Raw genomic sequence first — 56,774 nt, forward strand, 5'->3', positions numbered from 1 at the left:
ATCCGTGCGCGAGCATGGTTTCGTGAGTTCCGTGAAATTGTCCTGAAGTGTGTCGTTCACAACATCAAGCGAGCCGTGAAACCGTGAAATCGTGCTCCGTCCGGCGATTCACCACGGCCAAACATACTATCTTTATTTGCATTGGTATCGGATCTCAAGGCACGCTCCAATGACACTCCCACGTGAGTCATCCTATGGAAGCCTCGCCCGGAAACGACGAGAGCACCTCATAGCGTATCTTCGAGATACAGAAGAGAAAGTGGTTCAATTAGACGATCTCGTCGAGTATATTCATAAAATAGAGCCAGACTCTCCATCTCCTGATAGAGAATCCATCCGTATCGACCTCTATCATATCCACCTGCCGTTCTTGGATGAGGAGGAGACAATCGACTTTGATCACCGCTCGGAGACAGTTCAGTATCGAAGCCACGCACGACTCGAAGCCGAGTTAGACCAGTTGAGTGACACTGACACCGAAACAGAGGTAGACGCACCCCAGTTTCCGTAACAATGACGGTTTATTTGCTCAGTTCGCAGGGTGCAGTGAACGGTAGATTCGTCATGTAGCTGGCTGAAAGTAGTGTCCGGTTCTCCTCACAGAGTCGGATCTACTCAGTATAGCTCGCCGTTGTATCAAATTGTGATATAATTGTATTATATGATCAGCGAACTTTAAAGGCAATTAAGGCACAGATGGATATAGAGGCGAACTATAATGGGAATACTCGATTCCTTCGGTGGCTTGGTTAGTAGCATAATTGCATCGATCGTAATGCTAGTTTTGGCTATTCTTAGCTTCTTTATTACCATATTTATAGTCCAAGCGGGAGCGGGGTTAGCTGGATATTCTCCGAGTGGCGATTTTGTAGCACTTTCAGCCGCGATCTTGGCGGCAGCTGCAATCGCGGCTGGAGCATCCCCCTTGACAGGGCTCTCTACTGAGAGCGATAACCGGACGCGGTAGATTTGCAGGTTGCAATGAACGGAGAATTCGTCACGTAGCTGGCTGAAATTAGTGTCCGGTTCTCTCCCTATAGTCGGATCTGCTCAGTACAGCAAATTTACCTAACGCCCAATCAAGTTCGGTATCGTACGACTCTGTTCGAGAAAAACCAGCAATTTCACGTCGGTTTCAAGGTGTTTTCAGCGGATTTATCACGGTTAATCGGTTCCCTGTATTTGGGCCCGAACGGATTCGGTGCGTCCGCTGACAACTGGCCCTCCAATCCCTCTTTCCGTGAATCCCGTCGAGAGCGGAAATCTTCAGTATAGGAGATCGTCCTACCAGTTAGACTTTTGAATGTGGAATTGGAACTACACCGGGGAGGGAACTGCTGACTTCTCCACCACAGGCTAACGTCTGTGTGTCAGCCCTTCCCACCTGTGAGATTGCTTGACTGGAGTCCTGATTAAAGAGACTCGGATGGTTGATTTATTGGCACTGACTCTTGGTGCAGGCGAAGAACATACTTTTCGGTGGGATCCGTGCACCGAGGATATTTCGTTGACTAATCTGCAACCCATTTTCTCACACTAAAGATTCTTGAGTCTCCGACACGAATGTGCTATCGTTTACCATGGAGACGGCACAACACGAAAACGGTGAAAAGGTCATGGAGAATTGGGATACCGTTTTCAAAGCACTCTCGTCAGAGCCGCGTCGCCAACTCATAGTTTCTCTGTTGGACGCTGGACCCGATCACTCGGTTCCGTTGCCCGAGAGTGCAATAATGCCCAACGTCCTAGCAGACCCGGAGATGCTTCGTCAGGAATTACATCACGTACATCTGCCGATGTTAGCGGATATGGGATTCATTACTTGGGAGACAGAACCGTTGGTTGCCTCACGAGGTCCAAAGTTTGATCAAGTAGCGGTAGTTTTCGAGGCTCTCCACGCAGAAGCGACCAACATTCCCGATTCGCTAGTGATTGGGTGTCAACGACTTGAGGAGGAAAGTCAGAATAACATCGATCTCTAATAGTCCTTTCTAACAATTCACGCGGTAAGTTCGCAGGCTGCAGTGAACGGAGAATTCGTCACGTAGCTGGCTGAAATTAGTGTCCGGTTCCTCCCCTAGAGTCGGATCTAGTCAGTACAGGTGGTGCAGATATCGTTCAGTACAGGGTAGGAACTGGAGGGTGGCACACGTAGCCTTTGCAAGCCTTTGATTCACCTCTACCGCTGGGCAAGTATGCCCGTCCCAGGAGGGACAAATAATGCCTTCAAACGATGACAACAGTCTCTTCGATAGGGTAACTGATTCGCGCAGAGCATTCATGAAAAAGGGTGCAGTGGCATCCGGTGCGCTCGCCATTGGCGGGTCCGGGGTCGTCGCCGGGCAGGAAGGCGACGATACCGACACGGATGGCGACGACGGCGGGATCGGCGACCTCGACGACAACTGGAAGGGGTTGGTCTTCGCCAGTAACTTCCACCCCAACGCCCGGTTCACGTTCGTCTCAGACGTCGTCGAGTGGACCCCCAACTACGGGGACGTCCGGGACAGTTTCTTCTCGGACTACAACACCTACCAAATCCGGTGGGTGAACACCGACGAGGTCGTCCCGCTGTTCGTCGCCGAGGACGCCAGCATCGGCGAGTACGACGACGACCTCGGGTTCATCACCGACGCCGACGACGACGAGAACCAGCCGCAGGTGTTCGAGATGAACCGCGAGTGGACGCCGTTCGGCGACAACGACCGGCTCATCACCATCAATGCCGGCCCCGTCGGCGAAGACACCGAAGACGCGATCCTCGAAAACCAGGACTGGTGGAAGGAGAGCGAAGACGAAGGCACCGCGACCCAGACCGAGAACGCCAACTAAGGGCGATTACACCATTTTTCGGACTGACAACCAGTTAAAGGAGTTCATTCTCTCCGTAGTAGCGGATCTGTTCAATACGCATGCTCTGTTGAACAACCAATTCAGCAACAGCTATGCTGGAATAAACATGCTGATAATCATTCTTTGATACCTTACAACTTGGGCAGTTGCTACTACCTGCTCCTGAGATTTAAGTACTAATCCGAGGCGAACAATCCTCGTGACCGCCGAATACATCCGTCGGACAGCAATCACGCGGTTAGTAGTTAGTAGATCTGCACACAACCTTCTCGAAGAGACGCTCAGCGCGTGGAAGGACGGATGCCAGATTGCGGTCAACAAAGCATGGGGACAGTATCAGGAACAACGATCCATTCAGTCGATAGCGTATGATGCAATCCGTTCGGAAACCGAACTGGGGAGCCAACACGCAATATTAGCGACCCACCAAGCGGCTGAGGCGATTCAGGCGTGCCGTACTCGTGAAGAGAATGGCCGACCCATCTCCAAGCCCACGTTTTCAGCACCTACCGTCCGCTACGATTCTCGGTCGATGACTCTTTTCGATGACGGAACGGTTTCCTTATCGACTGTCGAGGATCGTGTCAGGTGTATACTGGCACTTCCAGACGACGAAGATGGTTATCAGTACAAGTATCTCTCCGATCCAGAGTGGCAACTCACTGAAAGTACGCTAACAATCCGGGAGGGCCAGTGGTTTCTCCATCTGGGATTTCGGAAAGTAGCACCAGATGCCGAATGTTCAACTGCCGAGAACGGAACGGTTCTCGGGGTTGATCTCGGGATCGAACATCTCGCTGTAACTAGTACAGGGAGATTCTTTTCTGGGTCGGAGCTCCAGCACGAACGTAAGCAATATGAAAAACTCCAGCGAGGATTGCAGAAGACTGGAACCCGAAGTGCATATCGGACCCATAGACAAGTGAGTAGACGACTTCGCAGGTTTGCAATTGATTGCCTTCACCGGGTTGCAAACGGTATTCTCGCTGAAGCGCGTCGTTTCGACTGCTCAACGATTGCCTTTGAAGAACTAACGGGGATCGTAGAACGACTCCCAGATCAATCTCTGTTCCACAACTGGGCGTTTAGACGCCTAATTTCTTACGTTGAGTACAAAGCTATTGCAGAAGGAATCGACGTGTTACTGGTTGATCCTCGGAATACCAGTCGGATGTGCTCACGGACAGACTGTGACCACGTCGATCCCGAAAACCGATCCAACCGCGATACATTCCTGTGTCAAGAGTGTGAATACGAGGTTCACGCTGACTACAATGCAGCCAAAAATATCGGTCTTCGAGCAGTCCGGTGTGGCCACACGTCGTCACATCGGACGGGCATCAGTCAATGTGCCCTCAAATCCGGAACCATCGCGCCCGGAGAAGGATTCGATCCCTATTCAACCGGGCGGGGATAGCTGGTTCACGGATAAGTCCGCGGTTCGGACAGTTGATCAAGGTTCGTGACGCATTTCCACTACTACTCGGAATCAATACACTGCCAATTCGTACAGTAGTTTCCTTCATCATCTCCTCAACAGATATGATACAGTGTCTGTTGCTGCACCATAGAACGCCGAGAAGATCGAGGCCATCCGCGAGCAGGCGCGCGACGAGGCCCAGCAGCGGGCCGACGAGTGGGGCTTCGACGACGTGCCCTGACGCGGTCCGCAGCACGGTACCGGCCGACGACCGCTCCGTCAGCGTATCCGGTGGTACCCAACGGGGCGGTGTTCGGCGCCGGTCCCGTCGGCCACGCTCCGGGGTTCACGACGCGGCCTGTGACCGTCTCACAGGGACCTTTGGACGGTTTTGCCACAAGCGCTTTTCACCACTCCGGTCACGTCCCGGACGGAGATACACACGATGAAACGCACCGTTGCGATACTGGCGATGCTGGTCGTCTCGGCGATCGCGCCCGTCACGGCACTGGCCGGGACGGCCGATCAACAGGCCTACGCGGGGAGCCACGTCGCCTTCGACACGGGGAGTACCGCCGTCGTCGACTACCGCGTCGACGGCAAACAGACGGTCGACTCGGTTCGCGTCCAGTCGCAGTCCGAGGCAGAGTCGTCGATCGGTCTCGGTGGCTCGGCAGATCTGGACGCCGCGGCCGGCATCGTCGGCGCGGCGCTCTCGGTCGACGCCGAAACCGACGCGGGCGCGTCGCTGACGACCGAGAGCGGTGCGAGCATCGAGGCTCACGACAACGGCCACGGCTCGCTGGTCGTCGCGGCCGACGACGCCGCACAGTACGTCGCGCTGAACGTCAGCGGCGACGCGGAACAGACCGGCGAGAAGCGCGTCGTCTACGAGACCGACGGCGGCGCGACGGCGACCGCGATGGTCGTCGGCGAGGGGAACGTCTCCGTGACCGAGCACGGCAACCTCACCGCCGCGGTCGAAGAGGACAGCCGGCTGGTCGTCCGGAGCTACACGGACGGCCGCAGCGACGCCGACGAGAGCGAGGAACGGCTGATCGTCAACGAGACCGCGGCCGCCAGCGTCTACGTGATGAGCCAGGGCGAGAAGCGAGTCACCGACACCGTCACGTACGGCCAGGACACCGCGGTCGCGGTCGAGGAACGCGCGGAGGGTCGCGTCGACGTGACGGTCAGTCGGACCGCCCACGAGGGGCGCGTGATCCTCGCGCACGTCTCCAACGAGACGTTCCATTCCACCGAGGACGTGCAGGTGGCCGTCGACGGCGAGGCCGCGGCGAGCGCCTCGTCGTACGCGGAGCTGCGCCAGGCCGCCGCGGGCGGCGACACGTCGAAGTACATGGTCCGCCAGTCCGGCGGGGCATCGGCGTCGGCCGGCGCGACGGTCCTCGTCGGCGTCAACCACTTCTCGACGCGGACGGTGACGATGACTGACTCCACGGACGACGGCGAGACGGCCACCTCGGACGGGAGCGATGCGACGGAAACGGACGCACCGGCCGGCGACGACGATGATTCGTCCGACAGCGACGCTGCCGAAGGCGACTCGGCGGACGGCGACGCCACCGACGACGAGTCCGGTGCCGGCGCGACGACGTCCGGCGACGGGGCCGGCTTCGGCGGTGCGGTCGCACTCCTCGCGCTGGCCGCAGTGGTGAGTCTTGCCGTCGCGCGACGGAACTGAGGGGGCAGTCGCTTGCGCTCTCCCGACGGGGACGGAGGACGGCGATGGACCTGGTGATGTGCACCGGGTGTGGCGTCTTCACGCCCGCCGCTCCCGGCGAGGTCCGTCGGCCGATCGCCGACGAGTGTCCCCGGTGCGCGGGCGTCACGTTCAGAGACACCGACGCCGGTCGGACCGTCCGAGCGGACTGACCGTCCACGTCGGGCCGCTCGATCGGACTGGCCGTCCACGAGACTTATTACGGCCTTGGGGGAACCAGGGCGGTAACTGGGTGTTCCACGATGGACGATCACCGGGCCCGTAGCCCCGTCGCCGCGACCGCGATACTGGCCGACGTATTCGCGAGTCTGCTCGCCACCGGCGCGGTCGGGTTCGCTGGGCCCGCGTCCGCGGATTCTGCCGCCGTCGAGGCTTCGAGTGAGACCGACGCGGTGACGCCGACCGCGACGCCGTCGTCCGCCGCGACGAATTCGACGCCCACGCCGACACCGGACGGTTCGCTCGCGGGCGTGATCACCACCGCGACCGACAACACGACAGAGACCATCGAGAACACGACGGACTCGGTGACGAACACGACCGACGAGACGGTCGAAAACACGACCGAGACCGTCGAGAACACGACGGAGTCCACCGAGAACACCACAGACTCGGCGGTCGAGACGACAGAGAACACCACGGAGTCGGTGGTCAACGAGACCGGGGAGACGGTCGAGAACACGACAGAGACGGTCGAAAACACGACGGAGGATCTCACGAATACGACCGAGAACGTGACGTCACCGATCGTCGACGAGTCCGACGACCTGGTCGACGCGAACCTGACGGCGACGGTCTCTGGGAGCTTGAACGCGACCGTCGGCGTGAACGCCTCCGTCGGCGTCGGGAGCGGGACGGCGACGGTCACGCCGACGACCGAAGCTTCGCCGACACCGGAGTCGACGGCGCGCACCCACGGCGACGAGCAAGCGGCGGGTTCCGGTACGCCGACTGTGTCGGGCGCGCTCGCCGCGAACGGCGGCGATGGGAGTGACGCCGGCGACTCGTCGCTCCCTTCGCGGGCTGGGGCGGCCGCGGGTGGCGCGCTCGTGGTCGCGGGCGTGACCGTCGCCGCGGCATCGAAACACGTCGCGGCGAACACGACCGCCGCACAGGGGGGCGAACTCGCCTGGCTCGGCCAGGCAGCGAGACTGAAAGCTCACGGGGCGATCGACGCCGTTCGGGGACGGCTCGCGCGCCTCCCGCGAATACTCTTCCCGCCGGGCTACAGCCGCCACGACGACTCCGACCCGCTCGAACACGAGACGCGCCGTGACCTCTTCGAGGCCGTCGAGCGCTCGCCGGGGGTCAACCTCTCGACGCTGGCCGACGACAGCGACGTCTCGCTGTCGACCGTGCGTCACCACCTCCGCATCCTCCAGGAGGAGCACCTGATCGTCGGCGAGCGCATCCGCGGGCAGCGCCGCTACTTCCCCAGCAACGAGTCCGAACCGGTGCTCGTCGCCGCGCTCGACGACAGCGCGACCGAGCCCATCCTTCGGACGCTCGCGCGGTCCGGGGCGGCGTCAGTGAGCGACCTCGCCGACGCGCTCGGACGAGACCCGAGCACTATTTCCCACCACGTCTCGCGGCTGGAAGACGACGGGCTGGTCGAGCGGGAACGCGACCGCCGGTCGGTCCAGAACAGCCTCGCCCCCGTCGCCGAACGGGTCCTCGCCCAGTCCGGGAGCGCGGGCGGCCAGCAGCGCCCGGTCGCGACGGAGTGACGACGGGCGACTGGCATTTCGCTCGGTCGGACGGCGCGATTCTCCGGTCACTCGCCGTCGTCGATCGCGACGTTCGGCGAGATGCGCGGCCCGGACGGTCCCTCGTCGACCGTCGCGTCGACGCGGAACACGTCGGCGAGGAGCTCTTCGGTCACCACGTCGGTCGGCGGGCCCCAGTCGTACATCTCGCCGTCGCGCATCGCGATGAGGTTGTCGGCGAACCGGGCGGCCTGGGCGATGTCGTGGAGGACGACGCCGACGGTGACGTCCCGCTCGCGGTTGAGCGTCTGCACGACGTCCATCACGCGGAGCTGGTGGTGCAGGTCGAGGAACGTCGTCGGTTCGTCGAGCAACAGCACGTCCGTGTCCTGGGCGAGCACCATCGCGATCCAGGCGAGTTGCTTCTGGCCGCCGCTGAGGTTGCGCAGTTCCTGGTCCCGGAGGTGGTCGACGCCGGCGAGGTCGATCGCCCGGTCGACCGCGGCGTTGTCCTCCTCGGTGACCGACTCGAAGAATCCGCGGTGGGGGTAGCGGCCGTGGTAGACGAGGTCCTCGACGGTCAGGCTGCCCGGCGACTCGTTCTCCTGGGAGAGCAACCCGAGCCGCCGGGCGAGTTGCTTCGAGTCGAGCGACTGGACCTGCTCGCCGTCGAGGAGCACGTGGCCCGATTCGGGGGCGAGCTGGTTCGCCATCGACTTGAGGAGCGTGCTCTTGCCGCTGCCGTTCGGGCCGACGAGAGCGGTCACCTCCCCGCGCGGGACGACGACCGTGTCGCACTCCACGACCGGCTCGCTCGTCGTCGGGTAGCCGATCGCGAGGTCCTCGCCGACGAGTTCGCTCGCTGCGTCTCCGGCCTCGGTCGCGTCGTCCGCGCCTGCGCTCGCGCGGTCCGTTCGGTCTCCGTCCATCGCGTTCCCGTCCGACGCTCCGGGGCGCTCGCCTGAAGACTCCTCGGATACGGACCGACCGTCGCCCATCAGTGATCCCCCGCCCGGTCCCGGACGTCCACTCGGTGCGGTCGCGCCGGGTCGCCGCCGCTCGCGACGCCGCGGCCGAACGGACGGTCGGCGCTCGTCGCGGGGGTCACGGTCACGACGCTCGTCGCAGTCACGGTCACAACGCTCCGTTGAGGATGTCCGCGACCCGCTGGCGGTCGAACAGCCGTTCCTCCGCGGGGATCTCCGGGTACGGGTCGCCGTGGGTGTAGCCGGGCCACTCGCCGAACTGCTCGGGATAGAGCTGTTTCGCCGTCATCTCGAGCTGGAAGAGGTTCATGAGCGGTCCCTGGACCGGGTGGCCCGAGGGGTAGACGGCGCCCGCGTCGACGGCGGTCAACTGGCGCCCGACGGAGTGGTCCGCGAGCGTCTCGCGGATCGCGGCCACGTCGTAGTAGGAGTTGATCCCGTAGCGGTGGAGGAGCACGTCGGGGTCGACGTCGAGCAGCGACTCGTAATCGTAGGAGGTCTCGAAGGTCACGTCGTCGGTCGCGAACGCGTCGGTCGCGCCCAGCGGCCGGACGTGGGCGTTGGCGAACCCCGGCGTGTTGATCTTCGACGGGTAGAACGTCCCGTCCATGAAGATGACCGAACCGACCGTCGGGCGCTCCCCTTCCGGGGGGAGGTTCGACCGGATCCGGTCGACGAGGTCGGCGTGGACCTCCGCGAGTCGCTCGTAGCGCTGTCGCGCCCGGAACACGCCGGCGACCTTCGCGGCGATCTCCCAGAGCGTGTAGTACTCGTAGCGGTCGCGACACCCCTTCGGCGGCTGGCCGTGGGTGCGACTGTAGACGTTCCCGAACCAGGGCGCGACCGTCTCGCGGATATCCTCGACGTCCGCGTGGCTCCACCCTTCGAACGACGCGACGAGGCAGGGGTCGACGAGGTGCAGGTCGGAGTCCAGTTCGTAGAACAGCTCCCGGTCGACGGTGAGGTTCCCCGACCCGGTGTTCAGCTGTGCGAGGTCGTCGCGGTCGAAGGAGACGCCGTCGAGGCGCTCGTAGTAGGCGTCGAGCGTGTTGCCGCCGGTCTGGGCGTCGAACCCCAGCGAGTTGACCGCGTCGCCGTGGCCGTAGGCGACCGCCAGGTCGGCGTAGATCAGGCTGTAGACCATCACGCTCTCCGGGACGGCGTCGAACTCGACGGTGCCGACCGGCGACATCGTCACCGAATACGGGCCCTCGGCCGTCGTCGCCGTCTCCGCGTCCGTCTCGGTGGATGTGTCGCCCGCGGTCGCGGTGGGCGTCGGAGTCCCGTCTCGCTCGGGATCGCTCGACGCCGGTGTGTCGGTCGCCGTCGGCTCGCTCCCGGCGCCGTCGTTCGCACACCCTGCCAGCAACCCGCCGCCCAGGAGCGCCCCGCCGTACTTCACGTACGTCCTCCGGGTGGGGCCACCCGCGCTCTCGGACTCGCGTTCCATAAGTTTAGGCTAGCCAAAAATGCATAAAGAGCTACCGAAATCGAGGCAGGGTCGGACGCGGCTGGCGGGGCGGTGGGTCGGTTCACGTCCCGTCGCGGGACGGCGGTACTCGCTGGGGACGAGCTGGGCGGCGACTCACTCGTCCATCATCACGGGGATCCACCAGACGCGACTCCGACCGCCGACCTTCTTGCTCGTCACGTCGGTCTCCTCCTGGAGGTCGTGGAGTCTGTTGAGTGCGGTGCGGCGCGAACAGCCCAGCACCTCGGCCACCTCGCTCGCGGTCAGCGGTTCGGCGTAGTCCTCGCGGTCGCGGAACACCTCGATGACGTCCGACTCGGTGTACTCGGTCTCACGGCCGGGTTCGACCATGTACTCCTTTCGAGCCGTTCGGACTTAGGGGTTCCTACGAGGGTATCTACAGCTATTCATAGTCCGACTTTGGTTCTAAAACCTATCCCTCGCAACCACGTCGCGGGCAGTAACCGCTACTGTTCGCACCGGTCTGATAGTGACAACTGGGCCACAAAAATCGATTTCAGAGAATCGTTATCAGGCTATCGTCCGTCCGAAGCAATGCACATGCCAGAGCAATCCGATCCCGAGTTGCCGCCGCTCCCGTACGACTACGACGCTCTCGAGCCACACATCAGCGAGCAGGTGCTCACGTGGCATCACGACACCCACCATCAGGGGTACGTCAACGGCCTCGAATCCGCCGAGGAGACGCTCGCCGACGCGCGCGAGTCGGGCGACCACTCGTCGACCGCCGGCGCGCTGGGCAACGTCACCCACAACGGCTGTGGCCACTATCTCCACACGCTGTTCTGGGAGAACATGGACCCCAACGGCGGCGGCGAGCCCGACGGCGACCTGGCCGACCGCATCGAGGAGGACTTCGGCTCCTACGAAGGCTGGAAGGGCGAGTTCGAGGCCGCCGCGTCCGCCGCCGGTGGCTGGGCCTTGCTGGTCTACGATCCCGTCGCGAAGCAGCTGCGGAACGTCGCCGTGGACAAGCACGACCAGGGCGCCCTGTGGGGCGCACACCCAGTCCTCGCGCTGGACGTCTGGGAACACTCTTACTACTACGACTACGGCCCAGACCGTGGCTCGTTCGTCGACGCGTTCTTCGAAGTCGTCGACTGGGACGAGGTCGCCGACCAGTACGACACCATCGTCTCGCGCATCGAAGACTGAGGCCACCGGTCGGTGGGCGCCTTTCCGGTTTTGTTTCGCCGGGTGCTTCGTCTGGACCTCGCAGTTTTCAGGGCGATCAGTCGACCGATTCGACGACGAGCGTAAGTCGAGACCGTTCGGCGTCCGTCGTCACGTCGAGGTCGTAGCCCACGGCGAGGATAACAGTGTCGGGATTTACGAATGATGGGTCCAACAGATCGGTCGTGCCTGCTGAATTGACGCCCGACTTCCCGTTGTTTCTCGGTGGGATGCTCGCGGGTATCTGTGGTGCCGTCGCTGCGCTCATATACATAGTTGCTCTCCCTGGTTCGCCCGCGGTCGCGCTGGCGTACGGCTTCGCCGCGCTCGCGTTCACCTTCTTGACGATTGCTGCTGTCGCCGCCACCGGCCTCTGGTTGTGGGCTCAGACCTGACTCGTCAACCTTCCCATCCCGAGTTCGCGGACCAGTCTGTCGCGTCTGCTCTGGATGCTCATAGCCCTCAACCGTTAAGTAATATCACTTACAATTCTGGGTGGGGATCTGTCCTCAATTTTTGTCTTGGGAGTGACCCTCTAGTTAACATCACTTTAAATATGTGTAAACCCACTTATTACTTGAGATCATCTATCTGATCGACAACGCCGATAATTTGAAGAAACCTCTCAAAAATCAGATTCTGAACATTAACGACACATCTGTCTTTCCTGGTTCGTCAGGAGCACTTGCCGCCCGTACTCCGCCTGGGATACCTGCTCTGATCACGAAAGGATCCAATCCCGCTAGGACGTGTGCACTTCCTAAGATTACCCGGGAAGCAGCAGTTTTTCTGCCGATCATACTCAGCGAATCACCGCTAGTATACTATTGATCAAGGGGTGATAGCGACTAGATTCGGGCGTCGACGGGGCGTTCGAACGCAGTGGGAAGCAGATCGGGCTGAGACCGGTGAAATGCCGGACTTGAGAAGACTCCAGGAGAACACGATAGCCGAAATATAAGATAGGTGGGGTGTCGCATACCCTGCGTGAGAGCATCGCTTGTGCAGATTATTTCCGATTCAGGGGAACCGAGAAACCCACGGACTGACATATTTCGCGGAGTGCTTCGATACACTGGATCACGGGAGGGATGCGTATCTAAGGGGAATTCGCCGGTATTCGCCGTATCTGGCAGGTACGCAGTACGTGTCCTCCACCCCATCTCTAGTTGCGTTTCCCCTTGGGAACTCACTATGTAGCGGGGAACTGGCCGAGATGTACATGCCGAAGACACCGATATGATACGGGTGTACCGCCCAAATACCCCTTCTTGGCACCGTATGGGAATTGTGCGAGGAGAATCGACGGTCGGCCTGTTCGTCGGCACCACCGGGGTACGGGTGGTTCTGCAGTCCCCGACTGCTGGCCCCACAGCTGAAATCAGTCTGATTCGTGATACAAGAAAGTTGCCGTGACGCTGCTGTCGAGACTCGAGTCCCAGCGAACTGCTACGGCGATCCGTGGCAGAAAATTCAAATGTGTGATATTACGAATCGGGGACCTTTCCCGCCGATCGCTGGCTCGCAAATCACATATGGAAATTTACATAAGGGCAATCAAAGTCTGTTCCGTGGTCTGACCTCAGTACCTCGGGCATGGTCCAAACGTCTCGCTCACTCCGCTGCCTAAAGGAGCTCGTCGCGCATCTGCTTCAGTGTATAGATGCCGGTAAAGCCGGGCTGGTTGATCCGGAACGAACGGGTCGGCGTCGTGTCGGCGTAGGTCTTCTCGACGCGGGGCTCGCCATCGAGCGGGTCGTTGAGCGCGGCGAGAATTTCGTGGGCGTCATCGGTCGTCATCGTGAGCCAGATCGCTTCCGCGGGGTCACAGGCGGCCATCTTGTCGTAATCCGCGGGCACCGCCCGGCGAGTGTCGTGGTTGATGCGTTCGACCTCGACGGCGACGACGATATCGCCGTTCTCGTCGAGGGCAACGACGTCCAGCCGATGGCGCTCGAAGTCGTCGGCTGCGTCGTCCACGTCCTCGTCGTCGCCGAAGAAGGCGTCGGCGTCGATCGACCCCTCCTTCAGGTCGTAGTAGGGGCGTGCTGTCACTGCCGCGGAGTCGGGATCATTCACGAACTCACGAGTGAGCCAGCGGAGGGCGACTTCGATACCCATCACGTGCTCGGCCGACTCGTCGAGATCGCCCTTACCGTGGCCGAACGCGACGCCGTGGCGGTGCGATTCCTGGATCACGGCCCGGCCGTCCGGCGTGACCGAATAGAGCCGGTGAGGATGTTTCGTGTCCTCGCGGACGAGCCCATCGTCGATAAGCTGGGTGACGTCGTCAGTGTCGACGCCAGCGTACTCCTTGATCCGGTCCATCGAATCGTAGACGATGTCGTACTCCGGATGGTCGTAGACCCGCTGTTCGACGTTGTAGACGGCCTGCATGAAACAGAGCTGTCGGGGTGAGTACTCCGCGTCCACGATCTCTTCGGGCGAGAGTTTGAGGTTCAGTTCGCAGATGGGGAAATCGTCCAGGTCGACGTCGGCCATCGAGTGACAGCAGTCGATCGCCTGTATCATCCCCTGCGCGCTTGCATTATAGCGATTGTCACAGCCCTCACAACGGATCGCGTGGGCGCTCTCGTCGTAGTCGACGCACTCGGGGAGTCGCTTCGTGTAGGGGAGCAGCGTATCGACACGCGGTAATGCGTCGGTGTCGACATCCTCGTCCGCGGCGCCGAACTCGTGGTCGACCGTATTCGGTTCGCCAATTTCGATGCCGGCCTCGTCGCGAGTCCGTTCCTGCAACGCTTCTACGGCATCCTCGAAGGCACGTCTGTCACGGCCGACGAGCGTGTCGTCGCTGGCGGGGTGGCCCGGTGGTGCTGGCAGGGACTCGCCGAGGAACGGGCGGACCGAGGGCTCGCCGAAGCCCGCACCGGGGCGGACGAGCCACTCACCGCGGCGTAGCGCGCCCAGACGGCGCTCGACGTCGCTGGGGGACATATCCCCGGTCGCGAGCACGTCGGGCAGGTGGCGGTCCACGGCGACGTTCCCGACGACGAACGTGGCCGTCTCGTTGAGCGCCTCGCGATACGTGTTGTTCGCCGGGTCCGGCGAGTCCAGCTGTTCGAGGAACTGCACACCGAGGGTCACCGACAGGTCGAAACTCCGACCCTGGGCGAGCAGCGTGTCGACGAGTTCGGTGTCGGCGACGTCTTTCGCTTCTTCGAGGTAGAGGTTGACCTGCGGCGTGTCCGCGTCGCTCGGCGTCCGCTCTTCGCGGGCTTTGAGCGCCGTCCAGAGGTTCGACAGGAGCACGAGCGTGAGCGTCCGCTTAATGCGCGTCTCCATCCCCCCAAAGTCGAAGACGACCACCGTATCCTCGTCGACGACTTCGGTGAAGTCGAAGCGGGCGTCGTCGCCCTCGGGAACGTGGTCGAACAGTGGTGCGAGGCGAGCGTCGGTCGCGATCGTCTCGACGCGAGAGATAGCGCCGCCCAGCACCTTCGTGAAGACGTCGCGGTCGCGTTCGAGCAGTCCCGAGAAGTACGTCTCGAAGGTCGGGTCGGACACGGAGGGCGGCGTCTCCGACCCCTGCGTCCGCTGCAGTGCGTCGTAGAGTTTCGAGTGGGCGAAGGCGTCCGACCCGTGGACGGGGTCGTACAGCGCCCGCAGGTGGTTCCGGATCACTCTGGGGGATTCGGTCGCGTCGTCGTACGTGCCGGCCGACATCGCCCCCCGAAGGATCTCCTCGTAGTGGCCGGTCTTCCGCGAGCGAGCTTCCTCGCGGGGCAGGCCCGCGTCGAGCAGCGGGCCGATGTCGAAAAAGGAGAACGCCGGGAGGACGCTGGTGAGGTCGAAATAGCGGACGTCGTCGAGGTCGCCCTGCGTGGCGTAGTGGGCCTGCAGGTACTCCTGGGCGGTACCCCCGCCCTTGTAGTCGAAGAGGACGTCCGGGCCGTCCGTGGCGTCCAGATTCGACAGCATGGCGCCGATCGTGAGGACCGACTTCCCCGATCCGGTGTCGCCAACGATCACCTGGTGGCGGGGTTGGTTTTCTGGTGGGAGTACCAGCGGGTCGTCGACGGGTTGGCGGTCGCTCGTCAGCGGGCGGACGAGCGCCATACCCGGTGGCTCGTAGCGCTGGAGTTTGCCCGGTGGCGGGAGCGCGATACCCGTGCGCTCGGTGTGGCGGATCCCGACGGCACGTTGGCCGGTCGGGGTGAGCGCGCCGCCGTCGAGCAAGCACACGCCTGGGAGCTCGTCTGGAGTGACGACGAGGGCCGGACTGGTGAACGTTCGCCGGATGCGGTTCCACGTGCGTTCGTAGGCGATAGGATCGTGGACGCGGTCGCACAGCGCCGCGAAGCACTCCGTGCCCGGGCCGTCGCCGGTGTCGCCGTCCGCCTCGACCGTCCCCTCGACGCGATGGAACGAACCGTTGAGCGGGCTGAGTGCCGAGGCGAGACTCTTGGCGATGTTTGCCGGAGGGCGCCCGGTCTCGTCGGGAAAGACGACGGCGCGGGCCGTCACCTGAAACGTCCAGTGGGTGTCGCGCTCGTGGAGGCCGTCGAGGCGTTCCTGGTCGTTGGCCGGTGGTTCGTAGGCACGGTCTTCCTCGACGGGCCGTGGGAACAGCGCCTCCCTGAGTTTGCCACCGAGCGTGGCCGTGCCGGTTTCGAGCGCGAGTTCGTACTCTTCGACGTCTGGCGAGATGTCGCGGTACGGTCGGCACAGCACCTGGTAGACGACCGGTGCGTCGGCGTCGCGCATCGTCTCGACGAGCGTCGTGAGCGGCAGTCGGTGGGTGTCGCCCGTGGTCGCGTGACTGTCGTTCGTTAGTTGGCTGAAGGGCGTGAGCGGCGTCTGCCAGTCGCACGGTCGCTGGGCGTGACCACGGTAGTCGACGCCCGCGAGCGGCGGGCTCTCGGCGTCGGCCGATGGCGTGGACTCCGTCCCTGTCGTATAGAGGTGGGTGAGATCCGTCGTTGGTGCCAGGTTCGTGATGTCGCTGGGGTGCCACGCGACGGTCTGGAGTTCGTAGGTGTTCGGGACCGCCGTCCGGAGTATCCGTTCGAGTTCGTCGTGGCGCTCGTCGTCCGTGATGCCGACGAGATACCGGACGGCCGTGTCCTCGTTGCCGTCGGCGAGCAGGAGCCACTCGACGCTCGGTCGCTTGGCTTGCCCGCGAAGCTTGTCGCGGAGCCGTGTCTGGGTGGCGCGGTCGAGTGTGGAGTACAGTTGCTCCATCGCCTGCCCGACGGCCCGTGGAGAGAGCGGCGTGTCCGTCGGTCGGATTTCGACGTAGGTACGGGGATCGGGTGAATCCGTGTCCTCGGCCGGGCTGGGCTCGGTCTCTTCGACGGGGACCGGGAGCGGCCGTGGTGGGCGTGTGACTTGTTCGGGTTCGGTCGGTGCAGTCGACTCTGGGGCATCTCGTTCACTTGCCATCGTTGGTGTGGGCGTCGCTGTCGGGTAGTTCGAAGCGACCGATCAGCGTACATGTTGGATGTTTAGTGTTTACGTGTTGAATGTTTCGGCTCAGGTAGAGAGTCGAATCCGAACGCCCCCGCGCGCTCGTACCGCCGCGCCTCGCTGCGCTCCAGTGGGTGCTTCCGTCGGCGGGGCGGCGACGAGCGCACGGCCCCGTTCGATGGCCCCGCCCGGCGTGGACTGTGGCGAGAGCTTCGGGCGGAGTCTTTGCCCTGAGGGCTTTCAGTGGCAGATCTCGCTGCACTCAGTAGTCCTCAGTCAGGTTTGTAGTGGATTGGCTACCGGTATATTGGCATCAAGGGACCCTTCTATTCGGGATGGACCACGGTCTCACAGTCGGGACATTCGGCGTAGTAATTGAGACCGTCGTCGGTCTCGTATTCGACCAGCACGGGGACGCCGAACAGAGCGGACCCACACTCCTGGCAACGTCCGATTCGGTCGGGACTCTGTTGCATTGGAATCACCCGGAGGGGAACGAGCGTCTGTGACACTCGTGAGGACTGGATCCGCTACCAGACTGATCGACGGGTTTGCACTTTATGGTCCGCTGAGCACGGTGAAACTGGAACCAGCTTACGGAAGCTCTCTAGTATCGCTTGGGATTCATGAACATATTGTAGAATGAAAGAAAGCAGACAATGAAGACATAGAATGTCTCGATCACCTTGCCTTGGCAGGTGATACCGTGCGATGGCCACCATCGAACGGACTCAAACGGGAAACCGGACCCCAAAATCAGTAAATAGTATTCTCAGGGGGTCAGGACAGAGAGCGAGCCCCTCTCTTCAACTTCGCGAGAGGGATCAAATTGGTCCCTCTTATTGCTCGTCCGAGGACTGATCATTGAACCAGTAGAGCCACAGCAGACTTATCCAATTTAGACCCTTTACCACTGGCATGAGTGATTTGGGGGATATCTCAGAAGAGGACTTTTTGTCAGACCCTACTTTCATCGAAGGCATCGTCGAAACGAGTCCGGTCGGAATTGCAGTCGTCGATGCCAGCGGGACCGTGTCGTTCGCCAATGAGCGTGCCGAGGAGATTTACGGTCGCTCCCGCCAGGAAATTACCGACTTCTCTCACGACGACCCACGCTGGGATCTCGTCGACAGAGACGGCGATCCGCTCGCGGACGGAGAGGCTCCCTTCGACTACGTCGTTGCCGAGGAGAAGAAAATACACGATCGAGTCCTCGGCCTCCGACGCCCCAGCGGGGAACGCGTCTGGCTGTCGGTCAATGGCGCTCCGCAGTGGGACGACGACGGCGAGCTAGCCGGGGCCGTCTTCGCGTTCGAGGACATCACCGAGCGACGGCAACGCGAGCAGGAGCTTCGGAGGAAAGAACGGCGCTATCAGGCTGTCTTCGAGGATCCGAACATTCTCGTGGCGTTGCTCGAACCCGATGGAACGGTCATGGACATCAACCAAACGGCAATGGAGTATGTCGATGCAGATATCGAGGACGTGACCGGCGAGCCGTTCTGGGAGACGCCCTGGTGGGGTGACGGTGACGAAATACACTCAGAGGTGAAAGAGTGGACTGAGAGAGCGGCTCGCGGCGAATACGTCGACTTTGAGGCTGATCTTACCCGGCCCACTGGAGAGAAATACACGGTGAGGGGATATTTCCGGCCCGTCATCGACGATGGCGAGGTTGTCTCGATCATCGTCTCGGACCGTGATATCACAGAGCAGAAAGAGCGTGAGCGTGACCTCCGCGATGCAAAAGCACAACTGGAAGCAGCAACTGAGGCAGCCGCCGTTGGTACCTGGGAGTGGCACGTGCAGGAGGACTCGATGGTCATGGGGCCCTCGTTCGCGACCACGTTCGGGATCGATCCAGACGACGCACGGGAGGGGATATCGCTCGATCGATACGTCTCCGCTATCCACGAAGACGATCGTGAGCGAGTCGAGGCGAAGGTCGAAGAGGCGCTGGCGTCCTGTGGCGAGTACGAGGAGGAGTACCGCGTCTGGAACGACGAGGGTGAACTCCGGTGGGTCGTTGCCCGCGGCCGCGTCGAGTGCGATGCGGACGGGAACCCACTCACATTTCCCGGCGCTGTGACTGACATCACCGAACGCAAGGAGTATCAACACAAACTCGAGGAGTCGAACGAGCGACTCGAACAGTTCGCGTACGCGGCCAGTCACGACCTGCAGGAGCCGCTGCGGATGGTTTCCAGCTACCTCCAACTTCTCGAAAAACAGTACGGCGACGAACTAGACGAGGACGGCCAGGAGTTCATCGACTTCGCTGTCGACGGCGCCGACCGAATGCGCGAGATGATCGACGGGTTGCTCCAGTACTCCCGCGTCGATACCCGCGGGGACCCGTTCGAACCTGTCGCCCTCGACGACGTGTTCGTGGACGTCCGCCAGGATCTGCAAGTGAAAATCGAGGAGACAGAAGCGGAGATCATCGCCGAGGATCTGCCCCGTGTGTACGGCGATCGCAGTCAGCTCAATCAGCTGTTCCAGAACCTGCTTGAGAACGCTATCAAGTACAGCGGCGACGCGCCGCCCCGGATGCACGTCGCTGCCGAACGTGACGGGACCGATTGGGAGATCTCGGTCGAAGACGAAGGCATCGGTATCCCCCAAGCGGACGCTGACCGGGTGTTCGAGGTGTTCCAGAGCCTTCAGGGGCATGAGGACGCCGGGACGGGCATTGGACTGGCACTGTGCAAACGCATCGTCGAGCGCCACGGCGGGGATATCTGGGTCGACTCCGAACCCGGCGAAGGGGCAACGTTCTCGTTCATATTGCCCGCAGTAGGCGAGGCCGATGAGTGAGCGGGACGGGGGTCCGCCCGATGTCTTGCTCGTCGAAGATAATCCCGGCGACGTCCGACTCACTGAGGAAGCGTTCAAGGTGGGGAACATCGCCAACACCCTCCACGTCGTGACCGACGGCGCCGAGGCGCTGGACTTTCTCTATCATCGTGGCGACCACAAGGATTCCCCGCAGCCAGGCGTCATCCTTCTTGATCTCAACCTCCCACGGAAAAACGGCCAACAGGTGCTCGAAGAGCTACGGGAAGACGACGCCCTGCAGAGTCTCCCGGTCATCATCCTGACGAGTTCGGAGGCCGAAGAAGATATCGTCAAGTCGTACGATCTGGACGCCAACGCCTACCTCACGAAGTCGACGGACCCCGTTGAGTTCATCGAGACTATCCAGCGATTCAAGACGTTCTGGTTAGAGAGCGTCCGACTCCCAGCGGGGAGCGGTGGGTGATAGCCAATCACGACCTTGTTGTCCTTTTCGAGGACGTCCCGGAGACATCTATTATTAGGGTAGTTTTACTTAAACATCTGAAGCGCGCGAAGTACTGAATCAGCGCTGTCTATTTAGCATTGGTTATAAAGAACTCTCAAATTGAAGGTTCAATAGATTCTATCACTTCGTATTCTGCTGTAACTGTTGAGCGACCACTTATCGCAGGAGACCAATCTGGCAGTGACATAGGACTACGGTTTAATCCTATCGAGAAGGTCAGCGTGCCGGTAGGCGCGCCTGCAGTCGTTGCAGTACACCATCTGCCCGGCTTGGCCGACAAGATCGTCGTGGTGTTCCGGGCACAGTCCTTGAGCCAACTCAGCGTCCGTCGTGATCGTCGCGTGGTCATTACTCGGCACGGTCGATCCTCCGGCAGTAGTCGGCAGCCGCTACGGCGGCGGTTGGCCCCTTACCTTCGATGTCGACGCCGCCTTGCGTGACTATCCACTTGTCGCCCCGGTCTTCGAGCAAGAGTGTCGTCATGTGCCTGCGCGTGTGGTCGGCATCGGTTGCCTCATCGAGTGTCGAACTCATATCTCAACGAAGAGCAACTCGGGATATAGACGCCAGCCAACACCGGAGCGGAACTGGATCCACTTTCACTGTCGGTAGTTACATTCTTTCACTCCACGTCGAGAGACCGTCATCTCTGATCTTCTATGAGACGACGAATCTGCACAACCGTGCTCTCGTCCCGAATATGCCGGACTCTCGATAGAATTAACCGTCTGGCAGTCCTATCAGGAACTAGTCTAATGTACGACCTCACGGGATTCCAGCGCGACCTGTTGTACGCGATTGCCGGTCAGGAAGAGCCACACGGCCTCGCGATCAAAGAAGAGCTCGAAGCATACTACGAGAAAGAGATCCACCACGGGCGCCTGTATCCGAACCTCGACACACTCGTCGACAAGGGCCTCGTCGAGAAAGGCGAACGCGACCGGCGAACCAACTTTTACAGCCTCACCCGACGCGGACGCCGGGAGATCGAAGCCCGACGAGAGTGGGAAGCCCAGTACGTCGACGCGGATGGCGAGCCCACGTAAGCAGCACTCGAGAAATCATTCGGTGTATCGGTCACGACTGCTCTACGATTTCACCATCGTCGATATCCAATCCCGATTCGAGTTCTTCGAGTTAGTCTCCCCCTCGTCTTGGAGCTTCTGCGCCCGCTCGAACGAGACCTCCTCATCTTCGAGTTGTGCGATGATCGTTCCGAGACGGTTGGTCTAGACCTCTATACAGGATGGACGACCGTCTCGCAGGCGGGACACTCCGCGTAGTATCTGTGTCCGTTGTCGGTCTCGTACTCGACGATAACGTCGGCAGGAACGAGCGCCGACCCACATTCGGGACAAGTACCGAGCGGGTCGATGTTGGACTGCATGGTTGTGAACCCTCAGGGGAGCGTGGCGTGTGACACGTGTGAGGACCAGTCGTCCTCAGGTGGCCCATCAACCGGATGGCATATAAATGTCGGGACTACGGTGTGAACGTGAACGTACCGGACAACAGATGAGACATGACTGTCCTGGATGGCGGGCTTCAAATGTGGCTTTGAGTGACTGTCTTTCGACTCTCGCACAAATCCTTCTATGGATTCGTGATCCAATAGTTCGGATATCAGCTGCTACGTACCATCTTTAACTAGACTAGTTGTCTCACTAGATGTCGGGCTTCATCTGCGGCGGCGCATGCTCGTCTGTTCGACGCTATACTGTCCTCCCAGCCCATTCCCGATAGTCGTCGCAGGCCCGAGAAAATGGCCCGACAGCTGGGTTCGTGCGTTCATTCACCGGCCGCACCGAAGGCATCGAGCGTCGCATCTTGCGTCGGCGCGAGTTCCTGCCGGATGTCCTCTCGGTCCCAGCCGATCGGCGCGAGGACGCTCCCGACGGCGCGGATCAGCAGCGTCCGATAGTAGTCGGCATCGTACGTGTCGATGGGTTCGTGGGCGAGCGCGACCCGATCGCGAGACGTTTTCTCGTCGTCGACGACGACGTACTCGATATCCTGGCCGGGGTGAACGTCGAGGTCGCGATCCTGAGCGCGCTCCAGGGCGGCGACGTTCTGTGTGTACTGTGTGTAGGCGTCGGCGGGCTTCGACACGCGATTCCGTTCGACGAGGTCGGCCGAGTCGACGCGACCCGCTTCGAGTCGGTCGATGGCCCCCTCCAGTCGGTCGACGACGGCTTCGGGTGACCGGTTCTCATCGAGGACGGCGATACAGTCACGCTGGACACGTTCGACGAACGGCGGAGTCGAGCGCTGGCGGGCTTCGATACCGCGTGTCTTGTACCCGTCGTCGTCCGCGCGCTTCCCGAAGTACTTCGTCAGCGCGCCGGCGTCGCTGTCGCGTTGGGGGACGAACGCCACCCAGTCGTAGGCCGCCTCGTATTCGAGGCGGATACCGATTTCATCGGTGAGGGCGGTGGCGATGGAATCCAGGGACTCGCGCTCGCTGGCCGCGACGTCCGGTGCCGGTGTCACCCAGATGGAGTCGACGATGCCGTGGACGACGTCCCAGCCACCGGCTTCGAGGCGCTGTTTCGCCCGCAGGAGGATCTGCCGGGCGTAGGCGTTGATGGCCTCATGGCACTCGATACGGCCGAACTTCGCGTTGCTGAAACCCTGATAGCCGAAACAGGCGACGAGGATCCACTTCAGTGCGTCCGAGCGTCCCTCGAGTTCTCGGAGCCGCGCCTCGTCGGGGTCGTCGCGCTTTCGCTCCTCGGCGATGGCAGCCTTGATCGCGTCGCGGTCGTCAATGATCGGCTGGAGCACGTCGACGAGATACCCTCGTTCGTCGCAGATGGAATAGTGGAGCTCGGGGACGTCCGCGCGGTCGCGATGGCACTCACAGCGGATGACATCCGGTGAGACATTACGAGTGCAGATGATGTTCGGGTAGAGGCTGGAGAAATCGAGTTCGTGGACGTCTTCGTGTACCCCGACGTCGGGGGCGAAGATGAACCCGCCACGGTCGGCATCGTGGAGCGTCCCCATCGGCTTGAAGAACTCGTGGCGCCAGGAGTTCCAGGGCGTCAGCACGCCGCGATCGGTCGCTTCGCGGATCTGGATGGCCGTGAGCACGTTACCGATCGACGCCCACGCGAGTTCCTGTAGCGGCTTGTGCGACCGTCCGACCAGGTCGATGATGCCGTCGAGATTCGTCTCCCCGTGGAAGAAGGTGTTCGACTCGTCGACGATCGCTCGGCCAGGGACGTTGTAGCGGGCCGGGGAGTGGCCGACGCGTCCGTAGCTCGAGTACGTCGACCGCCCGGCGAGTTGCTGGTAGTCGACGTCCGGCCAGCGACTCAGCATGAACTCGTCGACCCCTGCGTCGGCGGCCATGTCGTGCAGTGTGGGCACGAGGTCGCTCGTCGAGCAGACGAGGACATCCGGGTCGTGTTCGTCGACGGCGGTCTGGACGGCTCGAACGATCGCAGTCGGCGAGCCCGTCACAGACTCGCCAGCGACGGTGAGTTCACCGTAGCTGTCGCCGCCCGTCTCTTCGACCGGGACGGCCAGCCGGAGTGTATTGAGATCGGCGGTCGGTGTCGGGTCAGTGCCGGTCTCCAGGCAGTAGCGAAACTCGCGGGTGAAGTCAACGTTGAAGCAGGCCAGCTCCCCGACGGGATACGCGTCGAGCTGGCGTGCTTGCCGAGCGAGCGGCGTGACGCGGTCGACGTGAGTAACGTCGACGGCGAGGACGCGTTCGGCGTCACGACGAAAGCCCGGCCGGCGCTCGACGAACTCGGGCGCCACGACGTCCGGGTGGCGATCGTAGAACTGGCGGAGCCGTCCGAGGTCGAGGTCGGCCTCTGGATCCCGAGGGGCGACATAGAACCGCGGCGTGTATCCCTCTCGCACCGTCACCTCGGCGCCGTCGGCGGTCGCCGTCCATTCGAGGACGCGCCCGTCGTCAAGGAAGTCGATCGTGTAGGGCATCAGGTATTCATATCCTCCAACACTCGAGAGAACGTCGGAAGTCACGATAAGCCGTGGCGTGTCGCTTCCGGGTTTCAATAAAGGAGCGAGAAGAACACAAACGACCCTGTTCCACATTCAGTAACTACTAGTAGACGCTATTGTGTCGAAAATCGCTGCACTGCAGGCGACTGTAGCAGGATAGTATCCTATATTGGTTATCTCTATCAAGTCTGCTGGATTAGAAACAATCTCAACAGAGCGCCCTTCATTTCACGTCGAAGTTACTGAACCAGCCGGTCACTACACACTGCTTACGGCACAGAAGATGTTAGGCGTGTCGTTCACCCAGTAGCGGGGCCCCCACGACCCCACCAACGGCCACGGCAGTTCCGAAAAATGTGACGGGGAGCGGCGGTTTGACTGCCGACAGGACAGCGAATAGTCCGGCTACGAGACCGAGAACGAGAAATCCCGCGAGCACTTCGCGCCTGTTCGTCGGATGTGCCGGCGTGGTCTCAGCGACTGCGCGCCACACGATCCACCCGCCGACTGCGCCGCCGATCGCTGCCACGCTGTCGAACGTGATGCCCACCACCAGCCCGAGTAGTCCGATCCCAACTGCGACGAGGAAGACCCGCCCGGGATCGCTCCCGGTATCGGCGAACCAGTAGAGTGTCCCGAGGACTATCACGCCGAGTCCGACACCGATGACGACATCGATGGCGTAGTGGACGCCGAGGATCAGTCGAGAGACCGAGATGAGAACGACGAGTGCAGTAGCGACGCCAATCCGCGTCCGGAACGAGCCCCGATGGATAACCAGCGCCAGACCGCCCCAGACCATCGTACTTCCGAGAGCGTGACCGCTCGGGAAACCCGGTCCGTCCGCGGTCGTGATACTATCGAGAATTACAGTGAACGCCGCTGGAAGCCATTGCAACATAATCGGTTCGGCGGCACCCGGCGGTCGCGGAAGTTGGAAGATGTTCTTGAGGACGCCGATGAGAGCGACGTACGTGAGTACGAGTCCGAACACAAACAGACCGTGACGACGCTCGATCCCCCAGCGGGGAAGTTCATCACCGGCGACGTAGAGGCTGCCACCGAGCAGAAAGAGAAACCACCCATCCCCGAGTTGAGTAATCACACCGAACAAAACAATAGTAGGCCACTCTGCAGCGTCGTGAAGTGCGTCTGTGATCCCGATGCCACGCCCATTTCCGAACACGTCCATTGTGCATGCGTAAGGCTGCAATCGTGTTATGGTCTTCTCCCTGTACTGATCGCTATCTCAATATCCGTGAGAGGGTAGTGAGGCTCTCTGTACGGAGAGAGACGGGTTATCTACCCGGGACAGCACGACGTTGCTTGTACGGGCACGTTACCGGCCCTCAATTCCCTAGCTATTTGATTTACTCCACTGATAGACTGGTATGAAGCGCCGAGCCCTCCTCTCGATTTGCGTTGCAACTGTGATCGGTGGTTGTCTCGGAATAGGGCAACAACAGCCGAAACTCGCCTGGATCTGGCTGCAAAATCACCAGACAGAGCGCTACGAAATCGACGTAGCCGTACTGGATGACGGCGAGACAGTATTCTCGGATGCCTACCAATTAAACCCTGCTAACGAGGAGATGACTGATCTCCGCTTGACCGCCCCTGTTGAGGGCTCGGGACAGTACGTCGTCCGGGCGACAATTCGGGGAGAAACATTCGAAGTCGACGTGACCGATGTCGATGACGGAGCTGCCGAGTGCGTCGGCGCTCAGTTTGCGATTCGCAACGACGGAACTATCGAATCAGAAGCAGCGGTATTACAGCAGTGTTAGTGTAACACCTCTACTGGGCAATCCGAGTAGTACGACAGGCCGACACTCAACACTGAGCAGCATATGTGTCCTTCAAGGCGCTGTCTCTGAACTATCAGGTCAGTGTGGGCTTAGGTACCGGCCGAGTAACGGCCGTACTGGTGGGCGAGCCACAGGAGTACTACCGGGATTACAACGAACTTCAGGACGTCGAACAGCATGCTATAGAATACAATCGTTTCACCGATGGATCCAATCTCAGGAAGCCACACCGGGAATCCCGATGATCCCTGGCGAACACCATCGACAGCGATCGTGAGCAATCGCTCACCAATCAAGACCATGGCTAACAGGCACAGAAGGACGATTCCCGGCTGACGGAGAGACGGTTCCTCACGGGACGACGCTATCAGGGCCATTGGATTATAATAGTCCTTGTTTTATATAATATTTGTGTCATTTCCATCGTTCCTCTAATTCCGATTGTTATCGCTACGGACTTTATTGACCGATACCTGTGCCACCTATATTGACCGCACCCCGGGATGAATGTGTCTCCTACAGAGGATTGCAACAGAGCCGGTCTTTTCGATACCGAACACAACGGTTTCGAGTACCGTCATTGGCCGTCCCGGTCGTGATCGGCGTGGCGCGACTGCCTCTCGTCCCCCTCTCCGCTCTTTTCGACCGCGGCTTCGAGCGCTTCGAGACGCTCGGCGTGCTCGTCGAGTCGGGCCTCTTGTTCGAGGTCGATACTGAGCAGCGCGGGGAGGAGCGGTGACTGGTGGTTCAACAGTCCGCTCGCGTCGGCGTGCTCGCGGGCGTAGGTGAACAGCCGGTCGAAGCGGGGTTGGTCCTGCCGACGGAGCGCTTTCCGGAACGATCGCCAGCGCTCCTCGATCGCCCGGAGTGCGTCCCGGTAGGTGGGTTTCGTCCGACCCATCGCTATCGCCCGCCCGCGCCGACCGGGCCCGTCCAGGCGTCGAGCAGCGGATCGGCGGTGAGCGACTGGGCCGCTCCGTCGACGGTCACGCCCTGGCCGACCGCGTCGTCGGTGTCGGGTTGGGCTGGGCCTGCTGGGGCGAGCCCGACGGCCGAGGCCCGCGCGTCGAGCAACTGGCGCCAGTAGGCGAACGTCGTCTGATAGTACGCGCCGTCGCCGACCGGGTAGACGAACGTCTCGAACTCGCCGTCGACGAAGCGGGGTCCCAGCTTGGTCTGCTCGCACTCGAGGTGGCGGTCGGCAATGGTCTCGATGGGCGCGGTGAACTCGTCGGCGGTGGTTCGCGTGAGGAGGACGGGCACGTCGTAGCCCGTCGCATACTCCCGAAGGCGTGCGAGCCCACGGGCCTGGAGTGTCCGGGCGTGGGCGTCTCCGAGCGTGTCGTCGGCCCGGTACTGGGCGTCGAACGCTGGCGCGACGACGAGCGACGGCGTCTGTGCGGGGGCGTCGGCGTCGGCCGGCGAGTGGTCCTCGTTCCTGGTGGGGGTGGCGAAGGGGTCGATCGACGTCGTCGCCTGGATGTGCCGATTGACGGCGGCGGGCAGGTCACAGAGCGCGCCGTAGTGCTGGTAGGCGGTGAACCCGCGGGCGACGTGGACGCGGTCGAGCAGACGCTGGCTCGGAGCGAGTTGGGCCAGTGACGTCGTCGTCGCGTGGCCGTCAGCGTCGACCCAGAAGGCCGGCCCGTCGTGCAGCAGGAGGTGGTCGAGGACGAGCGACTGGAGGACGGGGACGCCCCGTGCGCCCGTGACGTCCAAGAGCGTGAGTCCAGCTTCTAGCGAGGGGAGAAAAAAGTCCTCGCCGGCCGGATCGGTGTCGCTGGCGAGCGTCCGATTCTGGTCGGCGGCCCGGACTGGCCGGTCGACGTTCAGCCGGTCGGATGTTGTCTTGGACCGCGTGTGCTCTGACATATCTGACTAGTGGGACGTATTCAGGATAAGCCGACGCGTGTCCCTTCCGGGTTTCAGAGAATGGCCACGGCGATACGCCGATCCCCGTTACGTCCAGCGGTTTTGCTGGTGCCTTCGAGGGCTTCCGAGAGCACTTCCAGGCAGGACGGGCGTTCAATAGCCCGGGACCCGAAGGGGGCGGTATGTGTGGTCGGACATCGCTGTTCGTTCCCCAGGACGACCTCGAAGATCGGTTCGACGCGACGGTCGTCACCGATGGCGGGTACAGGCCGCGGTACAACATCGCGCCTGGCGACCCGCTCGAAGTCATCACGAACCAGTCGACCGACGCGATCGACCAGTACCACTGGGGACTCATCCCCGAGTGGGCGGATGAGCCCGAGGAGGGCTTCATCAACGCGCGCTCCGAGACGGCGGCCGAGAAGCGTGCCTTCGCGGACGCCTGGGAATCGCGGCCGTGTCTCGTGCTCTCGTCGGGCTTCTACGAGTGGCAACAGCGAAACGGCGGACCGAAGCAACCGTACCGCATCTATCGGGAGGACGATCCCGCCTTCGCGATCGTCGGCCTGTGGGAGACCTGGACAGGCGACGACGAGGATGTCGCCTGTGTGACAATCCTGACGACCGAGCCGAACGACCTGATGGCGCCGATCCACGACCGAATGCCGGTCGTGTTACCTGCTGACGCCGAAGACCAGTGGTTGACTGCCGACTCGGACGAACGCGCCGAGCTCTGTCGTCCGTATCCTGCGGCAGATCTGGACGCCTACGAAATCTCGACGCAGGTGAACAATCCGGGCAACGACGAGGCGACCGTGATCGAACCCCTTGGCCACGATCAGTCGGGACTGGGGGAGTTCGGGCCATCTTAATTCAGGGTGTATCGCTGTGACTACGTCGTTCGAAGCTCATACCCGGACATTCACTTCCATCGAAGCCGGTATTCGAAAGGGAAGAACGATTATCTCGTTTGTGCGCGATTGATGCTGAACTCTGACGACAGTTCCCAATACAGGGCATATAGGTCACGCGGAATCTGTAGAGATTCCGTGGGTTTGATCTGTCGATACAGCAGCAGCAATCATCTCGGCAAAACCAATCATTTTTCGATTGTTCTGACGAAGCAAGCGATTCTGGCAGTATAGCTTGATGAAAATATTAATACGGTAATTCCTCTATGACTGCTATCATAATGGAAGATGACCACAGTGACCGCCTCGTTGATGAGTGGTTGACCAACGAGGTGCTCACCGTTGCCGATGCGGCACTGTCCGATGTTGACCTTACCAGGGCTGACGTGGAACCGGTCGTCTGGGAGGGCGTCTCACTGGGAGTCAATACCGAAGGTGGTGACCACCAAGTAGATGCTCATAAAATCTACAGCGATGGTATCTCTGCTGAATCGGTGAAGAGTTCAAATATCTCGTTCAATGTCCACGACTTGGTACAGGTACTCTTGTCTTCAGCGGCCACGGTGGGCGCCGCCCTCGCGCCAACGGGCGGTTCGCAACTGCTCGCTGCGACACTCGCTCTCGGCGTCATTCACTCGGTTAAGATGGCCGCGACCGAAGAACTCGATGTTGAGGACGCGGCTGTCTTCGTAGCGATGCATCGAGGAGCTGACGGCACGATTGTCACCAGATCTGATCTCCGTGCGGAACTCGATTCTTTTGTGGCGGAAATCGAAGTGCCGGTCAGTATCAGTGATGACCAGTTGGACCGTTCACTTGACCGTCTTCTACGCATTGATGCGGTTGAGGTACTGGATGTCGAGTCTGAACCACGATATCGCCCGATAGAGGACTATTCTGTCACGTTTGACGATGATGGTTGAAAATGGGAAATCTCACGGCATTTTCTCCTCGAATTCAGAATGATCGACCGAGAACATACCAGCACAAAGCATTTATCTCCGTCTTCTCACTAGTAAGCATCCATGAGCCACCAGAACGCTTGGGGGCCAAATATCGAGTTCGTAGACGGCGAACTCGAGGAGTATCTCAGGCACGATTCGAGCGGTCCGAAGCGAGTATCCGTGATGATCCGGCCAGCCGATGATAGAGATGATACAATCGAGTTAATCGAGGAAGCAGGCGGGCGAGACGTCGAACCACTCGCAACAGAATCTATTAGCGCCGATATCTCGGCGACGGAGCTGGAGTCGCTCATGCGGTCCTCAGCCTTTGAGGCCGTGGAGTTAGTCCGCCCGCTACGAACGTTTGATTCGGGAAACTGACTTCAGGGGGCGGCGACGCTCCCGACACACACCGTGAGTACATCCTCGACAGTTACCTCCGGGGCCTCAACGCGACCGGGGAAAGGCTCGAAAACGCCGGTGAAAACCTCGCTATCGGCATCGCGGATTCAGCCAGCCATGTAAAGACTGATGGCGATTTCACAATCCGGGACGGTGCCGATTACTACCCAACGCGGCGACGCGACCCACTCGGCCACGGAACAGACATCTTTGACCTGCTCGGCCACTACCTGCCAGCAGCCGAGTTTCGGTTCTACCGTGTCATCGGTGGCCACAAAGCCAGATATCGACGGAACGACAATCTTGTTCGGGCCATTGCAGCGGCCCGTGCTGATGGAATCGATGTTTTGAATATCTCGGGTGGTGCCACTGACGTGCCGGACGACCCGGCTGCCATCTCTAACCAAGAGATCAATAACCTTACGGGTCGTGGTCTGACCGTCGTCGCTTCGTGTGGGAATTTCATTGAGCAGAACGTTGAAAATCCAACCTCTCCGGCGAAGAATAAGCACGTAATTGGTGTCAGCGGGTACGAACCACAATGTGATTTCGCTACTAGCGATCCGCCGACGGAGCTTAATAGCGGACGGTATGCTGTCACGGTGCCAGATATAACCGATGCCGTCGATAGTGAACCAATTTATTGCGGCTACGAGGACTACGATTCTGGTGGCTGTCTAACCTGTAGTCAGTGTGAGCTTGACGAGGCGGTTTGGGAAGGAAACGTACAGTACGACCTCGAGAACGGCAAGCCGGACGTGCTGGCGCCAGTAAAGTATCCAACTGTCTCCCGCCGTAACGTCCGTCAAAAAGTAGGAACAAGTTATGCTGCACCGATTGTGACAGCGGCGGTAGGTCGTTGTCTCAGTGCTCTGGCTGATTTACGGGACCCATCCAGCGAAGAGATACGCAAGAAAATCAGTCAGACAGGCATCGATATCGGCGCCGAACAGGGTTGCAAGCTGGATGCGACAGAGCTTGAAGCGGCCCTCAGACCCTCCTCAGTGTCGTCAGTTCTGTCCGCGGAGTGAGAGCCATTATCTTAGCCGTGGTGTTCCCGTTGCTGATATGGGCTTCAATCGTCAACGTTGTCGGCCCCCGCTCTGAAACGATCTGTCCGTAATCGCTGAGTGCTATTGTTTCCCTCGAGTGGGCGAACTTTGGAACGGCAGTTACTGTTTCAACTCTCTTGAGGGCAATCACACATTCTCTGCTGGCATCACTATTGCATCGCCGATGTCGCCGTCGCATCGACGAGCGCGTACTCCCTATCGCGACTCGTTCCCTCCGCTTTGATCAGGTTGTACTGGGTCATCTTCGAGAGGTAGGTCCGGATCGTCCGTTGGGTCCGTGGGTCGTCGACGCGGTCACTGTAATAGTCGTGGATTTCACTCGGGCCGACGGGACCGTGGTCGCGGACGATGTCGTAGACGACCTGCTGGTGGGGCGTCAACGCGTCGAGGTTCTTCTGCTTGATCTGCGCTCGGGCGTCCGCGGCCGCATCGAGCAACAGATCGTCCGTAATGCGCTCGCGTCCTTCGCGGTCTGCCTTGCTCGCGGCCGTGCGGAGGATGCCGATGGCGAGGCGGGCATCCCCAGCAGCAGCGTCGGCGATCCGGTGAAGCTGGTCACTCTCGATGGCGTCGGGGTCCAGTCCCCACTTCGCTCTCGCGCCGAGGATGTCGCGGAGTTGCTCGTCGTGATGAAGATGCAAGCGCATATCCTCGTCTTCAGGTGGGGGTCAAGCGGATAGTAGCGTGAGTATTCACGGTTCTATGTGGGCCTGGATCCCCATCACTTCCAGTTTTACTTTCACTCTGGATGGCAGAGTCTTATTGCGATTCTGGCCGACGTGACTGATACCGGGGAATGCCTGCGGTGACTAAGACGCTCGAACTGCATCTCATCGATCCCAACGCGCACAAAGAGCGCAAGCTTCGCGAGACGAGCGACGCGTACCAGCAGGCACTTCAAACTGCTTTCAACGCCAACTGCACTACCAAATCCGCCGTCAACGACATTGTTATCGAGTATGACCTGAGTGGCTACGCGAAAAACGCCCTCAAGCAGTACGTCCCGCAGCTTTGCGGTGACAGTTACGACGCCGACGAACTCCACGACGAGCACCCGGTGAAGTTCACCAATGAGGGCATCCGACTCGACCACCAACCCCAAAACCACTACGAGTGGTATGCTAAAATTCCCCATCACGACGACTACCACCTCTGGTTTCCTGCCGCCCCAAACCCCGAGCAACGCCCGTGGCTGGAAGCGTTGCACGCGGGTGACGCCGAGATGGGCGAATGCCGCCTACTCGAACGCAACGGGAAGTGGTATCTACACATCACTGCGTCCCGCGAGGTCGAAGCACTGTCGGCGTCCGATACGGAGTGGACGCCGGTTGGGGTGGACATCGGGGATGCTGCCTTAGTCACGGTGTGTCATCGTGACGAGCGCTCCACCCCGACCGCTCCCGACATTTATAGCGACGAGGCATCTCAGGTGCGGCACCTCCGCAAGACGTACTTCACGGCCACGCGCCGCCTCCAGCGGCGCGAGAGCGAACGAATCATCGAGGAATACGGCGACAGCCTGTGGGAGCGCATCGACCACATCATCCACCGCGTCTCGCGACAGGTGGTTGAACGCGCCCAACAGGTCGAGAACCCCGTACTGGTGCTGGAGAACCTCCAGTACATCCGTGAGAACATAGACTACGGCGCGTTCATGAACCGACGCCTGCACGGCTGGGCGTTCGCCAAACTCCACGCGCAGATCCAGTACAAAGCCGAAGAGACAGGGATTCCCGTTGCAACGGTGAATCCGCGGAACACGTCGAAGGAGTGCCACGCCTGTGGCGAGCTAGGAACCCGTCCCGAGCAAGGGACGTTCTGCTGTATGAACGACGAGTGTTGGGTCGGAGAGTACCAAGCGGACGTGAACGCCGCGCTTAACATTGCAGACCGCTACCGTAGCGGAGAGAGTCAGCTCCAACACAATCGGGATTCCGGGCAGAAGGCGGCTGGCGATGACTCGGCTACGGATGGGGCCTCATTAACCGGGCCACAAGACAGCCACTCCGAGGGCGAAACCCGCCCGGCGACGAGTGGAACGAATGCGTCTTGAAACCTCGAAGGGTCGCTGAGACCCGAAATCTCGTGGCGGGATTCTACGACATTCACCCGTGGAGGAGGTCAAAGCTGTCCATGCGGACGTGCTCGCTCGCAGGCGACTCACGGGGCGGTCGTCAATCCGGCTGAACAGTTGCTCCTCGGTGTTGGCGATACAGATCAGTGCGAACTGTGGGAGGCTGTGCAGGTCGTAGATGACCTCGGGGTCTTCGAGCTGGTCGACCTCGTCGAGGATGACGACCCGGCGTGGTCCCTCGTAGCGTTGCAGCCGGTCGACGAGTTCGTCGTGGGGCGTGGACTGGCGATGGATGTCGAGCGTCTCGCCGAGGTCGTCGAGAATCTGGTAGAGGGCGCGATAGCGAGTGTAGTTGCGCCAGCAGTTGACATGACATCCTCCCCGTCGTGGATGACGGGGTTACCTCCGTGGGATCTTGGCTATGCCGATTCCCCGGACGCAATATTTCCATCACGTTGGATGGTACTCGGGTCTGTGCGCTGTTCTTTGGGACTTTCCCTTGTGGGAGAGTGTGATAACTCCGACCAGTGGTGGTCGTCCCACTCGAACCGCACGGGCCGTGCCATCGGCCTGACTGCGTTGTTTGTATACCGCTTTAGGAACGTTTCTGACGCTGTAAGGTCGGCGTGACCCTCGAACCCGCACGAACAGGTGAGCGTGTCCTGCTGTCGTGTCGTTCGACCTCTTGAACCACATTGCGGACACTCTTGGCTAGTCCATGCTTCTGACCGAACCTCTACAGAAATGCCGAACTCCTCGGCGGTGCAAGTCAGCCGCTCGGTGAACTTCTTGAACGCCCAGAAGTTGTGGGTCTTGGCATTGGTTTCGACCGACCAATGCGTCTCCAGCACGTCGGTCAGCCCACCAATATACACCGTGTCCACGCCGTTCTCGTAGAGTCGTTCCAGCAGGTCACGACACAACGCTTCTTGGGCATGGTCGCGGCGACGGGTTCGCTTGCGGTACAGCCGCCGAATTCGTTTGCTACTGTACTGTCCGTCTTCGAGTTTCGACTGTAGCCGGGCGACTTCTTGCGTCGTCTCGCGGAACCGCTGAAACAACTCGCGACCTTCGTACAGGTATTGCTCGCCTGTTGTGGTAGTACACGCGACGAGATTATTCGCACCAATATCTAAAGCGGCCTTCTCTGCGGCCAGTGGAGTGTCCCGTGTATCGTCACGGACAGTCACGGGTTGCGAAGCTCTGAACGTGCAATCAGTCTCGTCGTACCATAGGTCTAACCGGCCCTGTTTCTCGTAGTCGGGCCAATTCGGGTTACCAGCGATTTCAAGCCGGAGACGCCCGGTATGGTCGTATCGGTCTTTCAACTCGCTCCCGACCAGAATCTCAAGCCGGGACCGCTCGCCCCACTCAACCGTGTACGACGTGTTACGAATGACAGTCTTAAGTTGCCGTCCATCGTCCTTGTTGCCACGAAATCCTGGTGGTTCGGGGTGTTCTATGACCGATGTGTTCGAGTCGTCATAGTACTGCTCTTTTAGTCGGAAGAAGCCGCGCCATGCTTCGCTGTTCTTCCGTATGACTTGTTGGGCAGTGGACGCACCGAGTACGCCTTTGTACTTCCCTTCGACTCGGCCTGTATCGGCGTCCCACACGTCCTTCCCCTCAAAGCCATCCTCACCGTTGTACCGCATGAGGCGTTCGTAGTTAACTTCGTTCCAGAGAGCGGCCGAAGCGTCCAACAAATCCCGCAGGAGATGCTCTCCGCTTTCAGAGAGCGGTCGCACGGCGAACGTGTTGGTACGCTTCATCAGCCGCTCTAACATACGTTCGCTTACGACTTGAATGTCAGCCATCCACAGTGAAAGTAAAGCTCGTTCCATCCCGCTGGAGACGCCATCTCCAGAACTCTGTCACTGACGCAGATTGGTCGACTCGACGTGGAGGACCTCCTCGCGGAGGCGTTCGGCGACGAACTTCGAGATACAGGTCTTGCCCGCGCCGCTGGGGCCGGTCACGAGCGCAGTGTCGGTCGGCTCGTCGTTGGTGACCGGTTCGAGGACGCTGGAGAGGTGATTGACCTCGGCGTCGCGATGCTCGACTTCTCGCGGGACGAAGCCGGCACGAAGGACGCGAGCATCGCGGATCATTCTGGTACCCCTTGGTTTCGGCTTCGGCTACAAAAACGTACACGGGGTGTTTCCGGAAAGGCAACTGTTTTTGGAAATTGTCCGGAGATTCCCTCGCTTGCCTGCGATTTGCCGTGGTGTCGGCGTGCTTTCCGGGATCGTCTCGTTTGTCGCTTCTGGAGAGTTTCGGTCCTCGACGAGGAGATGTCTTATGTAACGTACGCTAATTGTTGTCGCGGCGGCTGTTACATAAGACTCTTCTCCGTGTAGTCCCGCGGCAGCTGTGCTCGCAACTCAGTGCACGTGACGGTGAGGACGAGGGGATTGGAACGATGTACTGCGATTTTTATTGCCAATCTGAATCAGTACCTTATTCAAACATTTAATTTAGGTTTGTGAAGGATCTCGGACCGTCAAGCGATTGATGTCACGATCCTGTTCCGTCGACGGAATTTTGTACTGTGATACCAATCCACATATATGGGTTCGGATTCGGGTTCAACAGGCGATATCTACGCCGAGACGCTGGCCGTTTTCGACCGGCGACCGGATCAGTATGAGCCGCTCACGACGCCAGAGGTGGCAGCAGCCCTGGATGCCGAACGGCGGACGGTGTACCAGCGATTGACACGGTTAGTCGAGCGCGACGCTCTCGAAACGAAGCAAACCGGTGCGAATGCCAGGGTGTGGTGGCGGCCCATTGATTCACCCTCGCCTGTGGAGACAGCGTCAGCCACCGACACCAACGTGTCAGAGTCGACTTATTCTGACGGTAGCCGGGTTCCCGAGCAGCCATCGACAGATCTGCAGGGCGCCGCGTGGTCCAGCGATGCGGAGCGGTGGGCTCGAGCAATGCGATCGATGATCGACGGGGTCGCGGTCGTCGACGACAGCGGCAAGTATCGATACGCCAACAGCACGCACGCAGCCGTGTACGGGTACGAGGATCCGACGGCATTCCTCGGCGAGCACTGGGCCATGTGCTACGATGACGACGAACTCGAGCGATTTACGCAGGAAATCATCCCAGCCGTTCACCAATGCGGTGGCTGGCGCGGTGAAGCCACTGGCAAACGCAAGGACGGAACGACCTTTCCGGAAGAACTCTCGCTGACTGTGACCGACGACGGAGGCATGGTCTGCGTCGTTCGTGATATCACGGATCGCAAGGAGCGCGAGCGACAACTCCGTGAGGCTCGGGAGTTCAACGAAGAGCTGGTCGAGCAGGCGCCGTTCGGTATGTTCCGCTTGGACGAGGACCTCCGCATTACCTACGAAAACCCGCGAGCAGAGGAGATCATCGGACTGCCCGACGATGTGGAGTCCTCGGACGCGATCGGCGTTCCGATCAATGAACTGCCGCCTATCGTGGAGACAGGTCAGGCAGATCTCTTCGAAACGCTTCTAGATGGGGAGACGATCGAGTTCGATTTCCCCTTCGAATCGATCTACGGGAAAGAAGCGTACTTCACTGGCCGAGCTGTACCGGTGTATCGGGACGACGAGTTCAACGGGGCGATCCTGATGGCCACCGATATCTCGGAGCGCCGACAGTACGAGCGAACGTTAGAGCGCCAGCGTGAGCAACTCGCGGCGCTCGATGAACTGAACGACGTCGTTCGCGGGATCACGGATGCGGTCATCGACCAACCAACGCGGTCGGCGATCGAGCAGGTCGTGTGTGACCGCCTGGCCAAGTCTGATTCCTACCGGCTCGCCTGGATCGGCGCTGCCGATGCCGAGCATCACCTGGACGTACGAGTTGCGACCGGTACCGATGGCTGTCTCGGCGAGGTCGCAATCACGTCTGGCTCGGACATGCCGACCGAGAGAAGCCCGATCGAACGGGCAATCGCCACCCGAAGCATACAGGTGCTCCAGCACACACAAGGGAACCCGTCGTCAGATCGCTTCGGTGAGCATGCACGCGAGTTCGGGTATCGGTCGGCGGCGGTCATTCCGATCGGCCATCAGGGCGTGATGTACGGCATCCTCGGCGTCTACTCGGAACGACCTGATGCATTCGCCGAAGCGGAGCGAGAAGTGATCGGACAGCTCGGTGACGTGGTCGGGCACGCCATTGCTGCTGTCGACCGCAAGCGAGCGCTCCTGAGTGACGAGGTCGTCGAACTCGAGCTCCAGATCCCGACGTTGGGAGACGCGACCTCCGTCCCGACAACCGACGGGAGCATCTCCATCGACAGGATAACACCACTTCGCGGTGACGAGTATCTGTTGTACGGCCGGGCAGCTCTGGATGCCGTGACCGTCCTCGAGACGTTTCGTGAGCAGCGCCCTGAGTGGGGGACCGTCGAGACGTTCGACGAACGGGATGGCGAGGTCCGATTCGAACAGCATCTGTCGAACGAACCGATCGTTTCGACCATCGCCGCCTATGGCGGGAACTTCACTCAAGGATCGATCGAACAGGGGGCGATCAGCGTAACTGTCGAACTCCTCCCTGGAACAGACGCTCGAAGGATCATCGAGACCATCCAAGACACCCACCCGGGCGCTCAGATCGTCCGACAGCGGCAGGCGACCCGTGAGACCGCTACGTCGGCTGACTTGGTACGACAGCTCGTCGAGAGCCTGACCAATCGGCAGCGGGCGGCGGTTGAGGCAGCTTACTTCGGCGGGTATTTCGATAGCCCGCGACTACGATCAGGAGAGGAGATCGCCGCCTCACTCGATATCCAGGCATCGACGTTCCATCAACATCTCCGGAAGGCTCAGCGGAAACTGTTCGAGATTGCGTTCACCGAACTCTGACTCGGGAGGCACAAATTTGAGCGGGTGAACCTTTCCCTTCACCATGCGCTAGTATGTAGTATGAACCGGCAACCGGGTGCTCCCGCATCGGGTGGTGGCGGTCGGGAGTTGGCGACGGTACTGGGTGACCTGCGGCAGCGGCGGATAATCTCGATACTCCTCGATCGGCCTCGCCCGATCAGCGTCAGAGAACTGGGTATCCACCTTTCGGCGTACGACGACGGTGTTCAACCGTCAAACCTGTCCGATTCCGCTGTCCAGTCGGCCGTGACTGACCTTGAACATCGCTGTCTCCCGAGGCTAGAGGCGGTCGGAATGATCGAGCGCGACCAGACGGGTGTTGTCGCTGCCGAGCCGCTTCCGATCGAGACGACGCTCTCGCTCCCCCCTCTCCACGACCCCGAGGACCCTGACTGGGAACCGATCAGTGTTCTCATCGGACGGCCAGTTCGACAGGCTGTCATTTCGATTCTCTCTGGTAAGGATCAGCGTCTCACGGTCGATGGACTCACAACCGAACTGCGTACTCAGTCTCTCTCCGATCGGGTAGCGTCTCTGGACGACGCTCAGTACATCCAGACGAGACTCCATCACGTCGCACTCCCCAAGCTGGCGACAGTCGATCTCCTCACATACAATCCAGCGGAACAAACGGTCGCTCGGACGGACCGAACCATGCATATCGCGTGTCAGACGGGTCTGGATAGGACAGCCGACGATGTGGCACCCAGTTAGGCTCACTCTCGAAGCTGAATCTGGGTCGGCTCGACAACTATTTCGTAGCCGGCATACTCGAATGTGAGCGACTCGATCTCCGGGGAGAGCGTGAATGCTTGATCGATCGAGTCGACGTCGATTGACTCCTGCAGTGGCGGTAACTCAGTGACTGGGCGGTCCGCGACATCAGTTAGCACCCGTAACAGAGCGTCACTGACTCTCTCGTCACGGCCATATTGCCACGTGCCGGCTGCGTCCCGTGGTTCCATGACTGGATCTCACAGCCATGCAACTTATCCTATGGGTTTTTACAACCCGGCAAAACGGGAATATTACTGGGCCCCGTCACTTCACAGTCATCCGATCTCACTCGAGTTGGGGGATCTCGATCGGTACATACCTCGCAATGGTCTATCTGCAGGCAGTACTCAGTGGCTGTCGCAGTAGCGAGGGGTCCCTCTCCCAAGGCGTCGCCGCCACCCTGCGTGACGAACCACTTACCGGCAGCTCGCTCTTCGAGGAGTAGCGAGGCCATGTGTCGCCGAGTGTGGTCCGAATCGGCCCTCTCATCGAGCGACGAACTCATGTCTCTTGGAAGGCGGGCGTGGACTATAGACGCCAGTCACTATCGGAGCGAAACTGGAGCCACTTTCGGTGTCGGTTGTGACTCTCTCGGTGCGCACGTCGCAAAGCCGTCATCTCTGATCTCGGCGACGCCACAGTAGATGCACATCCGTACTCTCGTCTCGAGTACCCCCGATCCCTCGATAGAATTATCAGTCTGGCAGTCGTATCAAAATTCAGTCCAATGTACGACCTGACTGGGTTCCAGCGCGACCTGCTGTACGCGATTGCTGGCCAGGACGAACCACACGGCCTCGCGATCAAAGAAGAGCTCGAAGACTACTACGAGAATGAGATCCACCACGGGCGGTTGTACCCGAATCTAGACACGCTCGTCGACAAGGGCCTCGTCGAGAAGGGCGAACGTGACCGGCGGACCAACTTCTACAGTCTCACCCGCCGCGGGCGTCGGGAGATCGAAGCACGCCGGGACTGGGAAGAACAGTACGTCGACGCGGACGGTAAGCCAGCGTAAGATACGATCTCGTGACTGGAAGAACCGATTCTACGCCACGACATAGGGGCTGTGGAGGAGATCAATCAACTGGGTGTTTCCGATGTATCAGTCACGTCCCGCTAGTTTCGACATTGTGGATCTCGAAGCGTGCGCCGCCCGCGTCGCTGTCAGTGACGCGAAGTTCCCAACCGTGAACGTCGCCGATCTCCTGGACGATCGAGAGGCCGAAGCCCGTCCCGTCCTGACTCGTCGAATACCCGTAGTCGAACACGAGATCCTTGTTCTCATCTGAAATCCCGGGGCCATCGTCCGCGATATAGAACCCGTCTTCAAGGTCGCCGACGGTGATAGTCACCGCGTCGCCGCCGTGTTCGACTGCATTACAGAAGAGATTCTCCAGTAATTCCTGTACGCGGCTCTCGTCGGCGTGGATCACCTGCTGGGTGTCAATAACGAGCGTCGCTGCGCCCGTCTGGACGTGCCCCCAGCAGGCTCGACAGAGAGTCGTGAGATCGACATTTTCGGGATCGAGTGATACTGTCCCAGCCTGGGCGAACGCGTGGAGGTCGTTGAGCAGCGTCTCCGTCCGCGTCAGTGCCTGATCGACATCCGCGAGATGTGGACAGTCACACGCCTCCTGTGCCAACTCTAGACGACCGATCGCGACGGTGAGCGGGTTTCGCAAGTCGTGGCTCACGATATTGGTGAACGTCGCGAGCCGTTCGTTCTGTCGGGTGAGTTCCCGCTCACGTTCGACGCGTTCCAGCGCTGCTGTCGCATGCGCAGCGACCGTTTTCGCGAGCGAGACATCCGTCTCGTCGAACACGGCGGGTTCTGGCGACCCGATGAGGTGGACGCCGCGACCGTCCAGCGGGATGACCAACTGGCTCCGGATCGGCGTGTCTGGATTGTATCGATCGTCATTCGTCGCGATATCGTCGTACACTAGCGGTTCACCCGCCGCAAACGCTTTCCAGGCGATCCCGTCGCCCGGTTCGAAGACCGGTGGCTCGCCGACGAGTTCTTCGGTCCGGTCGGTCCACGTGACTGGGACCAACCTGTCGTCCGTCTCGTCGTACCGGTGGAACCCGTTAGCGGGCATTCCGAGGATGTCACGGACGGCCCTGACAGTTATCTCGGCGACTTCCTCGGCAGTCTCGGCCTGGATGAATGCACGGGCAGTGCTGTGCAGCTCCTCGATCGCCTGCTTCTGTCTTCGGTGCTCGGTCGTATCGAGAACCGTGCAGACAAGTTCGCCGTGGTCGGTTGTCGCAAGGCGGTGGTCCTCGATGAACGTGTTCCCATCGGCACGGAGACCTGTTGTTTCGCCCCGCCAGAACCCGTTGGCTCGCACGGCCGGGAGTATCGTCTCCCGCATCGATTGAGTATCCTGGTCGGGATAGAGGAGTGACCAGTGTGCACCGAGCATCTCCCCCCGGTCGTATTCATAGAGAGCCGCGTAGGCCTCGTTGACGTAGATGAATTCGCCGTCCGCATTGAGGATACTGATGCCCTCTTGAGCGGTTTCGATCGCTCGGAGCTGTCGTTGCTCGGCTTGTTCCGCACGCGCTCGCTCGACGGCGTTGATGACACGGTTGGTGAGGAGGGTGTACTGCTCGGTGCCTATCTCCTTCTGGAGGTAATCGGTGACACCAGCCGAGATCGCATCGCTCGCGATCTCCTCACTTCCCTTGCCCGTGAACAGAATAAACGGCAGATCCGGTCGGTCCGTCCGAACGGTTTCGAGGAATTCGAGCCCGTTTCGACCGGGCATTTCGTAATCGGAGATGATGCAGTCGATTTCCATCTCGTCGAGACGAGCGATCGCGTCAGCGACGGTCGAGGCTGTCTCGACCGTGAGCCGCTCGTCTTCGCGTTCGAGAACGGTGGCCACGAGCTCCACGAGATCCGGATCGTCGTCGACATGGAGTACCTGAATCGACTCCGAGATCGGTGTCGACGGTTGCATTCCAGACACTCAGTCGAACGCTGGAATAAGAATTGGGGTGCGGCTATCAACGCTGAATTCGCGATCGGTGTTCGATTGCTACGGACCGTCTTTCAGTCGGTTTACGGGGTTTCCTCGGTATCTCGGGGTCAACCCGCTACTGATGTGCGCGCTTAGATGCCCCACCGCAGGCCGGACATCGTGGCGACGATAGCGATCATGAGGAGGAGTTCGACCATGCTCAACATCCCGTACTTCTTGTTCAGGGAGGCGAGTCGTTCGTGATCAGTATCGTCGGCGGCGATCTCGTCGAACATCCCGGCAGTGAACTTATGCAACGGGCCGAATCCGAGGACGAGCAGTGCGATCGCAAGGCCGAGCGCCGCCCACAGCGACGGCGTCGGGGACGCCCACAGACCCATCATGCTCGCGAGGCCGATCCCTGAGCCGACGACGCCGACCGAGACCGGCTCCATGAGCAGGTTCATCTTCGGGACGAACCCCTCGGCAAACTCGACGTTCGCCTCCTCGGAGAGGCTTCCCATGACGGGGCCGAGGACGACCGCCCCGAGCACTGCAGTCCCAAACCAGAACGCACCGAGGAACAGGTGGACGGTGAACATGATCCGGATGTCGCCCGAAAGATAGCCCACGACGGGGAGCAACAGGGGCACGAGAATCGCCCCGATCGCAAACGGTCGAGTGGCGGCGTCCGCCATGAACCGGTACCGTTCACGTCGATTCGCTGGTCGCTGTACGTTGGCTAATGACATCGCATCACCCTGTCCATGGCAAGGGAATTCCAATTATCACACATAAATTGTGTGGGTCGGCGGAGCGTCGTAGACGGATTTTCACCCAAGTGTGGCCGAAACGATCACAGTGGCAGGATTCGGTTACACGATCGCGCTGTATCGAACTGAGTCTATTTCGGCTCCACAGTAGTGGCGACAGCACTGCGGAATCGCACTCGTTTGCCCCCGTAGCGGACTCGGTCGGTAGGCTGGTGGGCTCGAAATGCGCTGCACAGCGCGAACGATCCCGGACTCGTACCTTCGCACCCACGAAAGACATAAATCCGATACCGCCATCTGCTCAAGTAATTCTAATGCGCGCCGCCCTGTAACTGGGCCTGACAGACACAGGCCCACGGTCGGTCGCCTCGTTCGGAAGCTGTCGCTGTACGAGACCGACTTGCACTAGAGTCGCTTCCAGTCGCGCTCAGTTCAGTGGCCTGTACTTTTCACGGATAGCGAGGAGTCGCTCGACGAGCAGTAGCCCGACGAGAACCCGAGTCAAATGACCCAATTGCGACACAACCAGTCCGCAAGTTACCCACCCCCGAACCAAGACAGTCCATCGAACAGCCGATCGACCATCTCCCAGCCTAGCAGGCGAACTACGAGAGAACGACCGTTTCCCGACTCAGCTTCGACCGATATCTCCATCCACTCGACCGATGTGGCCAGCACTGGCCTCGAAATAGTCGATTCTGCCCTTCCATACTACTGATCGCGGCGTACTCCGACCGGCTCGGAGCGGTCGGGAGGGAACAGTGACGAACCCAGCTAGCGACCAGTCCAGCCGATTCACCGAGGGAGCAATCATCTGGCCGCTCCTCACCCTCGCCGGTCCGCTCACCGCGACGCAGTTGCTGCAAGTTGCGTACAACCTCACGGACACGTACTGGGTGGGTCGGCTCGGTGCAGAGGCAGTGAGTGCGCTGTCGTTTTCCTGGCCAGTCGTCTTCTTGCTGATAAGCCTCGGCGGCGGCATGACGAACGCGGGCACTATACTCGTCTCCCAGCACGTCGGTGCGGGCAACGACGACCGACTCGCTCACGTCGCCGGCCAGACGATCGCATTCGTCGGCCTCCTCTCGGTCGGCGTCTCGGTCTTCGGATTCACCTTCGCGCCGCAATTGCTGGGACTCATCGGCGCGACACCCGGAACGACGATCCACGAGTTGGCCGTCACGTACCTCCGAATTATCGTCCTGGGGATGCCGTTCACCTTCGGATTCTACGTGTTCATGGCGCTCCTCCGTGGTTGGGGCGATACGAAGACGCCGATGTATCTGATGGCCCTCACTGTCGGTCTCAACATCCTTCTCGATCCGTTCTTCGTCCTGGGATTCACCGGTAATCCGCTGTTTGGGTGGGTCGGCCTCGGGGATCTCCAGGGATGGCTGTATGCTAGGACCGGATTCGCTGGATTCGGTGTCGCGGGCGCCGCAGTCGCGACGGTTCTCTCGCGGGCGGTCGCCGCTGTCGTCGGCCTGTGGTTGTTGTTCGGCGGTCGCGTCGGGTTGCACCTCGCGGTTGACGATCTACTGTTGCAGTCCGAGACGGTCCGAAAAATCGTCGGGATCGGCGGGCCGGGAGCGATCGATCAGAGCACACAGTCGATCGCGGCCATCGTGATGACGGCGCTCGTCGCCACCGTCGGTACCGACGCCGTCGCCGCGTACGGCATCGGTAATCGGTTCGTCTCCCTCGTCTGGCTGCCGACGGTCGCGATGGGGATGTCCGTCGAGACCGTCGTCGGCCAGAATCTCGGTGGCGGACACCGTGACCGCGCTCGGCGGACGGTGTACGTCGCGATCGCGATCCTCGGAACGGCGTTCCTCGTCGCCAGTGGCCTCACTGTCTGGTTCGCTCGCCCCATCGTCGGTCTCTTCATTACCGGCCCGGAGGCCGACCGAATTATCGCCTACGGTGCGACGTTCCTTCGAATCGTCGCGCCGACCTGGGTCGTCATGGCTTCCTATCACATGATGAACGGGGCGTTCTACGGGTCCGGGTCGACCCGCATGGCGATGGCGATCGGGGTGACAGCACTGTGGGGCGTTCGAGCCGTCGCCGCAGTCGTCCTCGTGGTCGGATTCAGTCTCGGTGCGACCGGCGCGTGGTACGCAATCGCCCTCTCGAACGTCACCGCGGCCATCGCTGGAGCGGTTTTCTTCTTCCGCAGTAGCTGGCTGGACAACGTTCTCGGTGACGGTTCGGCCGATGACGCAACTTCAGATTCGTCTCCGACTGATATCGGCTGAATCAGACCGCTGAGAACTCGGATAGATTAGATTCCGGGATGGATATGCTCAAGGGGTTCAGGAACGGCGATTTCAAGTGTGAACACTCTGCTCCGTGGGGCTGAAGGCGGGGGGCGGCCGATTCTCGGAGCGGTCATCGTCAGTACGTTTTTTATCGGCTTCGGCGGCGGCGTGATCTTCCCTATCTTGCCGAACCTCGGCGCTGTCCTCGGTATCTCCCCGTTTCTCGTCGGTCTTATCCTGAGTGCGAATCGGTTTTCACGGCTGTTCGCGAACGCGCCGGCCGGGAGCCTCGTGGACCGGTTCGGGACGAGGAAACCGTTCGTCATCGGGATGTTCATCCAGGGTATCTCGACGTCCGGCTACGTTATCGCCATGATCGCACCGCTTCCCGAAGCGTGGTTTATGGCTGCGCGTCTCCTCTGGGGGGTCGGGAGCGCGCTCGTCTTCGCGACTGCGTATACGATCGCCGACGATATCAGCGACGGTGGATCACGGGGGTCGAACATGGGGCTCATCAGAGGCGGCGTCCTCTTCGGGTTCCCGACGGGCGTGGTTCTCGGTGGGCTCGTCAGCGAACTCTCCGGAAACGTCGTCGCGTTCACCGTCGCAACGGGTTTCGCGTTCTTCGCCAGTGCCGTCGCGTACCTGACGGTGCCCGAGACACACGTCGACGGAGGGGCGAACCAGTCAGTCAAGCCGTGGGACGTCAATACGAGTCTCCCTGCGGTCACGGTCGGCCTGGTGAACTTCGCCGTGTTGTTCGTCTACATCGGCGCGCTGTTCGCGACGTTGGTCCTCTTTCTCGACCAGAACCAACTCAGCGTCTTCGGGTTCGATGCCCAGGGCTCCTCGGGCCTGTTCATGGGTCTCACCGTCGTCGCTGCAGGGCTATCGATGTACGTCGGCGGGTACGTCAGCGACCGGAACCAGTCACGCGTCCCGATCTTGCTCGTGTTTCTGGGCGTTACGTCGGTCGGGTTCGTCCTGCTCGCGCTCGCGGATTCGGTACAGACACTGGCGATCGCCTGTCTGTGTATCGGCCTCGGTCAGGGTGGGACGAGCGGCCCACTGATGGCGCTGTTAGGTGACCTCGTCGCCGACGGTGAAATGGGCCGCGCCGTGGGGACGAACAACGTGTTCGGGGATATCGGCGGTGGGTTCGGGCCCATCGTCACACTCCCGATCGTCGATATCGTCGGCTTCTGGCCGGTCTATTTCTGCTGTGCGGCCATGCCGCTCGTCGCGGCCGCGATCCTCCTGAGCGGTGTCAGACGAGAAACCGGTCACTTCCTCCCGAGCGTCGGGTCCTGACCCGGTGTCCGCTGTGGCCTCCAGAGTAATTTCTCGAGACGAGGCTCCCGATCACGAAATCGTGCGAAGGGGCTCCGAACTCCTACAATTATCGCCTCACGCTGACCGCCCCGCTTCCACGCTCGAATCAGGACTCGAGGAGTGTCCCTGTCACTTTTCGCGAATTCAATCTGGCATATCTGTCCTACTGACCGGTCCACAGCGTCGCTGTTTTCAGAAGCCATTTATCGCAAGACTGCGTGCGGATCACTACCCGTTCACGCGGGTGCGAAGCCATCCACTTCGCCCGGGGACCGACCCGGTCCCCATTTCCACACCCACCCCACCCACCATTTCTCACAAGGCGTTGACCCCTCGGGGCCGTAGCGTTTGCATCAGCTCGCGTCGGTACAGATCAGCCTGGATTCGAGGAGTGCTCGACCCCGCTCGTGACGTCCGAGAGAGCACAGTTTCCGACTCCTCGAATTACTCACGGAAGCGTACTGCAGGTGTGCAATCGTGCTCTGCCGTTTTCACCGATACACCAACCATGTAGCTACTCGTCGATGTGTATTCTTGTCCGACAAGGGCTGCCAGCTGGTGAGCCACAACTGCCTAAGTAAAATGGCCAAACGCTCGTTTGATATCGCGCAGAAATAGAGAGTACCCCTCCACGGGTACCGAAGCAATCCGCTTCGGTGGGCTCTTTCAGCCCATTTGAGATCTGAATTGCCTCGACAGCGGCTAAATACTCGCTCGTAGCGGAGGAATCGTCGGTGAGGCTCCGGTTTCTTCTGACTGCGAATTCGCTCTCCAGCCTTTATTATGACACCACCCCTCACTCGTTGATCCTGCACGGGCTTCCCGCGCCACTACCCGTGCGGGCACAGCAACACGAAACGGGGCACTTCAGTGCCCATTCTGTCTGTACCCCCTCCCACTGCGACATCCACTCGTGCCGGGAGTTACAGCTACGGTAGCAGATTCTCGGAGCGGCGCCCTCGCATCATAGGTGGACGATTGTATTGATGCCAGTACGTCGCATGAAACTCCTACAGTGCCCGAATACTTGGACAACCGAAGCCACCCGCTTCGGTGGAACCGCCAGAGTTCATTACCAACTCCACCACCGGCTGGACCCAGTTTTCGAACATGGCTCTATCGCTGTTCTCAGAAGTTCGCTGTCACCGCCACGATAGTCCGATTCAGTACACCAATCGATCCGGAACTCACACCGGTACAGCACAGAAACCCACTCCTTTGGGGTGGGAGGAAGCGTCGCAACTCTCTGTCATTCGCTCTCAACGGAGAGCGGCTGTAGTTTGATATATCCGTAACTCTTGACCGTGACGTGATAGTCGCAGTACGTGAATTCGACGACACAGTCGCCTTCTCGTGAATCGAGCGGATGGCTCGCACAGAGGCTGTCCAGTGCTTCTGGATCGACGACAGCGTATAACGGTTCGATCTCAGTCGACTGTTGCTCACCCAGTTCACTCACTAGTTTGACGACGGCGCGGCTCGGTGCAATTTGATCGCTATCGAAGCCAGCTCGGAAGCTGCTCGTCTCGTCGTCGTATTCTACTGGCTCCAACCCTTCTGTTGGGCAGTCACTCACCTCGATCCCCTTCCACGACGTGTTCACCGAAATGGTTGAGCGGCTGGATGACCGTATCCTTGATAATCTTCGTATTGACGACTTGGAGCCCGAGTTCACTCAGTTCGTCAGTGATCCGGGCAACGTCGTCGGAGTCGGTACCGACGGCGTCGATTTGAATATTCTCTTGCCCGTTGAGGACTTCACGTATCGAGACGACCCCGCTGATATCGCGAGCCTGGTCTGCAAGCCGCTCTCGCTGCGGATTCGGGGCGGAACAGATTATCTCGACATAGAGCTGGAGCCCCGCTTTGTCGTAATCGATGTCGGGGTTGTATCCACGGATAATGCCGTACTCTTCCATCTGTTCGATGCGGTTGCGGACGGTACTCGCCGACACCCCGACCTGCTCGGCCATTTCCTTTGTCGTGATTTTTCGGGCGTCTCGCTGCAAGAGATATAGAATGCCCTTGTCCACCTCGTCCAGGTCCATCTGATAGTCAGTCGGGCTACCCTTGTATTGCTTTTTCGCAAATGAACTGTCAATTACTGCTCTTTCACCTAATACATTGGGGGAGATTGCTGAATCAGCAATTGGGGGCCAGGGGTGAGGGGGAAAGACTCGCTTGTATCTGCGGAATTCATATTACTGTCAGCAAAACAACTGTGCAGAACCGTGATGGATAATTGGTTGGAGCCCGTACAACGGTGGAGGGATTCCTATCTCTATTGATGGGCCGGCTGGATCCGTCACTGCGACGCTCGCCGCATTAGCTGACGATACGCGGCGCGAGATCCTTCACTATCTGATATACGAATCCGACGGGGTCGCGTCATACGAGGAGCTTGCCCGCCAGGTCCAATCACAGGAATCCGACCAAGAACTGGAACGGTCGGTTGCACTCCTTCATCATCAACACCTACCCAAACTATCCGATGCTGATCTCGTCGAATACGACGCCCGTAGCAGCACTGTCCGGTATCATGGTGATCCGCTCACCGAAACTGTTCTCGCGACCATCGAAGACGAGTGACGGAGTCGTCAGCGAGTAGCTCGCTGACGTTGCCATTGGCTCGCTTGAGACCCCACGAGTGAATCTCGGTGCGCTCGTGCAGTGCTTTTCCGGTAAGGCGAACTCTCTCGACACTCGCCTCACTTCGTTCGGCTCGTCGTTGTCGGATTCTTGCCCTACTCGGTTGGTTTCAGTCCCGCTCATTGGTGAGTTCCCAGTCGTCGATCGTAACTGCGGCGCTCCCAGACGTGGTCAGTCGGTCAGCGAGTCGAGTGTGGAGCGGATCTTCGCGTATATGTCCGTCGAGCAGTACCACCCTGCGTCGACCATCGCATCGATCACTTCCTGCGCTTCGTCGGCGGTAATCGCGCCCTGGCGAACCAGCGATAGCACGAGATACGCCGTCCCCCGCGTCGGAATCTCCTCGACAGACGCGGCGTCTCGCCCCGCGGCCTCGTCCATGACGGCAATTCCGTCCCTGTTTGCGGCACAGGCCAGGACCGCAGCATCGGCATCGCTCAGAGCCGGATTCTCTTTCAGTCGGGTTCGTAGTGGTGTTTCGTCGACCGTGACGACATCGAACGTGTCGGCTTCGATGGCGGCCTCGATGCGGCGTGCGTCCGGATACCCCTCCTCGATGCCCGTTTCCACGACCTCCTGGTGCACCGGAGTGGGAATGACACAGCGTTCGTCATGGTGGTCGACGAGGTCGAGATGATCGACCTTCGCGAGGTAGATGAGCGGGGTCGCGTCGAAGACCCACATCTATAGCGCGTCGAGGTCGTCCTCGAGATGGTCGTCGTCGACCCACGTGATGTCGCGCTCTTGAGCGAGCTGGGTCAGTTCCCAGACGGATAGCCCCGCCTGCTCGGCAGCGGCGCTAACCGTGATCCGACCCGCTTCGAGCTGGTCGAGCGCTCGCTCGCGGCGCCACTCGTCGAGGCCTTCGGTGAGGAGTTTCCGGACGGCCGTACTTCGGTCGAGGTTCTCCTCGTCGAGGTAGGCCTCCAGTTCTGCCTCCAGTTCGTCGGGCACCCGCGCCGAGATCGTTCCCATGGTGTATGCTTTGCATGCATTGTAAACAGTCTTTCGGGCGTCTCTCCACGGCGTCGACGAGATCTCCTTGCGCGTGACAGTCTGGTCGGGAGAGCACTGTCTTGAGTAGCCCGAGAGAAGGCGCGCATAGCCGACAGCAAGCGCTGAAAGCCATCGGCATGCTCGCGGTCGCTAAGTGAGATATTCTCGTTCGCTTCGCTCACTCGAATAGTGCCCACTCAGACGACTACACTGAACGCGAGCACGCCTCGCCCCTTCAGTCCGCCAGTGTCGTGAGTGAGTCCTTCGCCGTCGTGCTCGGTTGGCTGAGTATATCGTGACGGCTCGCCCCGCTCGCCGCGTACCGCCCGGAGCGCGCTCGCGACTGACCATTCCGGGCATGCGGGCGCTCTCCGCACCGCCCGCGCCCGTTCCGGGCTAAAGTGGATGTGCCCTCGCGCCAGCGCTTCACCTGTTCGGGTCCTGCGGACCTCGGCAGAGCCGACCGCGACGGACGTAGTTGCGTCGCGGGCGAAACGGGGACTCCGCTGGACGCGCGCTCCGGGCGGGTCGCCGGAAGATTCACTCCGTTCGTCTTCCGAGTCCTGCCTCGCTGTTCGCGGGTCACTCCGTTCCCCGCTCACTTCTCGCGGCCTCCCTGCGGTCGGCCGCGCACCGCTCGGCAGGACGGCGCGCGGTGCTGGATGGACCCGCGGCGGTGGTGCGCCACGATGGAACCACAGCCACTCAGCGAACAACCAGTCGCACAGCTGGTGACCGCCCTGCGCCCGTCAGCCCGCGAGCGGGTTCGGATCGCCGAGCTCCGGGCGATGGCCCGGGCCCACGGCGAAGACCCGGGCGAGGCCGTCAGAAACTACTGCGAACGCCGGCTCGAACGGCAGTACTTCGACACCGAGCAATTCCTGCCGCCCGTGGCCGACCCGGCGTGCTACTGACGGCCAGTCGGGAGTTCGACTGACGCGACTCAGTGACTGTGCCTCTCGTCTTGCTTGATCGGCCCGGTAGTAGCCTATCTCTCCGGTGTGTCCGTTGCACAGTTTGTATCATACTCTGGGGGATGGGCGCGAGTCGACCCCTTCAGGAATACCGACTTGACGTGAACTCAAAACACGCCTCGATCGGCGCAATTCTAATCGCGATCCTAGGAGTGACCCAGACTCAGTAAACTCGGACGACAGTTTTGGTGTATACGTGGAAAGGTCCTCTCGGTCGTCCGTCGCGCCATTGCTCGGTCTCCTCCCAGGACCATGAAGGGCACCGCTTGCGGGTTTGCCGCGCGCGAGCGCGCGTTTGCCCACGGACGGTGCCATCATGGCCCTGGGAGGTACCTGCGCGACCATGGCGCGACGGAACGAGCGGACGACGGACGAATCGGACGAACAAACAACGTGCTGGTTCTGCGGCGAGCCGTTCACGCGAAGCGAGTCGCCGTGGCGCGTGAACTCGACGACGTACCGCTGTCCCACTTGCAGCAGCGCAAACTCCTTCACCATCGATGAGGTGACTCCCGACGGTCGGTAACCGCGGCCCATTCTCTGGATCGTTTGCGCCACCACCGTCCCCACCACCACCCCGCCTCCTCCACGTTCCGGGCTGCTCACGGCGCTGGAGCGCCGTTGCGCTGCCGGGCTTTCGCCATCGGATCCACCGTCTCGTTCGACAGCCCCAACAGCGAACCACGGATGCAATGATTCGGGACTTGGAATCACTGCATGGGACTCCCGAAAGTGTTCGCTTGTCGGGCACCGCGAATTCTCGGTTACGTTCAGCTGCGATGGTCCACCGAGAAATGCGTCGCTGGTACCGTCTGATTGGTTGTCCGGACGTGAATGTCGGCGATTGCCCTACTAACCGAACGGCTGAATCCTGTTCCATACTCGCGAATACCCACCGTCAAGGTAGATCGGCCACGGTACGGCGGCTGACCACAGAGGCGTTCGGTCCGTGGTTTCTCCCAAAGCCATCGCGGGCTCGACCCTCGGATTCGATCGTACTCCGTTTGCCTCGATGGCGCGCTTGGTCGAATTAGACAAATTCTCCCGTCTCGAGTCTTGTTGCGGCGCTCCTCGGCTGCCCGGCCGCGTTGCTCGCTACGCTCGCGGCGCGGCAGGGCAGCCTGCGGGCGTCCTCACTGGCGAGTCTCGGCGCGCCCTTCCGAGTACTACGTCGAACGTATCCGCCCGCCTCCCTCCAGTCTTCTCCGTCGCGCCTTCAGTCGGCGCCCTCGGGTCACCCGGCGTGTGGCGCGCCACCTGACGGCGGCGCGCCAGTCCGGGTCGACCGCTCGGTTGCCTTTGTTCATGCGCTCGGAGATTTCCCACAAACCCGGTGGGTTTGATCGTCGATGGAGTGCGTCCGCCTTGAAGGAGTCGGGACGCGGTTTGCCCTCGGTCGCCGCCCCCGGTCGCCGCACCACACCGCGGCGCGGCGCTGCGGGGGCAGGCTCGGTCGGTGTGCCCGCGTCCTGCCGGGTCCCGCCCGCTCGCTCCGCACCGCGCGAGTCCCACCCGGCATCGCGGCGCTCTCCGCACCGCGAGCGCCGCGACGAATCCAACAAGGCGGACCGTCGTGCTTGCTGCGGCGGCCCGCGGAGTCGCGAGCGCTTGCTCGCTCCCTGTGGTCGCTCGCGGGCGCGTCGCGGCCCCGCGGCCCGTCCTCGCTGGCGCACTCCTGCGCTCCGTAGCTCTGAGTGTAGTCGCCTCGGAGGGTCGGCCGGCGGCACCTGCCGCCCCGCGCGGTGGGAGGGTCGGCAGGCGACGAGCCGGTCGGCTGAACGGTGTGTCACAGTCGGCAGCTCCGAGGTGGCTACCGAAGTGCGGCGTTCCCACCTCGCACCGAAGCGCGGAACGCAGGCCGCGCGGCGGCGGTCGGGTCGGCGTCGATAGCCACGGCTGACGAGTCGTTGTGTCGAAAGAAGACGCCGCGTGAGCGCCTTCGTGCGGAAATCACGGCCCAAGTGATTCCAATGACTAGTAGAACTCGATTCGGTAATGAACTTTCGGTCGAAACGCATGCTGAATACAACACGGACGACGAAGCGGTGGTCGACGAGACGCCGGAGCTGCGGCGGTCGGTCGACCAGGAGATCCAGGGGAAGGTCGATACGAACCACCCCGAGGCCCGGCCAGAGGGCATGACCCTTGAAGGCGAAGAGCGCTTCAGAGCGCGAGAAGCCGAGATTCGACGCACTCGGCAGCGGTGGGATCGGCGACAGTCCTCGGACCGGGAAGCCCGGACGCGCGAGGTGGCCAGCTCCCAGACGCGCTACGCTCGGGAAGAGCCCCCGACGGATCCCCGGGAACATTTGAGGCAGGAGCAACTCGCGGAAGTGAACAACCACGCAGCGCGGATCGTCGAGGAGTTCGACGACCGGTCTCGGTCCGGGGCGGCGTACCGCCTCGCGGAGCACGTGCGCGACGGCGTAGACATGCTGAACGCGGTGTTGCTGGTCAAAGAAGAACTGCACGCGTCGCCGGGCGTTCCGGTCCCCATCGACACGCTCGAAACGGTTCCGCGCTCGACGGTGACCATCGAGGGGGCAGTGACCCAACTGTGGGATGCTGACAATCCGGCAATTCAGCAGGTCGGGCTCATCGAAGACGACACCGGTCGAACGAAGTTCACCGTCTGGGAGAAGAGCCGGAAGCCTTGGGTCGAAAAAGGGCAGACGGTGCGGCTGCGTCAGGTCGAGAAGAGCTGGTACGAGGGACGCGTCTCGGTAGCCGTCACTGGCTGGTCACAGATCGAATTCCCAGATCGCGGTCGGTGGTGGACCGAGTAGCGGGCTGACTCTCTCCTTTTTTCGTCTGTGCCGGACCAGCCCAACCCCGCCTCCCCACCCACCGCTCCGTGCTCGCTGCGCTGCGCGCGCAGCCACGACCCCCATTTGATACGTTCAGCTCGGTAGTATACAGCCCTCTCTCGTCTGCGTGCTGGCTGCGTTTCTCGTGCCCCGTGAAGGGCGAGGGCTCGGTCACACGTCCTCGGGAGCAACTGGTCCCTGTGAGTTCGCACGACGACTCCGACGACGTACCGATCGATGCGATCCCTGTCGACATCGCGAACACCACTTCGAACGCGGTCAGTCCTGACAAGGTTCCAGCCGAGATCGAATCGCTGACGCTCGCGCTCGCGAGTGAGTGCCCACCGACGAATCCACTTGTCGTACTGAAGGCGGCACGATGGTGGTACATCCACGGGAAGGGCGGCGCCGATCCGGTCTTCCAGTGGGCCGTCGAGTGGACGCGCCATCTCGCGACCGACACACCAAGTGACACGGATCAGTTCAACGCGTTTCTCGATTACCCCGTGATCGTTGGGTTCGCTGAGACCACATCCGAACTCCGGTGACTCGGTGAGAACAGCTGTGCGCCTCGAACGAACAGTTAGGCAGCTCGCTACTAGAAACGGAATATCTATGTTTTGCTATCTCCTTAGAGATAACTAACGACGCCACGAGTTCGACGATACCGAAAATTCCATCAATGATCGAGGCTATGGATGCCACGGCTGCGAAGATAATCTTAGCCATCAAGCGCGGCGACTCTATCAACCGAGTCGCGAGCAAGATCGGCGTCTCGTACTCGTGGGTGTACGACTGGATCGAACGTCTCGAAGATGCAGCTATTGTCGCAAATACCGATAGTGGACTGCACGTCGTCGACCATGAGTTGCGACAGCAGTACGCCGAGATGATGGCTGCGTTGTACAGCCGCCACTCAGTCTCCCAGGAAGACGCGTACCTCATTCCGCACTTCGCGAGCATGGCGTTCGCGTACACGGAGATCGATGCGGCGTACGTTTGGACGCACGGTGGCTATCAGATCGCCCGCGACCACGACGACTATCCAGTCTTCGTCGCAGTCCACGAGCGCGATGTCGACCGGTGGCTCGCCTTCTTCCAGCAGTTCGGCGTCGATGCGACGATCGGTGAGCGACCGGACGCGAGTGCCGTCGATGGGGCGGTCCACTACGTCCTGTTCCCGACAGCTGACGGTATCGACGCTGAGTGGGTCGACGGGAACCCCGTTATCCCGTTAGATGTCGCTGTCGACCAGATGCTGGAGAACCGTCCGGCTTACGAACCGGCACTGGAGATCATCTCCGCGGAATACGATATCGACGTCGACGCATCGCACCACAGTTCGACGACCGCTGATTGATCAGAACAGATGAGCCTTCCCGAACGCCAAGCCGAACTCATCGACACCCATCGAGCGATTCAGGCCGCCGGACTCCCGTACGTACTCGTCGGTGGCTGGGCCGTCTCCGCGTTCCAGACGCGGTTCACGACCGATATCGATGCCGTCATTCCGGCGACCGCACTCGACGACTACGCGTCGCTTCTCGTCGACCGTGGCTACGAGAGGGAATTCGAGACGGACATCTCGAACGAGTACGAAGGCCAGATGATCCAGTATTCAAAAGCGGTTGGTACACATTCGGTAACCTTCGAGGCACTCGTCGACGCGATGCGATGCCGGCAAACTGACGCCGAGTGGTCCTATCGGTACCTGACCGAACATAGCTCAGTCGAACCGCTCACCGTGGCTGAAGACCTCGACGGTCGTATCCCCGAACCAGCACTGCTATTCGCGATGAAGCTCCACAGCGGCCGATTGGCCGACACACGTGACCTCGTCGTCATCAGCACCCAGGCCGACTTCGATCGCATCGAGCGACACCTCCATCGCGGCGACCCCGAGCAGCTCGCCGGGCAGATCGACACGGTGTTAGATCGCCTCCAGGCCGATGAATTCGCGGATTCGTTCAAGGGCGTCTTCCAACAGGAGCAACTGCCAGCCGATGCAATCGAGGGCCTTGTTTCGTTTCTTGCAGGTCAACGGGACCAGCTTTGATCTGCTATCGGTGTCGCGGTTGTGCCCTTCGACTTTCAGTCTCCGATCAGGTGACCACACGGGAGTGCGTGGCGATCGTTCGGGCCTCTAATCTCGATCCCGAATAGATCGCAGCCACACTGGGGGCACTGGCTCGGCAACTCGTCAGTTGACGATGATCGACTCTCTCGATAGGGACTGTTGGTCCCGTTCGTCATGGGCTGATTCTCAGGTTGACTGCTGAGCGGTGGCACCCTCTGACGCAGTTCTCGGCTGCGAAATCCTTGCTGGAACCCGATTTCGCAACGTATTGCATTGGGTATTCACATGGATTAATGATACTCCTGTATAAAAAACCTCATTAAATAATGCGGCTATACACATGAATTTATTATTGGAACTTGATAAGACCCCGCCTATCGATGTAGTGCCAACGTGGTCGAACGTCGCACACCGCCGGGGTGGATGCAGTTGCCGATAGACGACCGTATCCTCGAATGTCTCTCGTCGTCGGGGCTAATCCTCTCTCCGTCGGTCATCGCCATCAACATCGACAAGTCTCGGGACGAAGTGAACCGCCGATTGTCGACGCTGACTGACGAAGGGTACGTTGAACGCGTGAAACGAGGCTACTACGAGATCTCGGAAACTGGCGAGCAGTACTTGCAAGGCGATTCTGAGACGAGCGACGGCTCCGAATAGGACTCCCATTACGAGTCCCCGCAGAATCGTGGGCGCCCTCTCCGGAGAGGGTCCACAGGCGATACGCGATTGTTTTCTCTGCGCCCAGAGGGGTGCGGGCGCGTCCTATTGTGCTCGCGGTGACCTCGAATCGATGACTTCGATCAGTGACTCGTCGGTCTCCTTTGACGAGACCGATACACGACGCGACGAGATGTACAGCACGATCGACGCCTGGATCGACGACCTCGTCACGGCCGTCGACGAGGCACAGTCGAGTGATGAATTCCTGGAGTGGCTCGACGTCCAGAGTCGCTTCCACGACTACTCGTATCGGAACACGCTACTGATCAAGCGGCAGTGCCCAGAGGCGACGAAGGTGGCCGGCTACCGGACGTGGCAGAATGAGTTCGACCGCCACGTCACGGAAGGCGAGTCGGCTATCTGGATCTGGACACCGATCATCACGA

At 60.7% G+C, this 56,774-nt stretch carries 52 protein-coding genes and 5 pseudogenes (1 of these 57 running past the window's edge); 33 read left to right on the plus strand and 24 right to left on the minus strand.

Annotated elements, in window-relative coordinates:
* From ACMGFE_RS22795 to ACMGFE_RS22835, 10 genes and pseudogenes are all read left to right on the plus strand, one after another.
* Positions 1-87, plus strand: a pseudogene (locus ACMGFE_RS22795) (IS5/IS1182 family transposase); the annotation flags it as partial.
* Positions 88-169: 82 nt separating this feature from the next.
* Entirely contained in the window at positions 170-511 is a 342-nt protein-coding gene (locus ACMGFE_RS22800) for a DUF7344 domain-containing protein (RefSeq protein WP_436927577.1), read from the plus strand.
* 207 nt (positions 512-718) lie between these two features.
* Positions 719-967 carry a hypothetical protein gene (locus tag ACMGFE_RS22805; protein WP_436927578.1) on the plus strand — a complete coding sequence of 83 codons (249 nt, stop codon included), beginning with the start codon at positions 719-721 and terminating at the stop codon, positions 965-967.
* Positions 968-1,580: 613 nt separating this feature from the next.
* Positions 1,581-1,982: a hypothetical protein gene (locus ACMGFE_RS22810; RefSeq protein ID WP_436927579.1), complete on the plus strand. Its 402-nt coding sequence runs from the start codon at positions 1,581-1,583 to the stop codon at positions 1,980-1,982.
* Between the two features lie 238 nt (positions 1,983-2,220).
* On the plus strand, positions 2,221-2,832 hold the full coding sequence (locus ACMGFE_RS22815; protein ID WP_436927580.1) for a twin-arginine translocation signal domain-containing protein: 612 nt from the start codon (positions 2,221-2,223) through the stop codon (positions 2,830-2,832).
* 220 nt (positions 2,833-3,052) lie between these two features.
* A complete protein-coding gene (locus tag ACMGFE_RS22820; RefSeq protein ID WP_436927581.1) occupies positions 3,053-4,270 on the plus strand; it encodes an RNA-guided endonuclease InsQ/TnpB family protein in 1,218 nt (405 codons plus the stop codon).
* A 163-nt stretch (positions 4,271-4,433) separates the two neighbouring features.
* Positions 4,434-4,514, plus strand: a pseudogene (locus tag ACMGFE_RS26080) (DUF8054 family protein); the annotation flags it as partial.
* Positions 4,515-4,718: 204 nt separating this feature from the next.
* Complete coding sequence (locus ACMGFE_RS22825) at positions 4,719-5,978, plus strand: hypothetical protein (RefSeq protein WP_436927582.1); 1,260 nt, start codon at positions 4,719-4,721, stop codon at positions 5,976-5,978.
* A gap of 44 nt (positions 5,979-6,022) precedes the next feature.
* Positions 6,023-6,169, plus strand: coding sequence for a hypothetical protein (locus ACMGFE_RS22830; protein ID WP_436927583.1), 147 nt, complete (start codon positions 6,023-6,025; stop codon positions 6,167-6,169).
* A 90-nt stretch (positions 6,170-6,259) separates the two neighbouring features.
* On the plus strand, positions 6,260-7,744 hold the full coding sequence (locus ACMGFE_RS22835) for a winged helix-turn-helix transcriptional regulator (RefSeq protein ID WP_436927584.1): 1,485 nt from the start codon (positions 6,260-6,262) through the stop codon (positions 7,742-7,744).
* A gap of 47 nt (positions 7,745-7,791) precedes the next feature.
* Here ACMGFE_RS22835 and ACMGFE_RS22840 read toward each other — a convergent pair whose 3' ends face one another.
* From ACMGFE_RS22840 to ACMGFE_RS22850, 3 genes are all read right to left on the minus strand, one after another.
* Positions 7,792-8,652, minus strand: coding sequence for an ABC transporter ATP-binding protein (locus ACMGFE_RS22840; RefSeq protein WP_436927585.1), 861 nt, complete (start codon positions 8,650-8,652; stop codon positions 7,792-7,794).
* A 205-nt stretch (positions 8,653-8,857) separates the two neighbouring features.
* Positions 8,858-10,159 (minus strand): ABC transporter substrate-binding protein, encoded by a 1,302-nt coding sequence (locus tag ACMGFE_RS22845; RefSeq protein WP_436927586.1) that lies wholly within the window; start codon positions 10,157-10,159, stop codon positions 8,858-8,860.
* Between the two features lie 135 nt (positions 10,160-10,294).
* Positions 10,295-10,531 (minus strand): HTH domain-containing protein, encoded by a 237-nt coding sequence (locus ACMGFE_RS22850; RefSeq protein WP_436927587.1) that lies wholly within the window; start codon positions 10,529-10,531, stop codon positions 10,295-10,297.
* Positions 10,532-10,741: 210 nt separating this feature from the next.
* Between ACMGFE_RS22850 and sod the strand changes: the two genes are divergently transcribed.
* Positions 10,742-11,356 (plus strand): superoxide dismutase [Mn], encoded by a 615-nt coding sequence (gene sod, locus ACMGFE_RS22855; RefSeq protein WP_436927588.1) that lies wholly within the window; start codon positions 10,742-10,744, stop codon positions 11,354-11,356.
* 76 nt (positions 11,357-11,432) lie between these two features.
* Here sod and ACMGFE_RS22860 read toward each other — a convergent pair whose 3' ends face one another.
* From ACMGFE_RS22860 to ACMGFE_RS22870, 3 genes are all read right to left on the minus strand, one after another.
* Positions 11,433-11,741 carry a hypothetical protein gene (locus ACMGFE_RS22860; RefSeq protein ID WP_436927589.1) on the minus strand — a complete coding sequence of 103 codons (309 nt, stop codon included), beginning with the start codon at positions 11,739-11,741 and terminating at the stop codon, positions 11,433-11,435.
* A gap of 1,259 nt (positions 11,742-13,000) precedes the next feature.
* Positions 13,001-16,780 (minus strand): ATP-binding protein, encoded by a 3,780-nt coding sequence (locus ACMGFE_RS22865; RefSeq protein WP_436927590.1) that lies wholly within the window; start codon positions 16,778-16,780, stop codon positions 13,001-13,003.
* Between the two features lie 350 nt (positions 16,781-17,130).
* Positions 17,131-17,280, minus strand: coding sequence for a DUF7837 family putative zinc-binding protein (locus tag ACMGFE_RS22870; protein ID WP_436927591.1), 150 nt, complete (start codon positions 17,278-17,280; stop codon positions 17,131-17,133).
* Positions 17,281-17,722: 442 nt separating this feature from the next.
* Here ACMGFE_RS22870 and ACMGFE_RS22875 point away from each other — a divergent pair, with 442 nt between their 5' ends.
* Positions 17,723-19,621, plus strand: coding sequence for a PAS domain-containing sensor histidine kinase (locus ACMGFE_RS22875; RefSeq protein WP_436927592.1), 1,899 nt, complete (start codon positions 17,723-17,725; stop codon positions 19,619-19,621).
* A complete protein-coding gene (locus tag ACMGFE_RS22880; protein ID WP_436927593.1) occupies positions 19,614-20,066 on the plus strand; it encodes a response regulator in 453 nt (150 codons plus the stop codon). Before ACMGFE_RS22875 ends, ACMGFE_RS22880 begins: the two co-directional genes overlap by 8 nt.
* 390 nt (positions 20,067-20,456) lie before the next feature.
* On the opposite strand, the gene ACMGFE_RS22885 is transcribed toward ACMGFE_RS22880, so the two are convergent.
* Positions 20,457-20,642, minus strand: a complete 186-nt coding sequence (locus tag ACMGFE_RS22885; RefSeq protein WP_436927594.1) for a hypothetical protein — start codon at positions 20,640-20,642, stop codon at positions 20,457-20,459.
* 221 nt (positions 20,643-20,863) lie between these two features.
* Between ACMGFE_RS22885 and ACMGFE_RS22890 the strand changes: the two genes are divergently transcribed.
* Positions 20,864-21,154, plus strand: a complete 291-nt coding sequence (locus ACMGFE_RS22890; RefSeq protein ID WP_436927595.1) for a PadR family transcriptional regulator — start codon at positions 20,864-20,866, stop codon at positions 21,152-21,154.
* Positions 21,155-21,345: 191 nt separating this feature from the next.
* On the opposite strand, the gene ACMGFE_RS22895 is transcribed toward ACMGFE_RS22890, so the two are convergent.
* From ACMGFE_RS22895 to ACMGFE_RS22905, 3 genes are all read right to left on the minus strand, one after another.
* Positions 21,346-21,495 carry a DUF7837 family putative zinc-binding protein gene (locus tag ACMGFE_RS22895; protein WP_436927596.1) on the minus strand — a complete coding sequence of 50 codons (150 nt, stop codon included), beginning with the start codon at positions 21,493-21,495 and terminating at the stop codon, positions 21,346-21,348.
* A gap of 401 nt (positions 21,496-21,896) precedes the next feature.
* Positions 21,897-24,059 carry a type B DNA-directed DNA polymerase gene (locus tag ACMGFE_RS22900; RefSeq protein ID WP_436927597.1) on the minus strand — a complete coding sequence of 721 codons (2,163 nt, stop codon included), beginning with the start codon at positions 24,057-24,059 and terminating at the stop codon, positions 21,897-21,899.
* Positions 24,060-24,369: 310 nt separating this feature from the next.
* The gene (locus tag ACMGFE_RS22905; protein WP_436927598.1) at positions 24,370-25,275 is read right to left on the minus strand and encodes a phosphatase PAP2 family protein; all 906 of its coding nucleotides are present in this window, start codon (positions 25,273-25,275) and stop codon (positions 24,370-24,372) included.
* Between the two features lie 199 nt (positions 25,276-25,474).
* Here ACMGFE_RS22905 and ACMGFE_RS22910 point away from each other — a divergent pair, with 199 nt between their 5' ends.
* Positions 25,475-25,870: an Ig-like domain-containing protein gene (locus ACMGFE_RS22910; RefSeq protein WP_436927599.1), complete on the plus strand. Its 396-nt coding sequence runs from the start codon at positions 25,475-25,477 to the stop codon at positions 25,868-25,870.
* A 110-nt stretch (positions 25,871-25,980) separates the two neighbouring features.
* Here the strand turns inward: ACMGFE_RS22910 and ACMGFE_RS22915 are convergent, their stop codons facing one another.
* From ACMGFE_RS22915 to ACMGFE_RS22925, 3 genes are all read right to left on the minus strand, one after another.
* Positions 25,981-26,268: a hypothetical protein gene (locus ACMGFE_RS22915; protein WP_436927600.1), complete on the minus strand. Its 288-nt coding sequence runs from the start codon at positions 26,266-26,268 to the stop codon at positions 25,981-25,983.
* 200 nt (positions 26,269-26,468) lie between these two features.
* Positions 26,469-26,792: a DUF8156 family protein gene (locus tag ACMGFE_RS22920; RefSeq protein WP_436927601.1), complete on the minus strand. Its 324-nt coding sequence runs from the start codon at positions 26,790-26,792 to the stop codon at positions 26,469-26,471.
* 2 nt (positions 26,793-26,794) lie between these two features.
* Entirely contained in the window at positions 26,795-27,763 is a 969-nt protein-coding gene (locus ACMGFE_RS22925) for a hypothetical protein (RefSeq protein ID WP_436927602.1), read from the minus strand.
* 182 nt (positions 27,764-27,945) lie between these two features.
* On the opposite strand from ACMGFE_RS22925, the gene ACMGFE_RS22930 reads away from it, so the two are divergent.
* The 4 genes from ACMGFE_RS22930 (at position 27,946) to ACMGFE_RS22945 (ending at position 31,051) form a co-directional block, all read left to right on the plus strand.
* The gene (locus ACMGFE_RS22930) at positions 27,946-28,635 is read left to right on the plus strand and encodes an SOS response-associated peptidase (RefSeq protein WP_436927603.1); all 690 of its coding nucleotides are present in this window, start codon (positions 27,946-27,948) and stop codon (positions 28,633-28,635) included.
* Positions 28,636-28,955: 320 nt separating this feature from the next.
* Positions 28,956-29,597, plus strand: coding sequence for a hypothetical protein (locus tag ACMGFE_RS22935; protein WP_436927604.1), 642 nt, complete (start codon positions 28,956-28,958; stop codon positions 29,595-29,597).
* A 102-nt stretch (positions 29,598-29,699) separates the two neighbouring features.
* Complete coding sequence (locus tag ACMGFE_RS22940) at positions 29,700-29,999, plus strand: hypothetical protein (RefSeq protein WP_436927605.1); 300 nt, start codon at positions 29,700-29,702, stop codon at positions 29,997-29,999.
* 251 nt (positions 30,000-30,250) lie between these two features.
* Positions 30,251-31,051 carry a S8 family serine peptidase gene (locus ACMGFE_RS22945; protein WP_436927699.1) on the plus strand — a complete coding sequence of 267 codons (801 nt, stop codon included), beginning with the start codon at positions 30,251-30,253 and terminating at the stop codon, positions 31,049-31,051.
* Between the two features lie 191 nt (positions 31,052-31,242).
* On the opposite strand, the pseudogene ACMGFE_RS22950 reads toward ACMGFE_RS22945, so the two are convergent.
* Positions 31,243-31,728 (minus strand): annotated as a pseudogene (locus tag ACMGFE_RS22950) (Cdc6/Cdc18 family protein); the annotation flags it as partial.
* A gap of 161 nt (positions 31,729-31,889) precedes the next feature.
* On the opposite strand from ACMGFE_RS22950, the gene ACMGFE_RS22955 reads away from it, so the two are divergent.
* Positions 31,890-33,146, plus strand: a complete 1,257-nt coding sequence (locus ACMGFE_RS22955; protein WP_436927606.1) for an RNA-guided endonuclease TnpB family protein — start codon at positions 31,890-31,892, stop codon at positions 33,144-33,146.
* 90 nt (positions 33,147-33,236) lie between these two features.
* Here the strand turns inward: ACMGFE_RS22955 and ACMGFE_RS22960 are convergent.
* From ACMGFE_RS22960 to ACMGFE_RS22970, 3 genes and pseudogenes are all read right to left on the minus strand, one after another.
* A pseudogene (locus ACMGFE_RS22960) lies at positions 33,237-33,539 on the minus strand (AAA family ATPase); the annotation flags it as partial.
* A gap of 47 nt (positions 33,540-33,586) precedes the next feature.
* The gene (locus ACMGFE_RS22965) at positions 33,587-34,939 is read right to left on the minus strand and encodes an RNA-guided endonuclease InsQ/TnpB family protein (protein WP_436927607.1); all 1,353 of its coding nucleotides are present in this window, start codon (positions 34,937-34,939) and stop codon (positions 33,587-33,589) included.
* A gap of 117 nt (positions 34,940-35,056) precedes the next feature.
* Positions 35,057-35,278 (minus strand): annotated as a pseudogene (locus ACMGFE_RS22970) (AAA family ATPase); the annotation flags it as partial.
* Positions 35,279-35,737: 459 nt separating this feature from the next.
* Here ACMGFE_RS22970 and ACMGFE_RS22975 point away from each other — a divergent pair.
* Positions 35,738-38,029: a bacterio-opsin activator domain-containing protein gene (locus ACMGFE_RS22975; protein ID WP_436927608.1), complete on the plus strand. Its 2,292-nt coding sequence runs from the start codon at positions 35,738-35,740 to the stop codon at positions 38,027-38,029.
* A gap of 60 nt (positions 38,030-38,089) precedes the next feature.
* Entirely contained in the window at positions 38,090-38,764 is a 675-nt protein-coding gene (locus ACMGFE_RS22980) for a DUF7344 domain-containing protein (RefSeq protein ID WP_436927609.1), read from the plus strand.
* A gap of 2 nt (positions 38,765-38,766) precedes the next feature.
* On the opposite strand, the gene ACMGFE_RS22985 is transcribed toward ACMGFE_RS22980, so the two are convergent.
* Positions 38,767-39,015 carry a HalOD1 output domain-containing protein gene (locus tag ACMGFE_RS22985; RefSeq protein WP_436927610.1) on the minus strand — a complete coding sequence of 83 codons (249 nt, stop codon included), beginning with the start codon at positions 39,013-39,015 and terminating at the stop codon, positions 38,767-38,769.
* Positions 39,016-39,554: 539 nt separating this feature from the next.
* Here ACMGFE_RS22985 and ACMGFE_RS22990 point away from each other — a divergent pair.
* The gene (locus tag ACMGFE_RS22990; protein ID WP_436927611.1) at positions 39,555-39,845 is read left to right on the plus strand and encodes a PadR family transcriptional regulator; all 291 of its coding nucleotides are present in this window, start codon (positions 39,555-39,557) and stop codon (positions 39,843-39,845) included.
* Between the two features lie 91 nt (positions 39,846-39,936).
* On the opposite strand, the gene ACMGFE_RS22995 is transcribed toward ACMGFE_RS22990, so the two are convergent.
* Positions 39,937-41,796, minus strand: coding sequence for a receiver/sensor box histidine kinase (locus ACMGFE_RS22995; RefSeq protein ID WP_436927612.1), 1,860 nt, complete (start codon positions 41,794-41,796; stop codon positions 39,937-39,939).
* 152 nt (positions 41,797-41,948) lie between these two features.
* Positions 41,949-42,494: a hypothetical protein gene (locus ACMGFE_RS23000; protein WP_436927613.1), complete on the minus strand. Its 546-nt coding sequence runs from the start codon at positions 42,492-42,494 to the stop codon at positions 41,949-41,951.
* 836 nt (positions 42,495-43,330) lie between these two features.
* Here ACMGFE_RS23000 and ACMGFE_RS23005 point away from each other — a divergent pair.
* Positions 43,331-44,827, plus strand: coding sequence for an MATE family efflux transporter (locus tag ACMGFE_RS23005; RefSeq protein WP_436927614.1), 1,497 nt, complete (start codon positions 43,331-43,333; stop codon positions 44,825-44,827).
* 87 nt (positions 44,828-44,914) lie between these two features.
* The gene (locus ACMGFE_RS23010) at positions 44,915-46,141 is read left to right on the plus strand and encodes an MFS transporter (protein ID WP_436927700.1); all 1,227 of its coding nucleotides are present in this window, start codon (positions 44,915-44,917) and stop codon (positions 46,139-46,141) included.
* Positions 46,142-47,411: 1,270 nt separating this feature from the next.
* On the opposite strand, the gene ACMGFE_RS23015 is transcribed toward ACMGFE_RS23010, so the two are convergent.
* Both ACMGFE_RS23015 and ACMGFE_RS23020 read right to left on the minus strand, forming a co-directional pair.
* Positions 47,412-47,738, minus strand: a complete 327-nt coding sequence (locus tag ACMGFE_RS23015; protein ID WP_436927615.1) for a HalOD1 output domain-containing protein — start codon at positions 47,736-47,738, stop codon at positions 47,412-47,414.
* Positions 47,731-48,210, minus strand: a complete 480-nt coding sequence (locus ACMGFE_RS23020; RefSeq protein ID WP_436927616.1) for an Lrp/AsnC family transcriptional regulator — start codon at positions 48,208-48,210, stop codon at positions 47,731-47,733. The genes ACMGFE_RS23015 and ACMGFE_RS23020 overlap by 8 nt, the downstream gene beginning before the upstream one ends.
* 235 nt (positions 48,211-48,445) lie before the next feature.
* Between ACMGFE_RS23020 and ACMGFE_RS23025 the strand changes: the two genes are divergently transcribed.
* Positions 48,446-48,751 carry a winged helix-turn-helix domain-containing protein gene (locus tag ACMGFE_RS23025; protein ID WP_436927701.1) on the plus strand — a complete coding sequence of 102 codons (306 nt, stop codon included), beginning with the start codon at positions 48,446-48,448 and terminating at the stop codon, positions 48,749-48,751.
* Positions 48,752-48,982: 231 nt separating this feature from the next.
* Here ACMGFE_RS23025 and ACMGFE_RS23030 read toward each other — a convergent pair whose 3' ends face one another.
* Positions 48,983-49,495: a PIN domain-containing protein gene (locus tag ACMGFE_RS23030; RefSeq protein WP_436927617.1), complete on the minus strand. Its 513-nt coding sequence runs from the start codon at positions 49,493-49,495 to the stop codon at positions 48,983-48,985.
* On the minus strand, positions 49,496-49,786 hold the full coding sequence (locus tag ACMGFE_RS23035; protein WP_436927618.1) for a hypothetical protein: 291 nt from the start codon (positions 49,784-49,786) through the stop codon (positions 49,496-49,498). It lies immediately after the preceding gene.
* A gap of 710 nt (positions 49,787-50,496) precedes the next feature.
* On the opposite strand from ACMGFE_RS23035, the gene ACMGFE_RS23040 reads away from it, so the two are divergent.
* The 7 genes from ACMGFE_RS23040 to ACMGFE_RS23070 form a co-directional block, all read left to right on the plus strand.
* Complete coding sequence (locus ACMGFE_RS23040; protein ID WP_436927619.1) at positions 50,497-50,721, plus strand: hypothetical protein; 225 nt, start codon at positions 50,497-50,499, stop codon at positions 50,719-50,721.
* 2,105 nt (positions 50,722-52,826) lie between these two features.
* A complete protein-coding gene (locus ACMGFE_RS23045) occupies positions 52,827-53,567 on the plus strand; it encodes a DNA-binding protein (protein ID WP_436927620.1) in 741 nt (246 codons plus the stop codon).
* Between the two features lie 221 nt (positions 53,568-53,788).
* Positions 53,789-54,136 (plus strand): DUF8013 domain-containing protein, encoded by a 348-nt coding sequence (locus tag ACMGFE_RS23050; protein ID WP_436927621.1) that lies wholly within the window; start codon positions 53,789-53,791, stop codon positions 54,134-54,136.
* A gap of 146 nt (positions 54,137-54,282) precedes the next feature.
* Positions 54,283-54,948, plus strand: a complete 666-nt coding sequence (locus ACMGFE_RS23055) for a helix-turn-helix domain-containing protein (RefSeq protein WP_436927702.1) — start codon at positions 54,283-54,285, stop codon at positions 54,946-54,948.
* A 9-nt stretch (positions 54,949-54,957) separates the two neighbouring features.
* Positions 54,958-55,644 carry a hypothetical protein gene (locus tag ACMGFE_RS23060; protein ID WP_436927622.1) on the plus strand — a complete coding sequence of 229 codons (687 nt, stop codon included), beginning with the start codon at positions 54,958-54,960 and terminating at the stop codon, positions 55,642-55,644.
* A 444-nt stretch (positions 55,645-56,088) separates the two neighbouring features.
* Positions 56,089-56,325 (plus strand): winged helix-turn-helix domain-containing protein, encoded by a 237-nt coding sequence (locus ACMGFE_RS23065; RefSeq protein WP_436927703.1) that lies wholly within the window; start codon positions 56,089-56,091, stop codon positions 56,323-56,325.
* Between the two features lie 133 nt (positions 56,326-56,458).
* On the plus strand, positions 56,459-56,774 hold the beginning of the coding sequence (locus tag ACMGFE_RS23070; RefSeq protein WP_436927623.1) for a DUF955 domain-containing protein. 608 nt of this gene lie beyond the right edge of the window; the window shows 316 of its 924 coding nt (coding positions 1-316); its start codon is at positions 56,459-56,461; the stop codon falls past the right edge of the window.

Origin of the sequence: Halosimplex amylolyticum (assembly GCF_051414035.1) — an archaeon.
GTDB classification, from domain to species: Archaea; Halobacteriota; Halobacteria; order Halobacteriales; family Haloarculaceae; genus Halosimplex; species Halosimplex amylolyticum.

What these genes read in the sequence shown, in the direction of transcription:
- ACMGFE_RS22965 (WP_436927607.1), bottom strand. Translation starts at nt 34,939, where the DNA reads ATGAAGCGTACCAACACGTTCGCCGTGCGACCGCTCTCTGAAAGCGGA.
- ACMGFE_RS22990 (WP_436927611.1), top strand. Translation starts at nt 39,555, where the DNA reads ATGTACGACCTGACTGGGTTCCAGCGCGACCTGCTGTACGCGATTGCT.
- ACMGFE_RS22850 (WP_436927587.1), bottom strand. Translation starts at nt 10,531, where the DNA reads ATGGTCGAACCCGGCCGTGAGACCGAGTACACCGAGTCGGACGTCATC.
- ACMGFE_RS22835 (WP_436927584.1), top strand. Translation starts at nt 6,260, where the DNA reads ATGGACGATCACCGGGCCCGTAGCCCCGTCGCCGCGACCGCGATACTG.
- ACMGFE_RS22870 (WP_436927591.1), bottom strand. Translation starts at nt 17,280, where the DNA reads ATGCAACAGAGTCCCGACCGAATCGGACGTTGCCAGGAGTGTGGGTCC.
- ACMGFE_RS22890 (WP_436927595.1), top strand. Translation starts at nt 20,864, where the DNA reads ATGTACGACCTCACGGGATTCCAGCGCGACCTGTTGTACGCGATTGCC.
- ACMGFE_RS22975 (WP_436927608.1), top strand. Translation starts at nt 35,738, where the DNA reads ATGGGTTCGGATTCGGGTTCAACAGGCGATATCTACGCCGAGACGCTG.
- ACMGFE_RS22925 (WP_436927602.1), bottom strand. Translation starts at nt 27,763, where the DNA reads ATGTCAGAGCACACGCGGTCCAAGACAACATCCGACCGGCTGAACGTC.
- ACMGFE_RS22980 (WP_436927609.1), top strand. Translation starts at nt 38,090, where the DNA reads ATGAACCGGCAACCGGGTGCTCCCGCATCGGGTGGTGGCGGTCGGGAG.
- ACMGFE_RS22915 (WP_436927600.1), bottom strand. Translation starts at nt 26,268, where the DNA reads ATGGCCCTGATAGCGTCGTCCCGTGAGGAACCGTCTCTCCGTCAGCCG.
- ACMGFE_RS22940 (WP_436927605.1), top strand. Translation starts at nt 29,700, where the DNA reads ATGAGCCACCAGAACGCTTGGGGGCCAAATATCGAGTTCGTAGACGGC.
- ACMGFE_RS23035 (WP_436927618.1), bottom strand. Translation starts at nt 49,786, where the DNA reads ATGGGAACGATCTCGGCGCGGGTGCCCGACGAACTGGAGGCAGAACTG.
- ACMGFE_RS22865 (WP_436927590.1), bottom strand. Translation starts at nt 16,780, where the DNA reads ATGGCAAGTGAACGAGATGCCCCAGAGTCGACTGCACCGACCGAACCC.
- ACMGFE_RS22995 (WP_436927612.1), bottom strand. Translation starts at nt 41,796, where the DNA reads ATGCAACCGTCGACACCGATCTCGGAGTCGATTCAGGTACTCCATGTC.
- ACMGFE_RS22900 (WP_436927597.1), bottom strand. Translation starts at nt 24,059, where the DNA reads ATGCCCTACACGATCGACTTCCTTGACGACGGGCGCGTCCTCGAATGG.
- ACMGFE_RS22830 (WP_436927583.1), top strand. Translation starts at nt 6,023, where the DNA reads ATGGACCTGGTGATGTGCACCGGGTGTGGCGTCTTCACGCCCGCCGCT.
- ACMGFE_RS23055 (WP_436927702.1), top strand. Translation starts at nt 54,283, where the DNA reads ATGGATGCCACGGCTGCGAAGATAATCTTAGCCATCAAGCGCGGCGAC.
- ACMGFE_RS22885 (WP_436927594.1), bottom strand. Translation starts at nt 20,642, where the DNA reads ATGAGTTCGACACTCGATGAGGCAACCGATGCCGACCACACGCGCAGG.
- ACMGFE_RS22840 (WP_436927585.1), bottom strand. Translation starts at nt 8,652, where the DNA reads ATGGACGGAGACCGAACGGACCGCGCGAGCGCAGGCGCGGACGACGCG.
- ACMGFE_RS22815 (WP_436927580.1), top strand. Translation starts at nt 2,221, where the DNA reads ATGCCTTCAAACGATGACAACAGTCTCTTCGATAGGGTAACTGATTCG.
- ACMGFE_RS22910 (WP_436927599.1), top strand. Translation starts at nt 25,475, where the DNA reads ATGAAGCGCCGAGCCCTCCTCTCGATTTGCGTTGCAACTGTGATCGGT.
- ACMGFE_RS23030 (WP_436927617.1), bottom strand. Translation starts at nt 49,495, where the DNA reads ATGTGGGTCTTCGACGCGACCCCGCTCATCTACCTCGCGAAGGTCGAT.
- ACMGFE_RS23065 (WP_436927703.1), top strand. Translation starts at nt 56,089, where the DNA reads ATGCAGTTGCCGATAGACGACCGTATCCTCGAATGTCTCTCGTCGTCG.
- ACMGFE_RS22800 (WP_436927577.1), top strand. Translation starts at nt 170, where the DNA reads ATGACACTCCCACGTGAGTCATCCTATGGAAGCCTCGCCCGGAAACGA.
- ACMGFE_RS22895 (WP_436927596.1), bottom strand. Translation starts at nt 21,495, where the DNA reads ATGCAGTCCAACATCGACCCGCTCGGTACTTGTCCCGAATGTGGGTCG.
- ACMGFE_RS22810 (WP_436927579.1), top strand. Translation starts at nt 1,581, where the DNA reads ATGGAGACGGCACAACACGAAAACGGTGAAAAGGTCATGGAGAATTGG.
- sod (WP_436927588.1), top strand. Translation starts at nt 10,742, where the DNA reads ATGCCAGAGCAATCCGATCCCGAGTTGCCGCCGCTCCCGTACGACTAC.
- ACMGFE_RS22845 (WP_436927586.1), bottom strand. Translation starts at nt 10,159, where the DNA reads ATGGAACGCGAGTCCGAGAGCGCGGGTGGCCCCACCCGGAGGACGTAC.
- ACMGFE_RS22985 (WP_436927610.1), bottom strand. Translation starts at nt 39,015, where the DNA reads ATGGAACCACGGGACGCAGCCGGCACGTGGCAATATGGCCGTGACGAG.
- ACMGFE_RS23040 (WP_436927619.1), top strand. Translation starts at nt 50,497, where the DNA reads ATGGAACCACAGCCACTCAGCGAACAACCAGTCGCACAGCTGGTGACC.
- ACMGFE_RS23000 (WP_436927613.1), bottom strand. Translation starts at nt 42,494, where the DNA reads ATGGCGGACGCCGCCACTCGACCGTTTGCGATCGGGGCGATTCTCGTG.
- ACMGFE_RS23060 (WP_436927622.1), top strand. Translation starts at nt 54,958, where the DNA reads ATGAGCCTTCCCGAACGCCAAGCCGAACTCATCGACACCCATCGAGCG.
- ACMGFE_RS22875 (WP_436927592.1), top strand. Translation starts at nt 17,723, where the DNA reads ATGAGTGATTTGGGGGATATCTCAGAAGAGGACTTTTTGTCAGACCCT.
- ACMGFE_RS22930 (WP_436927603.1), top strand. Translation starts at nt 27,946, where the DNA reads ATGTGTGGTCGGACATCGCTGTTCGTTCCCCAGGACGACCTCGAAGAT.
- ACMGFE_RS22920 (WP_436927601.1), bottom strand. Translation starts at nt 26,792, where the DNA reads ATGGGTCGGACGAAACCCACCTACCGGGACGCACTCCGGGCGATCGAG.
- ACMGFE_RS23020 (WP_436927616.1), bottom strand. Translation starts at nt 48,210, where the DNA reads ATGGACCTGGACGAGGTGGACAAGGGCATTCTATATCTCTTGCAGCGA.
- ACMGFE_RS22905 (WP_436927598.1), bottom strand. Translation starts at nt 25,275, where the DNA reads ATGGACGTGTTCGGAAATGGGCGTGGCATCGGGATCACAGACGCACTT.
- ACMGFE_RS22935 (WP_436927604.1), top strand. Translation starts at nt 28,956, where the DNA reads ATGGAAGATGACCACAGTGACCGCCTCGTTGATGAGTGGTTGACCAAC.
- ACMGFE_RS22805 (WP_436927578.1), top strand. Translation starts at nt 719, where the DNA reads ATGGGAATACTCGATTCCTTCGGTGGCTTGGTTAGTAGCATAATTGCA.
- ACMGFE_RS22825 (WP_436927582.1), top strand. Translation starts at nt 4,719, where the DNA reads ATGAAACGCACCGTTGCGATACTGGCGATGCTGGTCGTCTCGGCGATC.
- ACMGFE_RS22955 (WP_436927606.1), top strand. Translation starts at nt 31,890, where the DNA reads ATGCCTGCGGTGACTAAGACGCTCGAACTGCATCTCATCGATCCCAAC.
- ACMGFE_RS22880 (WP_436927593.1), top strand. Translation starts at nt 19,614, where the DNA reads ATGAGTGAGCGGGACGGGGGTCCGCCCGATGTCTTGCTCGTCGAAGAT.